The 57671-nt window shown below is 28.5% G+C and carries 53 protein-coding genes, 1 tRNA gene and 1 other RNA gene (2 of these 55 running past the window's edge); 44 read left to right on the forward strand and 11 right to left on the reverse strand.

The annotated features are described in order from the left end of the window. The 4 genes in view from KXZ80_RS02845 to addA are tightly spaced (each overlapping or abutting the next) and all read left to right on the forward strand, a layout consistent with a single transcriptional unit that may run on beyond the window. On the forward strand, positions 1 to 29 hold the final stretch of the coding sequence (locus KXZ80_RS02845; protein WP_021431998.1) for an ATP-dependent helicase. The gene continues 2182 nt to the left of window position 1, outside the view; 29 of the gene's 2211 nt are visible here — the last part of the coding sequence; the start codon falls outside the window, past its left edge; it ends in the stop codon at positions 27 to 29. Then, positions 22 to 783 carry a PD-(D/E)XK nuclease family protein gene (locus KXZ80_RS02850; RefSeq protein WP_021431999.1) on the forward strand — a complete coding sequence of 254 codons (762 nt, stop codon included), beginning with the start codon at positions 22 to 24 and terminating at the stop codon, positions 781 to 783. The genes KXZ80_RS02845 and KXZ80_RS02850 overlap by 8 nt, the downstream gene beginning before the upstream one ends. Next, positions 773 to 4219 (forward strand): helicase-exonuclease AddAB subunit AddB, encoded by a 3447-nt coding sequence (gene addB, locus KXZ80_RS02855; protein WP_021432000.1) that lies wholly within the window; start codon positions 773 to 775, stop codon positions 4217 to 4219. Before KXZ80_RS02850 ends, addB begins: the two co-directional genes overlap by 11 nt. Continuing rightward, positions 4219 to 7974 (forward strand): helicase-exonuclease AddAB subunit AddA, encoded by a 3756-nt coding sequence (gene addA, locus KXZ80_RS02860; protein ID WP_021432001.1) that lies wholly within the window; start codon positions 4219 to 4221, stop codon positions 7972 to 7974. The genes addB and addA overlap by 1 nt, the downstream gene beginning before the upstream one ends. Positions 7975 to 8318: 344 nt before the next feature. Here the strand turns inward: addA and KXZ80_RS02865 are convergent, their stop codons facing one another. Next, positions 8319 to 8993: a nitrite/sulfite reductase domain-containing protein gene (locus KXZ80_RS02865; protein WP_021432002.1), complete on the reverse strand. Its 675-nt coding sequence runs from the start codon at positions 8991 to 8993 to the stop codon at positions 8319 to 8321. Positions 8994 to 9266: 273 nt separating this feature from the next. On the opposite strand from KXZ80_RS02865, the gene KXZ80_RS02870 reads away from it, so the two are divergent. Further along, positions 9267 to 10484 carry an HlyC/CorC family transporter gene (locus KXZ80_RS02870; RefSeq protein WP_038285384.1) on the forward strand — a complete coding sequence of 406 codons (1218 nt, stop codon included), beginning with the start codon at positions 9267 to 9269 and terminating at the stop codon, positions 10482 to 10484. A 178-nt stretch (positions 10485 to 10662) separates the two neighbouring features. Beyond that, the gene (gene pepT, locus KXZ80_RS02875) at positions 10663 to 11889 is read left to right on the forward strand and encodes a peptidase T (RefSeq protein WP_021432004.1); all 1227 of its coding nucleotides are present in this window, start codon (positions 10663 to 10665) and stop codon (positions 11887 to 11889) included. 54 nt (positions 11890 to 11943) lie between these two features. Here the strand turns inward: pepT and yfcE are convergent, their stop codons facing one another. Together yfcE and KXZ80_RS02885 are read right to left on the reverse strand one after the other, a co-directional pair. Further along, positions 11944 to 12501, reverse strand: coding sequence for a phosphodiesterase (gene yfcE, locus KXZ80_RS02880; RefSeq protein WP_021428624.1), 558 nt, complete (start codon positions 12499 to 12501; stop codon positions 11944 to 11946). 19 nt (positions 12502 to 12520) lie between these two features. Continuing rightward, positions 12521 to 13321: an NAD(+)/NADH kinase gene (locus KXZ80_RS02885; RefSeq protein ID WP_021432005.1), complete on the reverse strand. Its 801-nt coding sequence runs from the start codon at positions 13319 to 13321 to the stop codon at positions 12521 to 12523. Positions 13322 to 13472: 151 nt separating this feature from the next. On the opposite strand from KXZ80_RS02885, the gene KXZ80_RS02890 reads away from it, so the two are divergent. Continuing rightward, on the forward strand, positions 13473 to 14375 hold the full coding sequence (locus tag KXZ80_RS02890) for an RluA family pseudouridine synthase (RefSeq protein WP_021432006.1): 903 nt from the start codon (positions 13473 to 13475) through the stop codon (positions 14373 to 14375). A 10-nt stretch (positions 14376 to 14385) separates the two neighbouring features. Beyond that, positions 14386 to 15390, forward strand: coding sequence for a nucleoid-associated protein (locus tag KXZ80_RS02895; RefSeq protein WP_021432007.1), 1005 nt, complete (start codon positions 14386 to 14388; stop codon positions 15388 to 15390). Positions 15391 to 15424: 34 nt separating this feature from the next. Here KXZ80_RS02895 and acpP read toward each other — a convergent pair whose 3' ends face one another. Continuing rightward, complete coding sequence (acpP, locus tag KXZ80_RS02900; protein WP_021432008.1) at positions 15425 to 15652, reverse strand: acyl carrier protein; 228 nt, start codon at positions 15650 to 15652, stop codon at positions 15425 to 15427. A gap of 146 nt (positions 15653 to 15798) precedes the next feature. On the opposite strand from acpP, the gene KXZ80_RS02905 reads away from it, so the two are divergent. The 12 genes from KXZ80_RS02905 to KXZ80_RS02960 all read left to right on the forward strand — a co-directional run bounded on the left by KXZ80_RS02905 (position 15799) and on the right by KXZ80_RS02960 (position 25826). Next, a complete protein-coding gene (locus KXZ80_RS02905; RefSeq protein ID WP_021428583.1) occupies positions 15799 to 16230 on the forward strand; it encodes a hypothetical protein in 432 nt (143 codons plus the stop codon). Positions 16231 to 16276: 46 nt separating this feature from the next. Further along, the gene (locus tag KXZ80_RS02910) at positions 16277 to 16483 is read left to right on the forward strand and encodes a hypothetical protein (RefSeq protein ID WP_021428628.1); all 207 of its coding nucleotides are present in this window, start codon (positions 16277 to 16279) and stop codon (positions 16481 to 16483) included. 205 nt (positions 16484 to 16688) lie between these two features. Beyond that, the gene (locus KXZ80_RS02915) at positions 16689 to 16898 is read left to right on the forward strand and encodes a hypothetical protein (RefSeq protein ID WP_021428588.1); all 210 of its coding nucleotides are present in this window, start codon (positions 16689 to 16691) and stop codon (positions 16896 to 16898) included. Between the two features lie 167 nt (positions 16899 to 17065). Continuing rightward, complete coding sequence (locus KXZ80_RS02920) at positions 17066 to 17239, forward strand: hypothetical protein (protein WP_021428642.1); 174 nt, start codon at positions 17066 to 17068, stop codon at positions 17237 to 17239. Positions 17240 to 17292: 53 nt separating this feature from the next. Next, a complete protein-coding gene (locus KXZ80_RS02925) occupies positions 17293 to 17463 on the forward strand; it encodes a hypothetical protein (RefSeq protein ID WP_021428601.1) in 171 nt (56 codons plus the stop codon). Between the two features lie 150 nt (positions 17464 to 17613). Further along, on the forward strand, positions 17614 to 17817 hold the full coding sequence (locus tag KXZ80_RS02930) for a hypothetical protein (RefSeq protein WP_021428594.1): 204 nt from the start codon (positions 17614 to 17616) through the stop codon (positions 17815 to 17817). Positions 17818 to 17986: 169 nt separating this feature from the next. Next, positions 17987 to 19000 (forward strand): LacI family DNA-binding transcriptional regulator, encoded by a 1014-nt coding sequence (locus KXZ80_RS02935; protein WP_021432009.1) that lies wholly within the window; start codon positions 17987 to 17989, stop codon positions 18998 to 19000. A gap of 214 nt (positions 19001 to 19214) precedes the next feature. Then, the gene (hutH, locus tag KXZ80_RS02940) at positions 19215 to 20780 is read left to right on the forward strand and encodes a histidine ammonia-lyase (RefSeq protein ID WP_021432010.1); all 1566 of its coding nucleotides are present in this window, start codon (positions 19215 to 19217) and stop codon (positions 20778 to 20780) included. A gap of 23 nt (positions 20781 to 20803) precedes the next feature. Continuing rightward, the gene (locus tag KXZ80_RS02945; protein ID WP_226883755.1) at positions 20804 to 22849 is read left to right on the forward strand and encodes a urocanate hydratase; all 2046 of its coding nucleotides are present in this window, start codon (positions 20804 to 20806) and stop codon (positions 22847 to 22849) included. A 103-nt stretch (positions 22850 to 22952) separates the two neighbouring features. Continuing rightward, a complete protein-coding gene (gene ftcD / locus KXZ80_RS02950) occupies positions 22953 to 23846 on the forward strand; it encodes a glutamate formimidoyltransferase (RefSeq protein ID WP_021432012.1) in 894 nt (297 codons plus the stop codon). A 5-nt stretch (positions 23847 to 23851) separates the two neighbouring features. After that, positions 23852 to 25138 carry an imidazolonepropionase gene (gene hutI / locus KXZ80_RS02955; protein WP_021432013.1) on the forward strand — a complete coding sequence of 429 codons (1287 nt, stop codon included), beginning with the start codon at positions 23852 to 23854 and terminating at the stop codon, positions 25136 to 25138. Between the two features lie 34 nt (positions 25139 to 25172). Further along, positions 25173 to 25826 (forward strand): cyclodeaminase/cyclohydrolase family protein, encoded by a 654-nt coding sequence (locus tag KXZ80_RS02960; RefSeq protein WP_021432014.1) that lies wholly within the window; start codon positions 25173 to 25175, stop codon positions 25824 to 25826. A gap of 111 nt (positions 25827 to 25937) precedes the next feature. Here KXZ80_RS02960 and KXZ80_RS02965 read toward each other — a convergent pair whose 3' ends face one another. Continuing rightward, on the reverse strand, positions 25938 to 26396 hold the full coding sequence (locus KXZ80_RS02965; RefSeq protein WP_021432015.1) for a hypothetical protein: 459 nt from the start codon (positions 26394 to 26396) through the stop codon (positions 25938 to 25940). Between the two features lie 204 nt (positions 26397 to 26600). On the opposite strand from KXZ80_RS02965, the gene KXZ80_RS02970 reads away from it, so the two are divergent. Next, complete coding sequence (locus KXZ80_RS02970; RefSeq protein WP_021432016.1) at positions 26601 to 27491, forward strand: hypothetical protein; 891 nt, start codon at positions 26601 to 26603, stop codon at positions 27489 to 27491. An 84-nt stretch (positions 27492 to 27575) separates the two neighbouring features. Then, positions 27576 to 27762, forward strand: a non-coding RNA gene (gene ssrS, locus KXZ80_RS02975) — 6S RNA. A gap of 38 nt (positions 27763 to 27800) precedes the next feature. Here the strand turns inward: ssrS and KXZ80_RS02980 are convergent. After that, positions 27801 to 28817 carry a hypothetical protein gene (locus tag KXZ80_RS02980; protein ID WP_021432017.1) on the reverse strand — a complete coding sequence of 339 codons (1017 nt, stop codon included), beginning with the start codon at positions 28815 to 28817 and terminating at the stop codon, positions 27801 to 27803. Positions 28818 to 28999: 182 nt separating this feature from the next. On the opposite strand from KXZ80_RS02980, the gene KXZ80_RS02985 reads away from it, so the two are divergent. Then, entirely contained in the window at positions 29000 to 30166 is a 1167-nt protein-coding gene (locus KXZ80_RS02985) for an exosporium morphogenetic protein CdeC (protein WP_021432018.1), read from the forward strand. 674 nt (positions 30167 to 30840) lie between these two features. Here the strand turns inward: KXZ80_RS02985 and KXZ80_RS02990 are convergent. Further along, positions 30841 to 32172 (reverse strand): oligosaccharide flippase family protein, encoded by a 1332-nt coding sequence (locus KXZ80_RS02990; protein WP_119472419.1) that lies wholly within the window; start codon positions 32170 to 32172, stop codon positions 30841 to 30843. A gap of 104 nt (positions 32173 to 32276) precedes the next feature. Then, positions 32277 to 33089 carry a histidinol-phosphatase HisJ family protein gene (locus tag KXZ80_RS02995; protein ID WP_021432021.1) on the reverse strand — a complete coding sequence of 271 codons (813 nt, stop codon included), beginning with the start codon at positions 33087 to 33089 and terminating at the stop codon, positions 32277 to 32279. Positions 33090 to 33204: 115 nt separating this feature from the next. Here KXZ80_RS02995 and pdxR point away from each other — a divergent pair, with 115 nt between their 5' ends. From pdxR to KXZ80_RS03010, 3 genes are all read left to right on the forward strand, one after another. Then, complete coding sequence (pdxR, locus tag KXZ80_RS03000; RefSeq protein ID WP_021432022.1) at positions 33205 to 34629, forward strand: MocR-like pyridoxine biosynthesis transcription factor PdxR; 1425 nt, start codon at positions 33205 to 33207, stop codon at positions 34627 to 34629. Positions 34630 to 34640: 11 nt separating this feature from the next. Beyond that, entirely contained in the window at positions 34641 to 34859 is a 219-nt protein-coding gene (locus KXZ80_RS03005) for a DUF896 domain-containing protein (RefSeq protein ID WP_021428585.1), read from the forward strand. Positions 34860 to 34937: 78 nt separating this feature from the next. Beyond that, positions 34938 to 36332: an aminopeptidase gene (locus tag KXZ80_RS03010; RefSeq protein WP_021432023.1), complete on the forward strand. Its 1395-nt coding sequence runs from the start codon at positions 34938 to 34940 to the stop codon at positions 36330 to 36332. A 23-nt stretch (positions 36333 to 36355) separates the two neighbouring features. Here KXZ80_RS03010 and KXZ80_RS03015 read toward each other — a convergent pair whose 3' ends face one another. Further along, positions 36356 to 37276 carry a selenium metabolism-associated LysR family transcriptional regulator gene (locus tag KXZ80_RS03015; RefSeq protein WP_021428582.1) on the reverse strand — a complete coding sequence of 307 codons (921 nt, stop codon included), beginning with the start codon at positions 37274 to 37276 and terminating at the stop codon, positions 36356 to 36358. A 189-nt stretch (positions 37277 to 37465) separates the two neighbouring features. Between KXZ80_RS03015 and KXZ80_RS03020 the strand changes: the two genes are divergently transcribed. The 3 genes from KXZ80_RS03020 (at position 37466) to KXZ80_RS03030 (ending at position 42190) form a co-directional block, all read left to right on the forward strand. Continuing rightward, positions 37466 to 38188 carry a hypothetical protein gene (locus tag KXZ80_RS03020; protein WP_021432024.1) on the forward strand — a complete coding sequence of 241 codons (723 nt, stop codon included), beginning with the start codon at positions 37466 to 37468 and terminating at the stop codon, positions 38186 to 38188. Positions 38189 to 38326: 138 nt separating this feature from the next. Beyond that, a complete protein-coding gene (nifJ, locus tag KXZ80_RS03025) occupies positions 38327 to 41857 on the forward strand; it encodes a pyruvate:ferredoxin (flavodoxin) oxidoreductase (protein ID WP_021432025.1) in 3531 nt (1176 codons plus the stop codon). Positions 41858 to 41968: 111 nt separating this feature from the next. Beyond that, positions 41969 to 42190 (forward strand): small, acid-soluble spore protein, alpha/beta type, encoded by a 222-nt coding sequence (locus tag KXZ80_RS03030; protein ID WP_021432026.1) that lies wholly within the window; start codon positions 41969 to 41971, stop codon positions 42188 to 42190. A 189-nt stretch (positions 42191 to 42379) separates the two neighbouring features. On the opposite strand, the gene KXZ80_RS03035 is transcribed toward KXZ80_RS03030, so the two are convergent. Beyond that, positions 42380 to 42466 (reverse strand) — tRNA-Leu (locus KXZ80_RS03035). Between the two features lie 138 nt (positions 42467 to 42604). On the opposite strand from KXZ80_RS03035, the gene polA reads away from it, so the two are divergent. Genes polA through KXZ80_RS03060 form a run of 5 tightly spaced genes read left to right on the forward strand, consistent with a single transcriptional unit; the run spans position 42605 to position 48384 of the window. Next, entirely contained in the window at positions 42605 to 45229 is a 2625-nt protein-coding gene (gene polA / locus KXZ80_RS03040) for a DNA polymerase I (RefSeq protein ID WP_021432027.1), read from the forward strand. A gap of 8 nt (positions 45230 to 45237) precedes the next feature. Then, entirely contained in the window at positions 45238 to 45840 is a 603-nt protein-coding gene (coaE, locus tag KXZ80_RS03045; RefSeq protein WP_021432028.1) for a dephospho-CoA kinase, read from the forward strand. Then, on the forward strand, positions 45833 to 46402 hold the full coding sequence (locus tag KXZ80_RS03050; protein WP_021432029.1) for a lytic transglycosylase domain-containing protein: 570 nt from the start codon (positions 45833 to 45835) through the stop codon (positions 46400 to 46402). The genes coaE and KXZ80_RS03050 overlap by 8 nt, the downstream gene beginning before the upstream one ends. After that, entirely contained in the window at positions 46389 to 48119 is a 1731-nt protein-coding gene (locus tag KXZ80_RS03055; protein ID WP_021432030.1) for an ABC transporter substrate-binding protein, read from the forward strand. Before KXZ80_RS03050 ends, KXZ80_RS03055 begins: the two co-directional genes overlap by 14 nt. Before the next feature lie 52 nt (positions 48120 to 48171). Further along, positions 48172 to 48384, forward strand: a complete 213-nt coding sequence (locus KXZ80_RS03060) for a heavy-metal-associated domain-containing protein (protein ID WP_021432031.1) — start codon at positions 48172 to 48174, stop codon at positions 48382 to 48384. Between the two features lie 55 nt (positions 48385 to 48439). On the opposite strand, the gene rocF is transcribed toward KXZ80_RS03060, so the two are convergent. After that, the gene (gene rocF, locus KXZ80_RS03065) at positions 48440 to 49342 is read right to left on the reverse strand and encodes an arginase (RefSeq protein WP_021432032.1); all 903 of its coding nucleotides are present in this window, start codon (positions 49340 to 49342) and stop codon (positions 48440 to 48442) included. 364 nt (positions 49343 to 49706) lie between these two features. Between rocF and KXZ80_RS03070 the strand changes: the two genes are divergently transcribed. The 10 genes from KXZ80_RS03070 to KXZ80_RS03115 all read left to right on the forward strand — a co-directional run. After that, positions 49707 to 50315 carry a hypothetical protein gene (locus tag KXZ80_RS03070; protein WP_021428593.1) on the forward strand — a complete coding sequence of 203 codons (609 nt, stop codon included), beginning with the start codon at positions 49707 to 49709 and terminating at the stop codon, positions 50313 to 50315. 69 nt (positions 50316 to 50384) lie between these two features. After that, a complete protein-coding gene (locus KXZ80_RS03075) occupies positions 50385 to 51137 on the forward strand; it encodes an endonuclease/exonuclease/phosphatase family protein (RefSeq protein WP_021432033.1) in 753 nt (250 codons plus the stop codon). A 62-nt stretch (positions 51138 to 51199) separates the two neighbouring features. Next, complete coding sequence (locus tag KXZ80_RS03080; protein WP_021432034.1) at positions 51200 to 52144, forward strand: SPOR domain-containing protein; 945 nt, start codon at positions 51200 to 51202, stop codon at positions 52142 to 52144. Positions 52145 to 52309: 165 nt separating this feature from the next. Then, a complete protein-coding gene (gene rsxC / locus KXZ80_RS03085) occupies positions 52310 to 53644 on the forward strand; it encodes an electron transport complex subunit RsxC (RefSeq protein ID WP_021432035.1) in 1335 nt (444 codons plus the stop codon). An 18-nt stretch (positions 53645 to 53662) separates the two neighbouring features. Further along, complete coding sequence (locus tag KXZ80_RS03090) at positions 53663 to 54643, forward strand: RnfABCDGE type electron transport complex subunit D (RefSeq protein WP_021432036.1); 981 nt, start codon at positions 53663 to 53665, stop codon at positions 54641 to 54643. Next, complete coding sequence (locus KXZ80_RS03095; RefSeq protein ID WP_021432037.1) at positions 54643 to 55218, forward strand: RnfABCDGE type electron transport complex subunit G; 576 nt, start codon at positions 54643 to 54645, stop codon at positions 55216 to 55218. The genes KXZ80_RS03090 and KXZ80_RS03095 overlap by 1 nt, the downstream gene beginning before the upstream one ends. A gap of 3 nt (positions 55219 to 55221) precedes the next feature. After that, on the forward strand, positions 55222 to 55818 hold the full coding sequence (gene rsxE, locus KXZ80_RS03100; RefSeq protein ID WP_021432038.1) for an electron transport complex subunit RsxE: 597 nt from the start codon (positions 55222 to 55224) through the stop codon (positions 55816 to 55818). An 11-nt stretch (positions 55819 to 55829) separates the two neighbouring features. Then, positions 55830 to 56405 carry an electron transport complex subunit RsxA gene (gene rsxA / locus KXZ80_RS03105; RefSeq protein WP_021428592.1) on the forward strand — a complete coding sequence of 192 codons (576 nt, stop codon included), beginning with the start codon at positions 55830 to 55832 and terminating at the stop codon, positions 56403 to 56405. A 16-nt stretch (positions 56406 to 56421) separates the two neighbouring features. Continuing rightward, positions 56422 to 57393 carry an RnfABCDGE type electron transport complex subunit B gene (locus tag KXZ80_RS03110; RefSeq protein WP_021432039.1) on the forward strand — a complete coding sequence of 324 codons (972 nt, stop codon included), beginning with the start codon at positions 56422 to 56424 and terminating at the stop codon, positions 57391 to 57393. A gap of 157 nt (positions 57394 to 57550) precedes the next feature. Beyond that, positions 57551 to 57671, forward strand: partial view of a Maf family protein gene (locus KXZ80_RS03115; RefSeq protein WP_021432040.1) — the 5' end (the start) only. 458 nt of this gene lie beyond the right edge of the window; 121 of the gene's 579 nt are visible here — the first part of the coding sequence; the start codon lies at positions 57551 to 57553; the stop codon falls past the right edge of the window.

Here is a 57671-nt window from a genome sequence, read left to right on the forward strand (position 1 = left end):
AAGTTAAGAGAGGTGATATTGTTGAATAAAAAATTAGAGAATTTCTTATTTAGTCAAAACTCTATAAATACTTATAGAAGTTGCCCATTAAAATTTAAATTTAAATATGTAGATAAATTAAATTGGAAACAAGATGATGAAGGAAGCAGAGATTACTATGAAAATCTTAAATTGGGTTCAGATTTCCATTTAATATGTGAGAGGTATTTTAGTAATATACCAACTGGAATAGAATTTTTAAATAATGAAGAATTCAATATATGGTTAGAAAAAATTAAAAGATTGATACCTATAAAAGATGATAAGTTATATCTTCCAGAGTATGAGGTTAGATATAGTTTGAATAATTTTAAAATACAGGCTAAATTTGATTTAGTTGTAGTAGATAAGGATAGTATAAGTATCTGGGATTGGAAAACAGAAAATAGAAAGATAGAATATAAAGATGTAGAAAATAGAATTCAAACTTTAGTTTACTTATTTTTAGCAAGTGAAACTATTGGTAAAATATATAATTTAGATATAGATTATGAAAATATAAAATTAAGTTATTATCAACCAGAGCATTATAATGAGCCTATAACAATTACATATAGTAATGAAAAACATAAAATAAATAAAAAACAATTAGAAAACTACATAGGAAATATATTAAATACAAATTACGATGAAGAAAAAAATATAAAAAATATTAAACATTGCAAGTTTTGTGAGTTTAATAAATTATGCAATAATGAAGCTGTAAACTATAGCACATTGGAGGAAGAAATATATGAGCCTTAGATTTATATTTGGAAGAGGCGGGAGTGGGAAAACAACATATTGTTTAGAAGAAATTTCTAAGCAAGTGCTTGATGATGGAACATCTCCTATAATACTGCTAGTTCCAGAACAATATACATTTGAAAGTGAAAAAAGACTAAGTAATTATTTAAAAAAAGATCCATACCTTAGAGCTAGAGTACTTAGTTTTAAAACATTAAGTAACATAGTATTTTCTCAGGTTGGAGGATTAACAGATATAAATATAAATGCTAGTGGTAGATCTATGATGATTTATAAAGCGTTAGAAGGGGTTAGTGAAGACCTTGAAATATTTTCAAAGGCAGCATCTCAACCTGGATTTATAGGTACCATAGCTGATATGATATCAGAACTTAAGCAATATAGTATTTCTCATGAATCTTTAGAAAATATAGCTGGAGAAGTACAAAGTGAAACACTTAAACTAAAACTTCAGGATATAAGTAAGATATATGCTAATTATGAAAACATACTACATGAAAATTATATAGATTCACAAGATTTATTAGCATCGTTAGCGGACAAGATAGAAAGTTGTAATTACTTTGACAATGCAATAATTTACATTGATGAATTTACAGGTTTTACTCCAAATCAATATAGAGTAATAAAGAGTTTGCTACATAAAGCCGCAGAAGTAAATGTAACTTTGACATTAGATAACAACTTAGTTAAGACTTACAATAAGACAGATGTTTTTTCTCGTACTAAATTTACAGAAGAGAAATTAAAAAAATTATGTTTAGAATCAGGAGTTAGAATTAAGCCTGAAATAAGTTTAAATGCAAGTAAAATAAAAAGATTTGAAGGAAACAAAGAATTAGAACATCTTGAAAGAAATTACTATTCATATCCTTATAAAATATATGAAGAGGAAACAGAAAGTATAGCTATAAAAGAGTTTAGTAACTTATACTCAGAAGTAGAGCAAATAGCTAAAGAAATAGTATTTTTAGTTAGAGATAAAAAAGCAAGATATAGAGATATAACGGTAGTAACTAGAGATTTAAATAGATATGATTTTTTAGTTCAATCTATATTTAATGAATATGAAATACCTAATTTTATAGATAGTAAAAAAGAAGCTAAAAGTAATCCTATTATAGTTTTGATAATAGCAGCATTAGAAATGCAAAATAGGAGATATAACTATGAAACTATGTTTAGATATTTAAAAAGTGGTCTTTTAGGAATAAGTATAGAAGATATTAGCCTAATAGAAAATTATGTTTTGGCAAATGGAATAAAAGGGAAAAGATGGTTTGAAGAAAAGTGGAACTATAGAGTATATCATAAATTAAATGAAGATGAGAATGACTATGAAATAGATATAATAAACAGAGTTAATGAGATTAAAGATTTAATAATAAAACCTATAATTAAATTACAAGAAAAACTTAAAGGGAAAAATAAAGCAAAAGATATATGCAAATATATATATGAATTTTTATTAGATATAAATATACCTAACACTATACAAATAATGATTGATAAATTTAAAGAAAATAATGAAATAGATCTAGCTAATCAGTATGCTCAGGTTTGGGAGATTGTTGTTGATATACTAGACCAAATAGTAGAGATTATGGGAGAGGATACGATAAATTTAGATAAATTCATAAAAGTAATAAGTATTGGTTTTGATGAGTATGAATTAGCAACAGTACCCCCAAGTCTAGACCAGGTTTTAGTAAGTAGTGTAGACAGAATGAAAAACCCAAATACAAAGCATTTATATTTAATGGGAACTACAGATGGAATTTTTCCACTAATATCAAAAGATGATGGAATATTAAATGACAGTGATAGAAAAAATTTAGGGGATAATGGAGTAGAAGTTGATATTGACAGTAAAACTAAAACATTTGAAGAACAATTTTTAGTTTATAGAGCTTTAACATCAACTAAATGTTCATTAACAGTTACATACCCAATTGCTGATCATGAAGGAAAAACATTAAGACCATCGATAATAGTGTCTAGACTTAAAAAGATATTTCCAAATATAAAAAATACAAGCTATTTAAGTGATGTAAAATATTGTTCAAGTGAAGAAATAGTAGAAAATATAACTACTAAAGCACCTGTATTTAATGAACTTATAAAATCTATAAAAGAATTTGAAGAAGAAAAATATATAGATTCTGTGTGGCTAGATGCATATAAATATTTCATACAAAATGATGACTATTACATTAGAGCAAAAAATATAATAGAAGGTTTAAATTATACAAATCAAGTTAAGCAGATAGAAAGTGAAAAAATAAGAGCATTATATGACAATAAAATATTCAGTGTTTCTAGGCTAGAAAAATATGCTCAATGTCCATTTGCTTATTTTATACAATATGGGTTGAAAGCAAAAGAAAGAAAAGAATTTGAGTTTACTCCTCCTGATTTTGGAACATTTGTACACAATATATTAGATAAGTTTTCAAAACAGTTATCTAAAGATAATTTAGACTGGAGAGAGATAACAGATGAATATATAGTAGAAAAAGTAACTATAATAGTGGATGATTTAATAGCTAAGATACCGGGATATATATTACAGAGTTCAGCAAGATATAAGTACTTGGCATATAGGTTAAGAAATATGCTTGTTTCAGCTATATCTATTATAAGCAATCAAATTAAAAAAGGATCATTTGATCCTGCAGACTATGAAGTAGAGTTTGGAGGAAAGGGTAAATATCCACCTATTAAAATTGTTTTAGAAAATGGAGAAGAGATAAACTTAATAGGGCAAATAGATAGAGTAGACATGTTTGAAGATGGGCAAGAAAAATATATAAGAATTGTAGACTATAAATCTGGAAACAAAGATATGAGTCTTACAGATGTATATCATGGATTACAGCTACAGTTACTAGTTTATCTAGATGCAATATTAGAAAGTGCTAAATATAATGATGGAGATATAAATCCTGCTGCTATACTTTATTTTAAAATAGATGATCCTATTATTAAATCTAATGAAGATAAAGAAGATGATAGTATAAGAGAAGAAATACTGAAGAAGCTTAAAATGAAAGGTCTTGTATTAAAGGATAGCAATATAATTAGAAAGATGGACAATACATTACCTGAAGGAGAAAAAGCAACATCATTAGTTATACCAGCTTCTATAAACAAAGATGGAACTATTTCAAAAAACACATCAGGTGTAAATGAAGAAGAGTTTTCAATACTTAGAAAATATGTAAAACATACAATCAAAGAGTTAAGCAAAAATATGCTTGAAGGACATATTGGAATAGCTCCATATAAGACTAAAGAATCAACATCTTGTGATTTTTGCAGTTTTGCAACTATATGTTTATTTGATAGTACATTTAAAGACAATAGTTATAGAATTATAAACAAAAAAAGCCAAGATGAAATAATTAATAAAATGAGAGGAGAGGTTGAATAATGAGTTCTCCTAAGTGGACAGACGAACAACAAGCTGTAATAGATAGCAGAAATTGTAATCTTCTAGTAGCAGCTGCTGCAGGTTCAGGGAAAACAGCAGTACTAGTTGAACGTATTATACAGATAATAACAGATACTAAAAAGCCAGTAGATATAGATAAATTATTAGTAGTTACATTTACAAATGCAGCTGCTTCAGAAATGAGAGAGCGTATAGGAGATGCCATAGCTAAGGCATTAGATAAAAATCCTGAAAATAGCCATTTACAAAATCAATTAGTTTTATTAAATAGAGCAAGCATTACAACTATACATTCATTCTGTTTAGATGTAATAAAATCAAATTTTCATAAAATAAATATAGATCCTAACTTTAGAATAGGAGATCAAACAGAATGTTCTCTTTTAAAGCAAGAATGTATAGAAGAAATTTTTGAACAATACTATGAATCAAGAGATAAGGGATTTTTAAATTTAGTGGAAAGTTATGCAGAAAAAAGAGGAGATAAAGATTTACAAGATATAATATTATCTATATATAACTTCTCAATGGCATCACCATACCCTAAAAAATGGTTAGAAGATTCAGCTGAATTATTTAATATAAATGATGATTTTGATTTTTCAAATTCAATATGGTCAGAATCAATATTAAGTAATGTAAAAATAGAGATAGATGGAATAGCATCTAGTATGAAAAGTGCGATTGAATACGTAGATGGAATTGAGGAATTAGAAACTTATAAGGAAAAATTAAATATAGAGTATTCTCAAATATTAAATATATTAAGTGCTTGTAATGAAGGCTGGGATAAGACATATTACTTTATGAGCAATATGCAATTTGAAAACTTCGCAAAAGGAGTTAAAAGATTAGGAAAAGATACGCCTGACTACATAAAAAAAGCAAGAGAAAATGCTAAATCTATAAGAGATAAAAATAAAAAATCATTAGAGAGCATAATAGGATCAACTTTTTATAAAAGTAATGAACAGATTTGTCATGAAATAAAGTATTTATATCCAGTTGTAACTTCTATTTCAAACCTTATAATAGCGTTTGAAGAAAAGTATCAAGAAAAGAAAAGAGAAAAAGGAATTATAGATTTTAATGATATAGAGCATTTTGCATTAGCTATATTAACAGATGAAGATGAAGATGGAAATATAATACCATCAGATGTAGCTAAGATATATGTAGAAAAATTCTCAGAGATATTTATAGATGAATATCAAGATAGTAATTTGGTTCAAGAAGTTTTATTAAGTACTATCGCTAGTATTGAAAATCCAAATCGATTTATGGTTGGAGATGTAAAACAAAGTATATACAGATTTAGACAAGCAAAACCAGAAATATTTTTAGAAAAATATGCAACTTACGATACAGAAGAAGGTACTAAAAATAGAAAGATAATGCTATATAAGAACTTTAGAAGTAGGAAAGAAGTTGTAGATTGTGCGAACTATATTTTTGAAAATATAATGAGTAAAAATATAGGTGAAATCGAATATAGTGAAAAAGAAAGATTAAATCTAGGCGCAAGCTTTAAAGAGTGTGAAGAAGAAAATGTGTTAGTGGGAGGACCTGCCCAAATACATTTAATACAAAAAAATATTAAAGCTAAAAATGAATCAGATGAACCTGAGGAGAATGAGGAAGAACAAGAAGAAATAGATAACATACAATTAGAAGCTAGAATGTTAGGAAATATAATCAAAAACTTAATGAAACCCAATGAAGATGGGAAGGTAACAAAAGTTTATGATAAAAAAATTGATGGATATAGAAATGTAGAATTTAAAGATATAGTAATACTCTTGAGAGCAACATCTAGTTGGGCACCTGTATTTGTTGAAGAGCTAATGAATATGGATATACCTACATATGCAGATACAGGTATTGGATATTTTGATACTATAGAGATAAAAACAATACTAGCATTACTTCAAATAATTGATAATCCAATGCAAGATATTCCTTTAATTGCAGTATTGAAGTCGCCTATGTTTGGGTTTACACCAGAAGAGCTAATTGATATAAGAATAGAAGATAGACAGAAAAGTTTTTATGAAGCTTTACAAATAGCAGGTAGTAAAGATGGAGATTTAGGTGAAAAAATAAAATATTTCTTAGATAGATTAGAAAATTTTAAAAATAAATCACTTTATATGAGTACCGATGAATTTTTATGGTACATATACATAGAAACTGGTTATTATGCATATGTAGGAGCACTACCAGCAGGAACACAAAGACAAGCTAATTTAAAGGTATTATTTGAAAGAGCTAAGCAATTTGAATCAACAAGCTTTAAAGGGATTTTCAATTTTATAAACTTTGTAAAGAAATTAAAGAGATCGAACTCTGATATGGGAAGTGCTAAAACATTAGGAGAAAATGCAAATGTAGTAAGAATCATGAGTATACATAAAAGTAAAGGGCTAGAGTTTCCTATAGTTATATGTGCAGGAATGGGTAAAAATTTCAATACTCAAGATTTTAGAAAAGACATTCTATATCACCATAGGTTAGGGTTTGGGCCTCAGCTAGTAGATTATGAGAGAAGAATATCATATCCTAGTATAGCTAAAGAAGCATTAAAAACAACTATAAACATGGAAAACTTATCAGAAGAAATGAGAGTTTTATATGTTGCATTTACAAGACCTAAAGAGAAGTTAATCATAACAGGTTCTGTAAGAGATATAGAGAGCAGCATAAAAAAATGGTCTGAAGATCTAGATAATGAGGGACCTGTTTCAGAATATCAAATTTTAAAAGGAAAGAACTTTTTAGATTGGATAATGCCTGCAGTTATAAAGCATAAAGATTTAGATGAACTACGCAGTATAATTGAATTAGATGCTAATTACTTAAATAATCATGAATCAAATTGGGAAACTAGAATATGGGAAAGATCGGATATATTAATAGAAAAGACTTCTAATGATGAAGAGGAAAGCATAGATACAATTTTATCTAATTTAGATATGAGCGAAAATGAAAGTGAATTCTATGAAGATATTAAATATAAGCTAGATTATAAATATCCATTCATGGAATCTGTTAATAGGGCAGGAACTATATCTGTTACTGAAATAAAACGATTAGAAAATAAAGCAGAGATTGATTATAGTGCTCAAGAATTAATTGAAAAGCAAACTGAAATAAAAGCTCCATTATTTATACAAGAAGATGTAAGTAAAAATAAATTAACTGGAGCTCAAAAAGGTACTATAATGCATTTATTCATGCAGATTGTTGATTTAACTAAAGTAAGCAATTTAAATGAAATTAATGAAGAAATTAATTTAGCTGTAAAAAAGAAAGTATTAACACAAACTCAGGCAGATACTATAAATCCATATAAAGTATTAAAGTTTTTTAAATCTAATTTAGGAAAGAGAATGTTAAATTCTTATTACTTAAAAAGAGAACAAGCTTTCTATTTACAAATAAATATGAGTGATATATTCAAAAATGATGATAGAGTAGAAATTATAGAAAATGAAGATAAACTTATGGTAAGAGGAATAATAGATGCTTACTTTGAAGAAAATGAAGAACTTGTTATAGTAGATTATAAAACTGACTTTGTAAATGAAGAAAATAAAGATACTATTACAGAAAAATATACTAAACAGCTTGAAATATACAGTAGGGCGTTGAGTACATTAACAGGCAAGAAAGTTAAAGAAGCATATATATACTTATTTGGAACTGAGGAAGAAGTTTTATATAAGTTTGATTAATAAAAAAGGTGCGATGGTTTTATAAAACCATCGCACTTTTTTATTAGGGGAGAGATATAAAATTATATTTTTCGTATACTATAATTATTTACAAATTTAAGATTTATATACAGGAAAAAATAAAAAAATCACCTATACAAGGGGGGTATAGGTGATAATGGGGGGATAAAAATTATTTATTTTCCGATCATATTTTAATTATTAACAACCATTTGATTATTATTCATAGTTATTAAGTTTTTTTTTATTAAGAAAGGCTATTAACTTCCTTTCTTAATTTTAATATATTCATAAAAAGAATATTTGTTACTATTTTCAACATAAATTAATAAATTTCTTATTATTTAGTTTTTATATTTAGCTAAATCAAAGTTTGCAGCAAATTCTTCAAATCCAACTCTATCTATATATGCTCCTAAACGTTCTTTGTTATTTGCATTGTCTGAATACAAGTTAACTATATCATCTACTAAATCTAAAACTTTTTCATCAGGTATACCCATGACAAGTCTATCTCCTAGTCTAGGAATTGTACCACCTTTGCCACCTACGAAAACAGTCCAGCCTTTTGGAGTACCCATTAATCCAATATCTCTAGTATGATTGTCGGCACAACTATTAGGACATCCACTCACACCTATTTTTAACTTGTTTGGTAAATTCATTCCGTGATATCTATCATCTAATTTTAGACCTATACTTACAGAGTCTTTAAAACCTCTTTTACAAAAAGATGTTCCAGGACATGTTTTAATACTTCGTACACACAAGCCTATAGCAGCTCCAGGTTTCATACCTAAATCTTGCCATGCAGAGTCAATATCATTCTCTTCAAGTCCAACTAGAGCTATACGTTGAGCAGCTGTTATTTTTATAGCTTGAGCATTATACTTATCGGCAACATCGGCAAGCTTTCTAAGTTGATCAGAAGTTATCAAACCAGCAGGAACATGAGGAGCAATTGCATAAGTTTTTTTATCTCTTTGAAGGACTGCACCTTTATCTAATAAATCTTTCATAACTACCTCCTAAATATGTATTTAGAAATATTATATGGATATATAAAAAAAATATAAGATATATGATATTTTTTAATTTAATGAACAATATATATAAGTGAAGGCTATTATTTATATTGATAAATAAGCTTATTCTTTATGCAAGTTTTTCCAGGTGAAATTTCCAAATTTTAAAATACTATGATATAATTATTGTAATAAATAAAAAGTATAAATTTAGGAGTGTGGTAAAGATTGGATTCGACCGGTGGTAATACTATTATTCAAATAGTGATGCTAGTAATTTTACTAATAGGATCAGGTTTCTTCTCAGCATCAGAGACAGCTTTGATGTCCCTTAGTAGAATTAGAGTTAGACATATGCAAGAAGAAGGAGTAAAGGGAGCTAAATTAGTTGGGAAATTAACTGAAGATTCAGGTAAACTTTTAAGCTCAATATTAGTAGGGAACAATGTTGTTAATATAGCGGCAACATCTATATCAACATCATTATTTATAAGTATACTGGGGACACAAGGGGTTGCAGTAGCAACTGCTTTAATGACTATATTAGTTTTAATCTTTGGAGAAATAACACCAAAGACAATAGCAGCTAATAACTCAGAAAAAATAGCTATATTAGTTTCAAAACCTATAAAGGTAATCATATTAATTTTAACGCCAGTAGTATGGGTATTTAACATAATTACAAATATTATATTTAAAATATTTGGAATTAAGTCTAAATCAGGGCAACCATACATAACAGAAGAAGAATTAAGAACTATGGTTAATGTGAGTCAAGAAGAAGGCGTTTTAGAAATAGAAGAGAGACAAATAATAAATAATGTATTTCAATTTGGAGATATGCAGGCTAAGGAAGCTATGGTTCAAAGACTTGACATGGTATGTATAGATGCAGACGATGGATATAAAGAGATAATAAGCTTATTTAAAGAAGAACAATTTAGTAGAATGCCTGTATATGAAGAGTCAGCAGATGATATAATTGGAATAGTTAATATAAAAGATATTATATTTTTAGAGGAAGAGGAAATAGCTAATTTTGATATAAGAAATTATGTCAGAGAGGCATTTTTTACTTACGAGTTTAAAAAGATAACAGAGTTACTTGAAGAAATGAAAAAAGATAAGAGTCAAATGGCCATAGTTGTAGATGAGTATGGTGGGACTGCAGGACTTATAACAATAGAAGACTTAGTTGAAGAAATTGTTGGTGAAATAGAAGATGAATATGACGAAGATGAATCGGATATTGAAGTTATAAAAGAAGATGAATATATAATAGATGGTAGTAAAAAAATATCAGAGGTAAATGAACTTATAGGAACAAATTTAGAATCGGAAGAATTTGATTCTATTGGTGGATTTATAATTGGTCATTTAAAAAGACTTCCAGAGGAACATGAAGTTATCGAAGTCGATGGTGTTAAACTTTGTATAGAGAGTCTAGATAAAAATAGAATAAAGAAAATCAGAGTATTTACATAAGGTGTCATTTTGGCACCTTATTTTTTTATAAATAAAGAATTTATACACAAATTTAACAATTTATTACAAAGACTTTATTTGATAAATTTCAAAGAAAGTATTATAATTAAAACGTATTCATTTAATTACAATAGGGTGGATTAAAGAAACGAATTAGAATATATGGAGGGACTTTAAAGTGAAAGAAAAAGTACTTGAAAGATTTTTAAAATATGTGGCATTTGATACAACTGCAGATCCAAAAAACTCAAATTGTCCATCAAGCGAAGGGCAAAGAGTATTTGCTAAATATTTAGTTGAAGAATTAAAAGGATTAGGGATTGAAGATGCAAATGTTGATGAAAATAGCTATGTAATGGCTACATTAAAAGGAAATGTAGAAGGAGTTCCTACTATAGGATTTATATCTCACTTAGATACAGCTCCAGACGTAACTGGAAAAGATGTAAAGCCTAGAATAATAGAAAACTATGATGGAAAAGATATAGTTTTAAATGAAGAATTAAACGTAGTTACATCTACTAAAGATTACCCAGAAATGAAAACTTTAGCTGGACAAGATATAATAGTTACAGATGGTACTACTTTACTAGGAGCAGATGATAAAGCTGGTATAGCTGAAATCGTAACTGCAATAGAATACTTAGTAAATAATCCAGAAATAAAACACGGGGATATAAAAATAGGATTTACTCCAGATGAAGAAGTAGGTAGAGGAGCAGATTTATTTGACGTTGAAAAATTTGGAGCAAAATATGCATACACTATAGATGGTGGTATACTTGGAGAGCTTCAATATGAAAACTTCAATGCAGCTGCAGCTACTATAACTATACAAGGTAGAAACGTACATCCAGGTAGTGCAAAAAATAAATTAGTAAATGCATTACATATAGCAGCAGAAATATCTGAGATGTTCCCTGCTAGCGAAAGACCAGAAACTACTGAAGGATATGAAGGTTTCTATCATTTAAATGATATAAATGGTAATGTTGAAAGTACTACTATGATATATATAATAAGAGATCATGATAAAGCTAAGTTTGAAGAAAGAAAAGCATTCATGACATCTGCAATAGAGAAAATAAACGAGAAGTATGAAGGAAGAGTAAAATTAGATTTAAATGACCAATACTACAATATGAAAGAAAAAGTAGAACCAGTTAAATTTGTAGTAGATATAGTTGAAGAAGCTATGAAAGAAACTGAAATAGCACCTTTAATAGTACCTATAAGAGGTGGAACTGATGGAGCTAGATTATCATTCATGGGATTACCTTGTCCAAACATATTTACTGGAGGATTAAACTTCCACAGTAAAAATGAATGTATATCAGTTCAAGCTATGGAAAAAGGAGCTAACTTAATAGTTAAGATAGCTGAAAAATACACTGAAGTAAAATAATAAATAATAAATAAAAATGAACTCTATACTAGTATAGGGTTCATTTTTTATTTATTATAAATTTATAATTTCATTTGAGTTTATATCAATTAGATTTATATCTAAATCTAATTCATGAGAACTTTCTAGCATATCTATAATTGCAACTGAATGAGAACCATCTTTTGGAATAGAAGTACTTCCAGGATTTATAACTATAAGATTTTCATCAATAAAAAGCTCTTTTACATGAGTATGACCAAGTATTAAAATATCAGCACCCATAGATTTTGCCTTTTTTATAGTTTCTTCTTTAGAATCTACATATCCATGATTTATTAATATTCTAGCTTCTCCAAATTGACTTAAAACATAAGGGCCTTGTATAGGGTGCTTTATAACCATTTGGTCTACATCTGCATCACAATTCCCGCGAGCTATAAGTATATTATCTAATTCATTTATTTTAGATATAACACCTTTAGGATTGTATCCATCAGGTAAATCATTTCTAGGACCATGGTATAAAACATCTCCAGCATGAAGTATAATATCACATTCAGATAAAGTATCTAAAGCTTTTTCAAAATAAAGTAAGCTACCATGTGTATCGCTCATTACACCTATTTTCATAAAATTAACCTCCTAAATATTATAAAAATTTTTCAGAGACTCTGCTCCAAAATTCATAGTTATCGAGTCTAACTAATTTAACAAATACGTCTGATGTAGTAATTGATATGCTTGTTATTCTTTCGAATCTATGCTCAACTCCATCAACGACTATTAATAAAGAATCTTCAAATCTATACTCTGGCAAAATGCCAATTAATGCATCATGAGGAAATATAATACTAGAAGTAAAGCACCTATATGCATTAGTATTTATAGGGTGTAGAGGAGTTAACTGCATAAGTTTTAAGCTAGGATCAACTATACTACCACCAGCAGCATAGTTATAAGCTGTTGAACCAGTTGGCGTAGAAATTAATAGCCCATCTCCACTAAAGTTTTGAATATCTTTATTATTGACATTTAAATTAAGATGTATAGTTCTAGATTTATCTCCTTTTATGACAACATCATTGACCGCAAACATATCTATACAGCTTCCTTTTGTACATATAGTTGCTTGTACAAGAGGTATATCTTGTAGTATAAAGTTACCTTTTTTATAATCATCAATAAATTTATCAATAAAATTAGGATATACATCGGTAAAAAACCCCAGATGACCAGTATTTATACCTAAAATAGGTATTTCAGGAAAATCGAAGTCATGAACAGTTTTTAAAAAAGAACCATCACCGCCAATTGATATTATAAGCTCAGCAGCACTATCAAAAGCATAGCTTACATTAAAGCCAGCACAAATTAGTTTTTCAGTTAGTACATCTCTTGTTTTAATAGATAGATCTAATGAATTTGAGTTTATTATTATCGTTCTTTTCATATCCCCACCTCTTTACATTTGTATTATAACATAATTTAAAAATTAATTGATAACTTAGTAAAATATGTAATGGATAAATAAAAAGTCTTATCTATTCTGCAAAAATAGTATAAAATAGATAATGTTATTATAATTGAAAGTAGGTGTAAATTTGTTCAAAAAAGAAGAACAAAGATATGATGTTATATCTTACACAAGTGAGGAAAATGCAACTTTAAAAGAAATGTTATTAGATAAGTTGAATTTCTCAGTAAGATCTTTATCAAAAATGAAAAGAAACCAAAGTGTTTTAGTAAATGGTACGTTTAAAAAGCCAAGTACTACTATAGAAAAAGGTGACCTAATAGAGGTTAAAATAGAAGAAGATATGGCAAATTTTATGCCTCAAGATTTAAATTTGGAAGTGATTTATGATGATTTTGACTTAATAATGGTAAATAAGCCTCCATTTATAGTTGTACATCCAACAAAGAGTCACAATATAAATACAATTGCAAATGGAATTACAGATTATATAATTAAGAGAAATGAAAAAGTTAAAATAAGATTTGTAAACAGATTAGATATGAATACATCAGGATTAGTAATAGTAGCTAAAAATGCATATGCTCATTATACTCTATCTAAAGATATGAGTGATGATAAGGTAATAAAAAAATATATAACTATTGTAAAGGGAATTGTAAAAGATGATTTTGGGACTATAAATGAGCCTATATACAGACCTGGTGAAGATAGTATAAAAAGAGTAATTGATGATAGAGGGCAAGAATCAGTTACTCATTATAAAGTTTTAGAAAGATTAAATGATGCCACTGTACTAGAAATTAAACTAGAAACAGGTAGAACTCATCAAATAAGAGTTCATATGAGCCATATTGGTCATGGTATAATTGGAGATGAGCTATATGGATATGTAGATGAAGAATTAATAAATAGACAAGCTTTACACGCTTATAGTCTAGAGTTTAATCAGCCAAGAACAAAAGAAAGTTTAAAATTTAAAGCGGAAATTCCACAAGATATGAAAGAGTTAATAGAAAAATTAAGATAGAGGTGAAATTATGATAATACATAAGTTTATAGTACATGTACTAGATAAAAATAGTGAAGTTCCTATATTAAATGATTTTGAGGGTAAAATTAGTCAAGAAGTTGATAAATTTTTCCAAAAAATAATCAAAAGAGTTAGTAAAGATGATGATTTAAGAAAAGGTATATTTAAAGATTACGAAAACAATATAGTTAAAAATTGTTGTGAGCAAATAATCTATGATGAAAATACATTTTTAGAAAATTCAAAAGAGATAGCTGCATATTTATTTGATACAATGAAAATAAATGCAGAATTAGAGTCATGTGATTTAGCTATATGCTTATATACTGTGAAAGATGAAAAGTATGTAGGTATATTAAAATTAGATTACAAAAGATTATATACTCATTCTATAGAGTTTGTAGATGATAAATTCAATATACAAATGGTTCCAAATGAAATAGGAATACCAGAGACACAAAGACAAAAGCAATGTGCAATAGTAGGCTTAACTGGAATGAATGATGAATATCACTTAAGACTTTTAGATAAGGATGCAGAAAAGGAAGAGTTAGAATCTAAATTTATAAGTGATTTTTTAAATGCTGAGAAAATTGTTGATGATAAACACAAAACTAAGGTATTTAAAAATAGTGCAGAAACATGGATAACTAATGCACTAGCTAATGATATAAAACAAGCAGAAGACGTAAGAAGTGTATTAAACTATACTTTAAAAGAAAAAGAAGAAATAGATTTAAATGACTTTGTAGAAAAAACAATTGATAATACAGACTTAAAAGAAAGTTTCAAAGAGCATATGGAAGATAAAGGTTTAGAAAAATCTTTTAGTATTGATAAGCAGTGGGTAGAAAAAAAATTAAAGAAAAGAAGTATAAAGACTGATACTGGATTTGATGTAAGAGGAGAACTAAGTAATTTTGAAGATCCGATGAAGTATAGTGTAAAACAAAATCCAGATGGAAGTATTGATATAACTATAAAAAATGTTAAGTTTTATGAGGAAAAATAAATAAAAAAACCGAGTTTAAAAACTCGGCTTTTTTTTATTTATGCTCTTCTATAAAAGAGCAAATATCACCTATACAAGTAAATTTTTCAGCAGCTTCATCAGGAATTTCTATTCCAAATTCATCTTCTAAAGCCATTATAACTTCAACAGCATCTAAAGAATCAGCCTCCAAATCTTCAGTTAAAGATGTATTTAAAGTGATACTATCTAGATTATCAATACCTAGTTGATCAGCGATTATTTCCCTAACTCTTTCAAACATAATAAACCTCCTAATAAATAAATTCATAATTTAATTGTAGTTTAATATAATAAGTGAAATTTTTCAATATTAAATTATATAAATTTTAGAATAATATAGTAAAACAAGCATATATATTTTATAAAGAAAACATAGGAGGAATGATTATGAAATATATAGGTTTATTAGCATCATCTGTATGCGTTGTAGTTGTGTTACTAATAAACTCATATTACAGTATCATAAACTTAGATATCCAAAAGATAAGTTCGTATGTAGTAGAAAGTAATATGATTCTAGAAGACATTATAACTAAAGAAGAGAATGTTTCAAAAGATAATAAAGAGTACATAGATAGACTTCAAAATTTAAAAAAATGTATAGAGGACACAAAGACATCTTTTTTTACAAGTAAATATAAAGATTATAGAATTAAATCAGTAGAAAGCATGATTGAAAGTATATCTAATGATAAGAAGAATAATGAACATTTAAATATGGTGAAAAAATATAATGAGCTATCAGAAAAAGAGCTGGATAGTATATTAGAGAAAAATTTTTTCGAAGTAACATACTTATATACCCTAGCATATGAATAATTAAGAGAAACTATAGGTTTCTCAACATTGAAAAGGGGGTAACCATATGTCAAAACTAGATAACCTTTTAAGAAGTTTTGGATGTGGATGCAATTCATCCTTTGGAGGTTCGAGTTTATTAATAATAGCTGTTGTTGTATTCTTATTATTATGTACTGACCTACTTGACAACTTTTTCTGCGATGATAATTCATGGATATGGATAATACTTGTAATCCTTTTATTATTCAATTTTGATGATGGATGTTGCTAAAAAAAGCTCCGATAGGAGCTTTTTTTATATTTAGTAATAAAAAAATAAATTTATATAAAAATAAAATTGTATAGTAACCGTTTTTTTCAATTCCCATAGTATAAATTAAGTGCATAATACATTTGAGATAAGACTTCTGAAATTTTAATATGGGTTAGCTAATAAGGGAATAAAATTTTAGCAATCCAAAAAACAGGGGGTATATATGGGCAGTTTAAGTAGAATATTTGGATCAGGTGGATTCTTTAGTGGAGGAGCATGGTGGATAATAGTATTATTCTTCCTATTCTTAGCTTTTCAAGAGTGCTTTGCAGAGATATGCATAACTGACTGGATTCCATTTTTAATATTACTTCTTATTGTTTGTTCATGTGGAATGGATGGATGCGGAGAGGACTTCGACTGTGGTTGTTAATTAAAAGGGGGAAGGCTACCTAATATTAGGTAGCCTTTTTAGTATTTAAAGTGATTAAAAAAATACTATTAAAAAATTATAAAATTATTATCAAAAAGTAAAGGCTATGCATAGTATATGTTAAGAGCGAAAGCTCAAATAATTAATCATCAACAGGAGGTAACACAATGTTAGATAGACTATTTGGTGAAGATGGATGTTTTGGAGGAGCATGGTGGATAATCGTACTATTCTTCTTATTCTTAGCATTTGGTGACTGCTGGGAAGAACTAGATATATGTGCATGGATACCATTCTTAATAGTTTTATTAATATTATGTAGTTGTGGTGGATGCTTCTAGTTCACTATAAAAAATTAAGACAATACTAGAAATAGACAACAGGAGGTAACAAAATGTTAGATAGATTATTTGGTGGAGAAGACTTTGGATGTGGATGGATAATCATAGTATTATTCTTCTTATTCTTAGCATTTGGAGATTGTTGGGCAGAACTAGATATATGTGCATGGATACCATTCTTAATAGTACTTTTAATCTTATGTAGCTGTGGAGAATGCTTCTAACAATCGATTTAAATAACCAGTATATAAATTATATATAGATAAAAAAATAAAAGTAACCAATATACAGATAAATTCATATTATATAAAATAGCTAGCTAATAAAAATTAACTAGCATTATAACTAAATGAGTTCAATTAGGAGGTAACTTTATGTTAGACAGATTTTTTGGTAACGATGGATGTTTCGGCGGAGGAGCATGGTGGATAATAGTATTATTCTTCCTATTCTTAGCATTTGGAGAAACTTGGGCAGAAATAGACGTATGTGCATGGATACCATTCTTAATATTATTATTAATAGCTTGTTCATGTGGAGGATTCTTTGATGGCGACGATGGATGTGGATGCTGCTAATCACTGAATAACTAAATACAAAAATAACACGCCAGTAATTAACTGGCGTGTTATTTTTTGTCGAAATATATTTAAATTGTTTAAAAGTTATGATAAAATTAATTTTTACAAAGACTTAAGAATAGATTTCATAAAATATAGTAAAAATTAAGATAAGGAGGAATGCTAAATGAAAACCAATATAACAATAAAAGATGTAGCTAAAAAAGCGGGCGTTTCTATATCTACAGTATCTAGAGTAATAAATGATTCGAAACCAGTTACGGATGAAGTTAAACAAAAAGTATTAGACGTAATAAAAGAGACTGGTTATGTTCCAAATCCGTTGGCTAGAAGTTTAGTGACAAAGAAAAGTCAACTAATAGGAGTTATCGTACCAGAGGTATCAGATTCTTTTGTAAGTGAACTGGTAAACGGTATAGAGGAAGTTGCTAAAATGTATGATTATGATATATTATTAGCAAATACATACTCTGATAAAGAACAAGAATTAAAGAGTTTAAATTTATTAAGAGCTAAACAAGTAGAAGGTATCGTTATGATGTCTTGGAAAGTAGATGAAGAGCATTTAGAATATATACAAAATTGTAGAATGCCTGCTGTATATGTAAGTAAAACTGCTAGAAACTACGATGTATATTCAGTAAGTATAAGTAATACTGATGCAACATATGATATGACTAAATATCTTATAGATAAGGGTCATAAAAATATATCTTTCATAATGACAAGTGAAGACGATACTGTTTTAGAATCTGAAAGATATTTAGGATTTGAAAAAGCTATGAATGACAATAACCTAGAAATAGATAAATCTCTAGTAAAAAATGCTGGAACGACATATACGTACGGATATGATAGCATGAAAGAAATACTAGATGAAGGTAAAAAGCCGGACGCTGTATTTGTTACAGGGGACGAAGCCGCTATAGGAGCTCTTAACGCAATATGTGATGCAGGATATAAAGTACCTGAAGACATATCTGTTGCAGGATTTAATGATGCAAAAATAGCAGCTATGTACAGACCTAAATTAACTACAGTACACCAACCATTATATGATATGGGTGCTGTTGCAATAAGAATGGTAATAAAAATGATTGATAAGGAACCTTTAGAAAATAAAAAGGTTGAACTGCCATACAGAATAGTTGAAAGAGAAAGCGTAATAGATAGAAACTAATAAAAAAGCATGTTATCTAAAAGATAATGTGCTTTTTTTGTTTTAATTAATTATATATAATTTATATTAATTATTTATATACAAAAAATAATATATAAATAATTAACAATATATAAATAAATGAAAGGACTTTCGAAAAATATGTAGAAGCTATTAAATTACAAGACTAAAACCGTATTTCATAATTTTATTATATATATAGGGGGATTTTTGTATGAATAAAATAATTATAGACGGTAGAGACCTTACTATAGAAGATGTAGTAAATGTATCTCGAAATGGATATAAAGTTGAGTTAGGGGAAGAAGCGTTAAAAAAAGTTAAAGTAGCAAGAGATTTAGTTGATAAATTTGTAGATGAACAAAAGGTTGTATATGGAATAACTACAGGATTTGGAAAATTTTCAGATGTAACCATATCAAAAGAAGAAACTCATAACTTGCAAAGAAATCTAATTATAAGTCATGCCTGTGGAGTAGGAAAACCTTTTGAAGAAGATATAGTAAGAGCTATAATGCTTCTGAGAGTAAATAATTTATCAAAAGGATACTCTGGCGTAAGAATTGAAACTTTGAATACATTAGTAAATATGCTTAATAATAATGTCTGTCCAGTAATTCCAGAAAAAGGATCACTAGGAGCATCTGGAGACTTAGCTCCTTTATCACACATGGTACTTACTATGATAGGTGAGGGAGAAGCATTTTATGAAGGTGAGAAAATTCCATCAGTAGAAGCTATGAAACTCGCTGGAGTAGATGTTTTACCAGAGTTATCATCAAAAGAAGGTTTAGCTCTTATAAATGGAACGCAAGTTATGACTGCGGTAGGAGCACTTACAACGTATGATGCAATGAATTTATTAAAGCTTTCGGATGTTGCATTGTCGTTAACTATGGAGTCTCTAAATGGAATTACATGTGCTATGGATGAAAGAGTACATTTGGTAAGAGCTCATAGAGGTCAAATCAACACTGCAAGAAATATACTAGAAATACTAAATGGAAGTGAGATGACAACAAAACAAGGTGATTTAAGAGTTCAAGATGCATATTCGATTAGATGTTCACCTCAAATCCATGGAGCAAGTAAAGATGCAATTGAATACGTAAAAAATAAAATTAATATAGAAATCAATTCAGTAACAGACAACCCAATAATATTCCCAGAACAAGAAGATGTAATATCAGGTGGAAACTTCCATGGACAACCAATGGCTTTAAGTTTTGACTTTTTGGGGATAGCTTTATCAGAAATAGCTAACGTATCAGAAAGAAGACTTGAAAGACTAGTAAACCCAGCTTTAAGTAATGGATTACCAGCATTTTTAACTAAAAATGGTGGAGTTAATTCAGGATTTATGATAGTGCAATATAGTGCAGCATCATTAGTTTCAGAAAATAAAGTATTAGCACATCCAGCGAGTGTAGATTCAATACCATCATCAGCAAATCAAGAAGACCATGTTTCTATGGGAACAATAGCAGCGAGAAAAGCAAAAGAAATAATGGAAAATACAAGAAATGTATTAGCTATGGAGTTATTAGCAGCAGCTCAGGCTATAGATTTAAGAGGTAAGAAAAAATTAGGCGTTGGTACAGATGCAGCATATAACGTTATAAGAAATCATACTAAATTTATAGATGAAGATTTAGTTATGTATAAAGAAATAAATAAATGTGAAGATATTATCAAAGAAAACTTAGTAGTAGAAGCTGTAGAAAAAGCTTTAAACAATGAACTTTTACTAAATGAAGAGGTTGCGTTAAGTGAAATATAAAACTGTATAAGGGAGTAGATATTATGGTTACTTTAGAAAAAGTTATGAATGTTACTAATGAAGAAATTAAAGATGCAATGACTATAAAATTGGATTATGTACCAAGTGAAATACCACAATTTATAGAAGGCATAAGAAGGGCTCCAAAAAGAGAGGCAAAATTATCTCAATCAGATATAAAATTAGCATTAAACAATGCATTAAGATATATACCAGAAGAATATCATGAAAAATTAGCTCCAGAATTTTTAAATGAATTAATGACTACTGGAAGAATTTATGGATATAGATTCAGACCAGAAGGTAATATAAAAGCAAAAACAATAGATGAATATAAAGGGAAATGTACTGAAGCTAGAGCATTCCAAGTAATGATAGACAATAACTTGGATTTTGATATAGCTTTATATCCATATGAGTTAGTTACTTATGGTGAAACAGGCCAAGTATTCCAAAACTGGATGCAGTACAATTTGATTAAAAAATATTTAGAAGTAATGAACCAAGATCAAACATTAGTAATACAATCAGGACATCCTGTTGGATTATTTAAATCTAAGCCAGATGCGCCTAGAGTAATAATAACTAATGGTCTGATGATAGGAATGTTTGATAATCAAGAGGACTGGAAAAGAGCAGCAGCTATAGGTGTATCTAATTATGGGCAAATGACAGCTGGAGGATGGATGTATATAGGACCACAAGGTATTGTTCATGGTACTTACTCAACATTATTAAACGCTGGAAGGTTAATACTTGGAATACCAGAAAAAGATGATTTAGCTGGAAAACTATTTGTAACTTCAGGACTTGGAGGAATGAGTGGAGCTCAAGGAAAAGCTGTAGAAATCGCTGGTGGAGTAGGTATAATAGCTGAAGTTGATTATTCAAGAATAGAAACTAGATACACTCAAGGCTGGGTAAGTAAAGTTGCTAAAACATGCGAAGAGGCATTTATTCTAGCTAAAGAATGTATGGATAAAAAAGAAGCTTGTGCAATAGCTTATAATGGCAACATAGTGGACTTATTAGAATATGCAGTAGAAAAAGATATACATATAGATTTATTATCAGACCAAACATCTTGTCATGCCGTTTATGATGGAGGATATTGCCCTCAAGGGATAACTTTTGAAGAAAGAACGAAACTTTTAGCTAATGATAAAGATAAGTTTGTACAATTAGTAGATGAAACTCTAAAGGCTCACTTTAAAGTAATTCAAAAATTAACAAACAAAGGAAGTTACTTCTTTGATTATGGGAATAGTTTTATGAAAGCTATTTATGATGCTGGATGCCAAGAGATATCTAAAAATGGAGTAGATGAAAAAGATGGATTTATATTCCCATCATATGTTGAAGATATATTAGGACCACAACTATTTGACTATGGATATGGGCCGTTTAGATGGGTATGTTTAAGTGGAAAAAGAGAAGATTTAATAAAAACTGATAAAGCAGCTATGGATTGTATAGATCCAAATAGAAGATATCAAGATAGAGATAACTGGATATGGATAAGAGATGCTGAGAAAAATGGTTTAGTTGTAGGATCTCAAGCTAGAATACTTTACCAAGATGCTATGGGAAGAACTAATATAGCTCTTAAGTTCAATGAAATGGTAAGAAAAGGAGAAATAGGACCTGTTATACTAGGTAGAGACCATCATGATGTGTCAGGAACAGATTCTCCATTTAGAGAAACATCTAATATAAAAGATGGAAGCAATATAATGGCTGATATGGCTACTCATTGCTTTGCGGGTAATGCAGCTAGAGGAATGAGTTTAATAGCTCTACATAATGGTGGTGGAGTAGGAATAGGAAAATCTATAAATGGCGGATTTGGAATGGTTCTTGATGGATCTCATAGAGTAGATGAAATATTAAGAACAGCTATGCCTTGGGATGTTATGGGAGGAGTTGCTAGACGTGCTTGGGCTAGAAATGAAAACTCTATAACAACAGTTATGGAATACAATAAAATGTGTTATGGTCAAGACCATATAACACTACCATATATAGTAGATGAAGATTTAATAAATCAAGTTATAGAGGCAAGTAAATAATAAGGTTAAAATTTTAAGTTACTGCGCTTATTGCGCTAGCGTAGTAACTTAAAATTTATATATAACATAACTATTAAAATTAGAATATAGGGGGAGAATTAATATGGCTATAGTGCAATGTGTACCTAATTTTAGTGAAGGTAGGGATTTAGAAAAAATTGAAAAGATAGTATCACCACTTAGAGGAAAAGAGGGAGTTAAGCTTTTAAACTATGAAGCAGACAAGGATTATAATAGAGTAGTAGTTACTGTTATAGGTGAGCCTAAGGCAGTTAAAAATGCAGTGTTAGAGTCTATAGGGGTAGCTAAAGATTTAATAGATATGAACACTCATAAAGGACAACACTCTAGATTTGGAGCTACAGATGTTTGCCCATTTATACCTATAAAGGGCATGACAATGGATGAAGCTGTAGAGCTTGCAAAAGAGTTAGGTGAAGATGTTGCAAAATTATATAATATACCTGTGTTTTTATATGAATGTGCAGCTTCAAAACCTGAAAGAGAAAATCTAGCTAAGGTAAGAAAAGGAGAGTATGAAGGATTAGATGCTAAATTTGAAGATCCTAATTGGGTACCTGATTTTGGACAAGCTAAAAAGCATCCGAATGCAGGTGCTATAGCTATAGGAGCTAGAAAACCTTTGATAGCTTATAATATAAACTTGGATACTCCAAATATAGATATAGCATCAAGCATAGCAAAAACTATAAGACACTCAAGTGGAGGATATAAATTTATAAAAGCTGGACCTGTAGAGATTCCAGAAAGAGGAATAACTCAGGTTACTATGAATTTAACTGATTATTCAAAAACTGCTATGTATAGAGCTTTTGAAGCTGTAAAAATGGAAGCAAAAAGATATGGAGTTAATGTAATGGGAAGTGAAATCGTAGGGCTTTGTCCTATGGAAGCTTTAGTTGACTGTGCTTCTTATTATTTAGGACTTGAAAATTTCTCTTTAGATAAAGTTCTAGAGACTAGTTTAATGGAGTAGAATATATGGTTGCTGATCTAATTATTAAAAATATAGGAAAACTAGCTACTATGAAAGGTGATGCACCTTTTATAGGAAAAGCGATGAATGATATAGAAATAATAGAAAATGCATATGTTGCAATAAAAGATGGTAGATTTTGCGATATAGGAATAGATGATGGTTATAAACATCTAATAAATCAAAATACAGAAATTAAAGATGCAGAAGGAAAATTGGTAACTCCAGGGCTTATAGATGCACATACACATCTAGTTCATGGAGGAAGTAGAGAGAATGAATTTGCAAAAAAACTTGCAGGAGTGCCTTATTTAGAAATATTAAAAAGTGGAGGAGGAATATTAAGTACAGTCAAAAGTACTAAAAGTTCTACGTTTAAAGAGTTATATGAAAAAGCATATAAAAGTTTAGATAGAATGTTAGAATTTGGAGTAACAACAGTAGAAGCAAAAAGTGGATATGGATTAGAAATAGATACAGAAATAAAACAATTAGAGGTAGCTAAAGCTTTAAGCGAAAAACACTCTATAGATTTAGTCAGTACTTTTTTGGGCGCTCACGCGATTCCTGTTGAATATAAAGAAAATCCGGATAAATTTGTAGATATTTTGATAAATGATATGATGCCAAAGGTTAAGGATCTTGATTTAGCTGAATTTTGTGATGTATTTTGCGAGGATGCAGTATTTGATATAAAACAGACTAGAAAAATATTTAAAAGAGCAAAAGAACTAGGGTACAAGTTAAAAATACACGCGGATGAAATAGTTTCTTTAGGTGGAGCTGAGCTTTCAGCTGAAATGGGATGTATATCGGCTGATCACTTAATGGCAGCTAGTGATAATGGGATAATGGCGATGGCTGATAAAGGTGTTATTGCTAATATTCTTCCAGGAACATCTTTTAACCTAAATAAAAATTACGCTGATGCTAGAAAAATGATAAACTCTGGAGTTGCAGTATCCTTATCTAGCGATTATAATCCAGGAAGTTGTCCAAGTGAAAATCTTCAGTTTGTAATGCAGTTAGGTTGTCTAGGGCTTAAAATGACGCCTAATGAGGTTTTAAGTGGTGTTACAATAAACGCTGCATGTGCGATAGATAGAGATAGTGAAATTGGATCCATTGAAATAGGGAAAAAAGCTGACTTAGTAATATTTGACGCTCCAAATGTGGAGTACTTAATGTATCATTTTGGTATAAATCACACGCACTGTGTATATAAAAATGGAGAGCTTGTTGTAAATAATAAACAAATACTAAAAAAAGAAACTGAGAGTATTTTAAGTTAGTTATTAGCAAAAATCTTTAAGGGAGGATTTTAATATGAGATTAGTTGAAATGACGGTAGAAGATTTTTCAAAAGAAGTAGATTCAAACTCTCCTGCACCAGGGGGAGGATCTGTTTCAGCTCTAGCATCAAATATAGGTGTAAGTTTAGCTAGAATGATGGCCAACTTGAGTTTTGGAAAGAAAAAATATGAGAGCTTGGATGAAGATATACGAAAAGAATTTACAGAAAGATTTAATAAATTAGGAGATATAAGAGAAGAATTATTAATATTAGTAGATAAAGATACTGAATCATTTGATGCATATATGAAAGCATTAAAAATGCCTAAAGAAACAGATGAAGAAAAAATTGTTAGAAAAGAAGCTATAAAATGTGCAACTGAATTTTCTATAGAGGTTCCTTTTAAAACAGCATCTATATCTTTAGAATCTTTAAAACTATTAAGTTTTATGGCTAAGTATGGAAATCAAAATGCAATTACGGATATAGGGGTAGGAACTCTTCTTATATACACAGGTATAGAAGGGGCTATACTTAATGTTAAAGTGAATTTACTTGGATTAGATGATGAGTCTATGGTAAGTGAATATACTAAAGATTGTAATACTATATTAAATAAAGCTTGTGAGATTAAAGATGAGATACTTGGAAATATACATAATGATTTAAATCCAATTAAAGCGTAAAAAAAATTGATATCATTATGTTGCATAAGTTATCCACAAAAATTAGTTAGTATAATTTACTTAAGCGTAAAAAATGTAACCTATATTAGGTTACATTTTTTATTTATATATTTATTCATCTTGTTTTTTTACTTTTTTTACAATCTTTTTCACTTTTTTACTTGGAGTGCTTTCTTCAGTTGTTTTTTCAGATTTACCAGATTTAGTTTTTTTCTTGCTATCAGATTTGCTTGAATTAGAATTCTTAGAGTTTTTAGAATCTTTACTTGGTTGATCTGAAGACTTAGACTTTTTAGCTTTTTTACTACTTATCTTATCTTTAGCTTCAGCAGCAGAAATTTTAGTCATTATACTATCTATTTTCTTTCTTTGATTTTCATCTAAAAAAGTTTTAAACTTTTCAACAACTTCTTCTTTTCCTTGAAGAGTTTTTCCTATTTTAACAAGCTCATCCATAAGTTCATCTTCTGATTTATCTTTATAGCCATCTGCTATTTCTTCAATTTTGCCTTTATCAATATTTTTTTCCTTTGCGAATTTTTCCATTGCTTCTTTATCTATTTTTTTCATAAAAGCACCTCTTTCAATAATATATATTTGATTATGTTCATATTATTTATATATAGAAGTATCTAATAAATTATGATTAATAATATGAAAAAATAAAAAATACCTATAAATAATATATATGCGAATTTATAAAAAAAGTAACAATAATAGTAAATAAAACATAGTTTATATATTAGGAGTAGTATATAGTAAGGGGTGACAAAGGTGAACAGTTTACTATTTATATTAGGGATGATAGCTTTAAGTAATGGAAATATATCATTGTCAGATAATAAAACTGGTAGTTTAGATATAAATCAAGAAATGGGAAGTATGAGGTCAAAATTAAATAAGAAAAATAATAAAATCAAGTTAAAAAACAAATTTAGACCAAAAAATATCGAAGATGAAGAAATTGATGAAGAAGATGAAGACGAGTTTGTTGAGGAATCTGATTATATTGATTCAGTATCTAGTTTTAACATAAATGATCTTGATAAAGGAATGAAAATGTTAGAATTAAGTGATGATGATTTAGATAGAGGTTTAGAAATAATAACCAGAACTAAAAAGTATATGGATAAAGATGAACGAAAAGTATTAATAAAAATAGAGAGCGTTTTAGATTTAGTAAGAGGTATAAAAAAACTTAGTAGTGTTGATTTGGTAGATAACGAAGATGAATCAGATTTTTTTAGAAGCATGGAAGAAGAAGATAAAAAAAATATGATGATTAAAGAGATAATAGAAGTTTTTCCGGAAAGCAAAAAAGAATCTGTTGAGAGAGCTCTAGACATGAAAAAGAAAATTGAACTATTTGCAGAATTGTTCTTGCCTGATGATATAGGAGAAGAAAATAGTTCTGGATTTAGTTTAAGTTCATTGGCTAGTATAAATAATATAGGAAGTTTAAATAACTTGAAGCTTTTAGGTAATCTTTTAAGAAGTGATAATAAACAGAGCAATTATACAAAAAATAATAAATATAATCATGTAAATAAAGAAGAAAATGAGGAAGAAGAGGAAGAAAATGATTTTGAAGATATGTTAGATGAAGATGAAAACTATGAAACAGATGACTATATAGACTATGATTATGTAAGGATAGATAAATAAAAGTAGAAAAAGAACGAAAAATTTATAAATTTGCTAATTAAAAATGCTTTCAAAAATTTGAAATTTATTATATAATAAAAATATGAAATCCTGGAGCATGCGACAGTGCTTATTTAAATTCAACCGACAAAGTTTGAACGGGAGTATGAGTTTAGCGGTGGATAAAATGCCCCTTCATAATTATGGGGGACTTTAAAAACTGCTAGTAGTACACCCACCTGGGAGATTCTCGGGTATGAATTTAGAGGGCCATCGGTGTTCTGGGGTAAAAAAAGTATTGTGATTTTCACAATACTTTTTTTATTATTATCAATTGTAAAAGTTGCCCAATATTCCGAAAGGGTCTTTGCTTACAAAAACATTAGTAGATATATAATCTTTATCAGGTAAATAATTAGATTTAAAACAAGCCCTTATAAACTTATCATTTATACTAAACTCATCCTCATATGCTTCACTCCAAGTACAACCTAAATCATCCGAATAACAAGTATATAAAATATTTTTATATACATAAGATATGAATATCGAAGAGTTATACTTTAATATGGATGGATATAGATATAAGGATCCATCAGTTATAAACTTATTAATATTTTCATCAAATGAATTGTTATTTAAATATCCGTTTAAATATTTAATACTATATTTAAAGTCATTACTTTCACAATATGTTATATGGTAAAAATTAAGTTTATCTTTTAGAACAGATAGATATATTTTATTTTCTAAAGAATTAGTTATACATATAGGATCATTCCAACTTAGGTTACTTAAATTAAAATGTGTACAATAAACTTGTGGAAATTCATTATTTTCCTTAAAGTAAAAAATTGTTGGAACTTTTTCATTAAAATAAATTGTAAAGTTATCTAAAATAGGTAAATTTATAAAATCAATTTTATTTTCAAACCACTGTTTACCATTATTATAATGATGGAATAAGATAGTAGTAGCACAATCTTTATTAGTTAGATAATAAAATATATGTATTGTGTTGTTTATAAATTTTATATATGGAAATGTTATAGTATAGTTTTCAGAATCATAATCTATTGTATGGAGAGTTAAAAATTTATTACTATCATTATTTAGTTTTAAAATGTTTATTTTAGAATCTGAAAAAATTCCATATACATTGTCATTTGAATCTATATCAAAATAATAACTAGAAAAATCAATAGGAACGAGTGTTACACTTTCAGAATGAACCATTGAATTACTATTTTTAAAATATTTATAGCTCAGTCCGTTTTCACTTTTTATAAGTATCATATCTTTATTAGATTTTCTTACAACATATGAACATTCATTAAAAAATCCCATAACTACCTCCTAAAATATATATTCTATAAATATATATTAACTCAGCAGTAAATTATTCTAATAAGAATTAATTAATAAAAGACTAATTAAGTAACAATTAGCAAAATACATGCATATTATTAATTAGGCATAAACAAGAGCCTACATTTTTATAAGACGATCAAAAGGGAGGCCAAAACTGAATGAAGGATTTAATGAGAGCCAAAAAAGTAGTTAACAAAAGAGTAATACAGCCTAATCAAAATATAGATTCAGGAAGAAGCTATATAGAAACGAATGAAATAGAAGAGGAGCTAAGAGGATGCAAGCCACAATGCCATCCATATGTACAATGTGATTGTAATAATGATTGCAATAATGATTGCAACCATCATAATCATAATTGTGGATGTAATCCAGGATGCTGTGATTGCAAAGATGAAGAAGATTGTACAGACAATTGCTTCCCAAACCCTTGTCCAGAAGAGTGTGCTCATCCTTTAGTACCACCAAAATTTCCAATATCACAAGCAGCATTGTTTCCAATAGAAACTAATAGAATATTTGATACTATAATGTTTAGAGTATTTACAGATGGTAAAATGGCAAATGGAGAAGATTTAAACTTTGACTATGAATTAGGTAGTTTACGTGGACCATTGCCAAATGCTACTCAAACTAATGCTACTATAGAGAAAGTTTGTATAAATTATTCAAGTATAAGAATAAATCCAGGAACAACATCTTTAGAGAATTTAAGCATTGATAAAGCTAATAAACATGGTAGAAGATGTGAAACAATATTTGAATATGATGTGTGTGGTCAATTAAATAGATGCTGCAACGAGAAGTGTTTGGGACAAAATGTAGTTTATAAACAAAAAGGATTAAATGTTATAGTTAAAGATTTAGAAATAGAATTAATAGGTAGATTTGGATGTTCTGAATTTACTGCTATAGCTACACCAGTTGAGAAGTGCCATAAAGGCGATGAATCAAATGAGGTAGTATTCTTTTTTAACACTTTATCAAGTGATATAGTAGTTCCAGCAGATGGAAGAGGTTTTACGCTAAGACAAGATTTCCAAACTCAACTAACAGTTGACTGCATAGGAAAAGCAATAATAACTCAACACATAGTAAACAATAAACCTTGCTTTGAGTTACAAATTCCTAATGGAATAGACTTAGTATTATGCTTACAAAATATAGTTAGTGTATTAATAGAAGAACAAATAGTAGTTTTAGGTGGACCTACAAGAATAAAACCTAGATTAGTAGACACATTTGGTAATGTTTGCGATTTCTCTCAATTCAATGGAGATTGTGAAGAAAAACATGATCACTGCCATAAAGATAATAAATGCTAATTAAAAAATATATACACTAATATTGAAAATAAAAAGAGCATTGATAAAATCAATGCTCTTTTTATTTTCAATATTTTATAGAATCACAGTACTTAAATAAAATATTACTAGTTTTTACATTTGAAAAGTATGACCAGCGTTTTTCAGTATCATTGTAAACCATGGACTCTAAATTTATTTTATTTTTTGATTTGACATAATAGGAGCATATAATATGGTCATTTGATAAGTTAATAGTATAAAGAGGGAGCTTACTTTTAAAAGCATTTCTAATATCGAATTCTAAAAGTTCATTATTATAAAAATTATAGTTTAAATGATATATATTGTGATAATGCTTGTTTAGAGACTTAGAAAAAAATATATTTATAGAATTATTCAATAAGTACATTGAAAGCTTACTAATTTTTTTTGAACTAATATTTAACTTAAATGATGAAATCAGATTCAAAGAGCCAGTATTGTAAGTGTAGTAATAGAAGCAGTTTTTTAAGTCTATAAAACAAATGTGGATGTCATCATATTTATCGATTAACGCTGAGTATAAATAAACGTTATTTGAAATAGTTTCAATCTTATTTGTATGATTCTTTATGTATAAACAATTATTTTTATTAAAAATAGATAAAGATAAATTCGCATCTTTATTTAGAATAATCATAAAATTAACCACCTTAGTATAATGATTTTAAAGATTTAAATAAAACATGAGAATTAAATATAAAAGTTATTATAGGAACTACTGTAAGAATCAATATATAGCCCCATAAGCCTGCATCTGGTATTGGAAGTATAAAGTATAGGCAAAGTGTTTGTATAAGCATAGAAGAGATTCCTATAACGCTAGCAATAAATTCTTTTCCAATAGAATGAAGAATACCAGAGATAACATGATTTAAACTTAAGAATAAAGGGACTAAGTACATGTATTTTAAATAGAATCCTGCAACTTTATTTTTAAATGTATATAAGCAAATTTTTTCTCCGAATAGATAAAATATCAAGGAACATAAAAACCCCATAACAAGAGTAAGGACTAAAGCAAATAATACTTTACTTTTTATAGATTTAATATTTTTTCTGCTTACGTCCAATGATATGCTAGGTATTATATTTACAACTAATGCAGAAACCAGCATAAATGGGAGGTAGACAAAAGGAAATACCATACCGGCAATAGTTCCATAAATTCCTAAAGCAGTTGTATATGTAATTCCAGAAAGAGCTAATCTAGATGGAATAATCATAGAACTAATAGAATTAAGAACTATACTAGACATACGATTACAGGTAATAGGTATTGACATTCTAACTGTATCATATGAGGATTTCATAAATTCTTTTATGTCTATAGTGTATTTATTATCTATATATGGCTTTCTAGCTAATCCTAATGTCATTAATGATAAACTTACACATTCACCTATTGATATACCTATTATTGCAGATAGACATATTAAAGTTGGATCATTAAAGTTTTTTACTATCAAATAAACAAAAATAATTTTTGAAATTTGCTCTAAAATTTGAGAGATAGCAGGTATATCTACTTGCTTTATTCCATAGTAGTAACCTCTGACAATATTTGAAAGTGTTATAGCTATTATTGATGGACAAAGTGCAAGTATAAAGATAGAGCTATTATTGCTATGTAATAATTTAATCGATAAAGATTCAGAGCTAACTGACACGAAAAAAGCAATAAGTGATGCTATAAAAAAGGATATATATATTGCCGATATAAAAAGTGAATTTGTGCTGTGCTTATCGTTAAATGCTTTTTTTCTTGCAACTAAACAACTAAGAGCAGTGGGTATACCTGTTGTGGTAAGAGCAATACAAATCATTAAAAAGTTAAATACCATGTGATATATTCCTAAGTGAACTTCTGATAAATTATTTGACAAAAATATCTTATATAAAAAACCTATTATTCTAACTATAAAATTAGATAAAAAAAGCACCAAAGTTGAATATACAAGATTAGGAATCTTCAAATATATCACCTCCTATCTTAAGTTATATTCAATAATTAATATAAAAATGAAAAAAATAACTCATATCTAAAAAGATAGAGTTATTTTTTTTACCCACAAATTCAGGTGGGTTTCTATTTATTTAAAATGCTTTTTATACTTACAAATTGAGGTTTCATTTTATCAAAAGTTGATATGTATTTAAATCCAAGTTCATCAAGTCTATTATATATATAGTCAAACTTATAAGCTACTTGAGATGGGATATGAGAATCAGAACCAGTAGTTATTATCTCTCCACCAAGTTCTTTATACATTTTTAGTATATAGTTTGAAGGAGTTAAGTCTTTTAAACCATATCTAAAACATGACGTGTTTATTTCTATACCTTTTCCACTATGAATAACTTCTTTTAAAATTGATTCTAATATATCAGAAAAAAGTTTATCATCAAGTTCTTCATTGTAATCTCCATATCTCTTAATTAAATCAAGATGTCCTAAAACAGAATAGTCTTTATAATTTTTAACTATATAATATAAAAGTTCATAATACTTTTCATAAGCTTCGTGTTGAGATTTATCATTAAAGAAAGTTCCATTGTACAAATCAATTTTATCTATTGCATGCATTGAACATATAACAAAATCGAATGGATAGTTCTTTATATCATTTGAGCATTTTTCTATGATATGAGGTTGAACTCCCATTTCAATTCCTTTTTTTATAGTAATTTGATTTTTAAATTTATCTTTAAGATTATCAATACTTTTTAAGTAAGATATATAGTCTGTTTCAAATGGAACATCACTTATTATGTCGTAATCAACATGATCAGTAAAACAGATTTCCTTTAAGCCTAAATCAATAGATTTTTTGACCATATCTTCCATAGGTGTTTGACTATCTCCGGAAAAGTTTGAATGCATATGATAATCGTAGTACATAATTAGTATCCCCTTTTTTTATAAATTTTGGTATTATATATACATAATAATATCAAATATAGTTATAGGCATCAATAAACACATGTATAACAATATCATTTGAAGTGGTGATTAAATGGATAAATATAAGTTAGTAATAGAAGATAATAGTCCAAAGTATTTACAAATTTATAATCATATAAAAACAATGATTATAAATAATGAAATAGAAGTAAATAAAAAGCTTCCACCTATAAGATCTATAGCAAAGCTATTAAATGTTAATAACACTACAATAGTAAAGGCATATGAATTACTAGAAAAAGAAGGATATGTATATAAAATTATTGGTAGTGGAACATTTGTGTCAGACACTAGAGTAAAAGCAAATAGTGATGAAAACACACTTATAGAAGGAATAATTAGATTTGACAATGGGAATCCTTCAATAGATATGTTTCCAGTAGAAGAGTTTAAAAAATCCATAAATATAGCTCTTGAAAAAGAAGGAAATTCAATGTTTGAATATGATGATGGATTAGGGTTTATAAAGTTAAGGTCTAAACTCGTAGAATACTTAAAAACTCTAAATATAAATACTAATAAAGATAATATACAAATTATATCTGGAGCTCAACAAGGTATAGACATAGTTTGTAAAGGTTTAATAAATTACTCAGATTTAGTATTTGTTGAAGAACCAACTTACAGAGGTGCACTTGAAGTATTTAAAAATAGAGGGTCAAAAATTATAAGTATACCGATGTTAGAAGATGGAATAGATATAGGTATACTTAAGTTAAAACTTGAAAAAATAAGACCGAAGATACTTTATACAATGCCTAATTACCAAAATCCAACTGGAATATCTTACTCAGAATATAAAAAGAAAAAGCTAATTGAATTAGCTGAAAAATATGATTTTTATATATTAGAAGATGATTTTATGAGCGATTTGAAATTTGAATCAACAGAGCATTATCCTCTAAGAAGTTATGATGATAAGGGAAGAGTAATTTATATAAAAAGTTTCTCAAAATTACTTATGCCAGGAATTAGAATAGGATTAGTTGAAATGCCTAATGAAATTTTAAATAAAATACTATGGGCAAAGTATTCCTCAGATATATCAACATCAGGTATAATTCAAAGATCTATGTATTATTATATGGAAAACTTCAACTGGAACAACTACATAAAGAATGTAGAGTATGCTTATTATGAAAAATTTAAATTAGCACTAGAACTTATACAAAGCAAATTAGCTAATAAACTTAAATTAAAAGTACCTACAGGAGGGATAAATTTCTTTTTGGAATTACCAAGAGGATACTCAGCAAAAGCATTTAGTAAATTCTTAAGAAAAAAAGGAGTAGCTATTTTATCAGGTGGACACTTCTTTGACACATCTATAGACGATAGATTTTTTAGAATAAATATTGCACAAACAAGCTTAGATGAAATACAAAAGGGAATATATATAATATCGGATAATATAGATGAATTTTTAAAATGCTACAAAAATACAGAAGAATTTAAAGAAAATAAATTATTTTTTTAGGAGTGAATAATATGAATAACGAATTTGATAAAAAGAAATTAAATAGAATAAATGAATTAGCAAAAAAGCATAAAGGTGAAGGCTTAACTGAAGATGAACATAAAGAAAGAGAAGGCTTAAGAAAAGAATATTTAGAACATTTTAGAGGTCATTTTAGATCAAGATTAGAAAACATAAAAGTAGTTTCACCAGAGGAATATGAAGAAGCAATGAAAAACAAAAAGAACTAGAAAAATTTAACATTTGACAAATGCAAGTGTGCTATAATTATCACGAGGGTATTTTAATAAAGAAAGGGAGTATTAAGTATGAATTTAAGACATGAATTTAAAAATGCATGGGAACAAATTAAAGAAAACAAAGAACTTGATGCTGTGATGAATTACTCAAATGAATACATGAAGTTCCTAGATGCAGGTAAAACAGAAAGAACTTCAGCAAGAGAGATAATAAGACAAGCTAAAGAACATGGTTTTATATCAATAAACGATGCGATGTCATCAGAATGTTTAACTGCAGGTACTAAAGTATATGCAGAAAATAAAGATAAAGGCGTTGCTTTATTCGTAATTGGACAAGAAGAATTACAAAAAGGAATGAGAATTGTTGGGGGACATATAGATTCTCCAAGATTAGATTTAAAACCAAATCCATTATATGAAGATGGAAATTTAGCTCTTTTCAAAACTCACTATTATGGTGGAATAAAAAAATATCAATGGACAGCATTACCACTTGCAATACATGGTGTAGTTATACTACAAGATGGAACTAAAGTTGATATATGTATAGGTGAAGATGATAATGATCCAGTATTTTGCATAACAGATCTATTAATACATTTAGCAGGAGATCAAATGCAAAAAAAATTAGCTGATGGAGTAACTGGTGAAGGCTTAAATCTTTTAGTAGGGCATATGCCATTAGAAGGTGAAGAGAAAGATGCAGTTGAAGCTAATGTACTTAAATTATTAAATGAAAAATATAATATGACTCAAAAAGATTTCTTAACAGCTGAGATAGAAATTGTTCCAGCTGGTAAAGCTAGACATTTAGGATTTGATAAAGGAATGGTTCTAGCTTATGGTCATGATGATAGAGTTTGTTCATATGCAGCTGTAAAATCTATATTTGATATTGAAAATCCAAAATATACTGCAGTAGCATTATGTGTAGATAAAGAAGAAGTTGGATCTCAAGGAAATACAGGAATGCAATCTAAATTCTTTGAAAATGCAGTAGCTGAACTTATAAACTTACAAGGAGATTATTGTGATCTTAAAGTAAGAAGAGCTATGGCAAATTCAAAAGTTTTATCAGCTGATGTTTCAGCTGGATTTGATCCAACATACCCAGATGTTTTAGATAAGAGAAATGCATGTTTCATGGGACATGGTTTAGCTTTAACTAAATACACAGGCGCAAGAGGTAAAGGTGGATGCAATGATGCTAACGCTGAATTTGCTTCAGAAGTAAGAAGAATATTTGATAAAGCTAATGTTGTTTGGCAAATATCAGAACTTGGTAAAGTTGACCAAGGTGGCGGTGGAACTATCGCTTACATATTAGCTGAATATGGTGCAGAAGTAATAGACTGTGGAGTTGGTGTATTAAATATGCATGCTCCATATGAGATAGTATCTAAAGCAGATATATATGAAATGTATAAAGGATATAAAGCTTTCTATGAAATAGAAGCTTAATATAAAAAAAGATAAGTGATTAATCACTTATCTTTTTTTATATGTTCTAAATTAAAATAGTCACATACTCCATCTAAGAATTTATACTCAAGAGGAGTAAAAGCTTTTTTCTTAGAGTATATAAAATAAAATTTTCTATCAAAACTCATATTTTTAATTTTGTAGAAGTTTAACTTATTTGAGTTTATATCTTCAATAATTGAAGTGTAAGATACAAATGAAACCCCAAGTCCTAACTTAACCATTTCTTTTATTGATTCATTAGATTCAACGTAAGCAATTGTATCTAAGCTATTAAGCGGTATTTTGTTTGATTTTAACTTATTAATCACGATACTTTGAGTCCCAGAACCGTCTTTTCTCATTATGAATTTTAAATTATAAAGTTTTTCTATATCAATAAAACCATTTTCATTTTCTATAATTAAATTTTTAGGAGCAATTAAAACTAGCTCATCATCTATTAAATCTATATATTCAATTTGTTTATTGTTTACCTTAGAACCTACAAATCCAAAACTTATACGTTCATTTAAAATTTCTGATATAGCATCTTGAGAATCATAACGACTTATACTAAACTTAACATTTGGATAATTAGTATAAAAACTTTTTAAAAAGTCAGGAAGTATATATGTTTCAGGTATAGAACTACATGCAAGATCTATGACCCCTTCTATCTTTCCGCTATATTCCTTTATATCATAAACAGCTTTTTTGCAATTATTTAAAATATAAATAGCGTGTTCATATAATATTTCGCCTGCCTTTGTAAGTGTAATTACTTTATTATTTCTATTAACTAGTACTGTATCAAGGCTTTTTTCAAGATTTTGAATATGGGCACTAACTGTAGGTTGTGTAAGAAAAAGCTCTTTAGCAGCTTTAGAAAAGCTATTATATTTAGCTACAGCTACAAAAACTTCAAGTTGTTTTAAGTCCATAAAAATATCCTCCCCCTAAATATGTCCTTACATATTATAACACACAAAAAAGTATCTAGGATAAAATAAAAATTAAATGTCAATATACGGAATAAGTCTTACAAAAATATTACAATATAACTTTTTAGGTTATTTAATGTAAATAAATAATATATAATTAGATATAAGTAAATTTAGGAGGATTAGTGTATGAAAAAAAGTTTGCTAATTAGCATCATGCTAATAGTCATACTAATGTTCTCAGGATGCAGTATGAAAAGTGGAAAAAAAGTAGACAAAGCTACGCAACAAAAAAATATAACTAAAATTCAAAATGATGTTAGTGAAGTTATGGGGAAAAATTATGAATATGTTATGGATACTATGGGAGATCCATATATGACGACATATTATATAAATACAGAAAAATATGGGGAGTTTGAACATTTAGATAAAGAAGGAATTTTAAAAAATCTAAATATTGAAATGGTATATCCAAAAGAAGGGTATGAAAGTAGTGCTTTATATGTAGATATAAGCAAAGACAAGGTTGTTGATGTAGAAAGCGATGAATTTGTTGGGTTCTCTTCTGGATTTGAAGATTTACCTCAAAAGGCAAGGTCGGCTAACGTAATAGTTGATTTTTATAATGACCAATCATTTATTGATTCTAGTAAAGTTGATTTAAAATCAATAAAGTCTTATATAGGTAAAAATATTGAAGAGTTAGTTAGAGATACTAGCTTAGATATGCCAAATGCGGTTGCATATAGTAAAAACAAAGAAAAAATTATAAATTATTATATTTTACAAAGTAAAAATAATAATACAGTTTTCGTTGTATCAGTAACTGAAGATAAGGGAAAAATTTTAGATATAACACAAGTTTCAGATGCTTCATTGATAAAAGAATTAATAAATATGTCAAATTAAAAAATACTCTCTATATTTTAAATATAGAGAGTATTTTGTTTGCTTACTTATAGTATATATAACAAAATAATGTAAATAATAAATTAGTGAGTATAAAACTAAATTACATAATGTAAGTATATATAGGAGGCTTAATTTATGAGTAAACAAATAATTACTATAGATGGAAATACTGCAGCGGCACATGTTGCGTACGCATTTACAGATGTTGCAGCTATATTCCCTATAACTCCATCATCAACAATGGCTGAGGTTGTAGATGAGTGGGCTGCACAAGGAAGAAAAAATATATTTGGACAAAAAGTTAGTGTTGTAGAGATGCAGTCAGAAGCAGGAGCAGCAGGAGCATTTCATGGATCATTACAGTCTGGAGCGCTAACAACAACATTTACAGCATCTCAAGGATTACTACTTATGATTCCTAACATGTATAAGGTATCAGGAGAATTGCTTCCTGGAGTATTTCATGTAAGTGCGAGAGCTATTGCATCTCAGGCTTTATCTATATTTGGAGACCATCAAGATGTTATGGCAGCAAGACAAACTGGATGTATATTATTAGCATCAAGTTCTGTTCAAGAAGTTGCAGACATAGCTCCAGTTGCTCATTTAGCTGCTATAAAAGGAAGACTTCCGGTTATACATTTCTTTGATGGATTTAGAACATCACATGAAATACAAAAAATAGAAGTTTTAGATTATGAGGACTATGCAAAACTAATAGATCAAAAAGCACTACAAGAATTTAGAGAAAGAGCATTATCTCCAAATCATCCAGTGACAAGAGGGACGGCTCAAAATCCAGATATATATTTCCAAACTAGAGAAGCTTCTAACAAATATTATGAAAATATCATACCTATAGTTGAAGAGTATATGAACGAAATGAATAAACTTACTGGAAGAAACCATGGTTTATTTGATTACTTTGGCCCAGAAGATGCAAAACACATAATAGTTGCAATGGGTTCAGTGACTGAAACTATAGAAGAAACTATAACTTATTTAAATGGACAAGGTGAAAAATATGGATTAGTAAAAGTTCATTTATATAGACCGTTTTCTATAAAACACTTTATGGATGTAATACCATCAAGTGTAGAAAGAATTTGTGTTTTAGATAGAACTAAAGAACCAGGATCTATAGGAGAACCATTATACTTAGATGTAAAATCAGCATTTTATGAAAATGAAAAAACACCTATGATAATAGGCGGGATATATGGACTTGGATCTAAGGATACAACTCCAGCAGATATAAAATCTGTATATGACAATTTAAAATCTAGTAACCCTAAAAATCAATTTACAGTAGGTATAGTAGATGATGTAACTAATAAATCTATAGATGTAGATAGAAACTTTAAAATAAGACAAGAAGGAACTATAAGATGTAAGTTCTGGGGATTAGGATCAGATGGTACAGTTGGAGCTAACAAACAAGCTATAAAGATAATAGGTAATAATACTGACATGTTTGCTCAAGCATATTTTGCATATGATTCTAAAAAATCTGGTGGTATAACAATGTCTCACTTAAGATTTGGTAAAACTCCTATAAAATCTACTTATCTTATAGATGAAGCTGATTATATTGCTTGTCATAACCAATCTTATGTAACAGAATATGATTTATTAAAAGGACTTAAAAAAGGTGGAGTATTTGTACTTAACTGTATATGGGGTAAAGAAGAATTAGAAAATCATTTACCAGCTAGAATCAAAAATTATATAGCTGAAAATGATATAGAATTCTATACTGTTAATGCAACAAAAATTGCGCAAGAAATAGGTCTTGGAAATAGAATAAACATGATAATGCAATCTGCATTTTTCAAATTAGCAAAAATAATACCAGAACAAGATGCTATAAATCATTTAAAAGATTCTATTAAAAAAGCATATGGTAAAAAAGGTGAAAAAATAGTAAATATGAACTATGAAGCAGTTGAAAAAGGTATGAGTTCAATAGTGAAAATAGATATACCACAAGATTGGAAAACTGCTAAAGATAGTGTTGAAGATAGAAATGAGCCAGAATTTATAACAAACATATTAAGACCAATGAATGCACAAGAAGGTGATAATTTACCAGTAAGTGCATTTACCGGAATAGAAGATGGAACATTCCCTAATGGTACAGCGGCATATGAAAAACGTGGAGTAGGAATAAATGTACCTGAATGGATATTAGAAAATTGTATTCAATGTAATCAATGTGCTTATGTTTGTCCACATGCAACTATAAGACCATTTTTATTAAATGAAGAAGAAAGTAACAAAGCACCTAATAGTTTTGGAACGAAAAAAGCTATAGGTAAAGGATTTGAAGGATTACAATATAGAATGCAAGTCGATACTATGGATTGTACTGGATGTGGAAACTGTGCAGATATATGTCCGGCTAAAGAAAAAGCATTAGTTATGAAACCTCTTGAATCTCAAACTGAATCAGAAATACCAAATTGGGATTTTGCAGTATCACAAGTTTCTGATAAAGGGGATATAATGAGCCCAAATAGCGTTAAGGGAAGTCAATTTAGACAACCACTTATAGAATTCTCTGGAGCATGTGCAGGTTGTGGAGAAACTCCATATATCAAGTTAGTAACTCAACTATTTGGAGATAGAATGATGATAGCAAATGCAACAGGATGTTCATCTATTTGGGGAGGATCAGCTCCATCTACTCCATATACTATAAACCATGAAGGTAAAGGTCCTGCTTGGGCAAACTCTTTATTTGAAGACAATGCTGAATTTGGATATGGGATGTATTTAGGAGTTAAACAAATAAGAAATAGAATAGAAAATTTAATCACAGAACTAGTTGGAATGAATATTGATGAAGAAAGTAAAAAAGCATTTAACTATTGGTTAGAAAGTAAAAATGATGGATTAGAATCAGCTTGTGCATCAGAAGGCGTAAAAAAAGCTATAAACAATACTAAAGGATCAGATGAAAAAGTTTCTTCCTTAATAAATCAAATAAAAGAATTAGAAGACTACCTTGTAAAAAGATCTCAATGGATACTTGGAGGAGATGGATGGGCATATGATATCGGATATGGTGGATTAGATCATGTTCTAGCATCAGGTGAAGATGTTAATGTTTTAGTATTTGATACAGAAATTTATTCAAATACTGGAGGACAAGCTTCAAAATCAACTCCAGTTGCAGCAATGGCTAAATTTGCAGCAGCAGGTAAGAGAACAAAGAAAAAAGATTTAGGTAGAATGGCAATGACATATGGTAATGTTTATGTAGCACAAGTTTCATTAGGTGCAGATAAAAATCAATTAGTAAAAGCTATAATAGAAGCTGAAAATTATAACGGACCATCACTTATAATCTGCTATGCACCATGTATATCTCATGGATTAAAAGAAGGTATGGGTAGAACTATTGCAAATGAAGAACAAGCTGTTAAATGTGGATATTGGCATTTATATAGATTTAATCCACAATTAAAGGATGAAGGTAAAAATCCGTTTACATTAGATTCTAAAGAACCAACAGAAAGCTTTAGAGATTTCTTAATGGGACAAGTTAGATATTCAGCTATAGCTAAACAATTCCCAGATATAGCTCAAGAGTTGTTTGATATGACAGAAGAAAATGCAAAAGAAAGATATGAAATATATAAGTTATTATCACAACAAATGTAATTAAAAAAGAGAGAATTTTATTCTCTCTTTTTTCTAATTGAGTTTTTATAGAATAATAATATATTGATTTGCAAATTATATACTAGAAGACACTTTAAGGAGGACATAAAAATGGCGAATAAACCATTAGTGAGTAATGCAAAGCAAGCTTTAAATGAAATGAAATTAGAAATAGCCAATGAATTAGGTCCCTTGAATCTTAATTTAGAACAAAGTAATATTTCATTTAATAAAAATGAAGATATACCTGGAAGTTTAGGAGCAGTTATGTCTAAAAAATTAGTTCAAATGGGAGAAGAAATTCTATTAAGAGAATACAATAATAAAAAATAATATTAAATTTAATTTCTAGAATTTATTTAAGGTTATTTTAAGCTTTATGATTTATAATAATTTTATAATAAAATAAAAAACTATCAAAATACTTTCCCTTAAAAATCACTTACATTATGTAAGTGATTTTTTTATTTGAAAAAATAAAAGAGCTTCAACAAAATAGTTGAAGCCCTTCTAAAAACTTATTGGTGCCGGTTGTGGGACTTGAACCCACACGGTATCACTACCAACGGATTTTGAGTCCGCCCCGTCTGCCGATTCCAGCAAACCGGCTCGTTACAATTCTATTATAACAGTAATAAAAACGTTTTGCAATATATTTAGCCTTAATATACATTCAATAATATGGTAATATTAAATATAATACGAATTGGTAATAATAGAGAGGATAAATAATTAGGAGTGATAAATTTGGAAAAAACGTTAATTATAATAGATGGAAATTCAATTGTTAATAGGGCATTTTATGCATTGCCTGATTTAACTAATAAAAAAGGGCTACATACAAATGCAATATTTGGTTTCACAAATATGCTATTTAAGTTGATAGATACATATAAACCTACACATATTAGTGTTGCATTTGATAAAAAAGCTCCGACTTTTAGACATTTAGAGTATAAGGAATATAAAGCTGGAAGAAAAAAAATGCCAGATGAATTAAAACAACAGTTAGAACCGTTAAAAAATTTATTAGATGCATTTAATATAAATCGTTTAGAAATTGAAGGATATGAAGCTGATGACATAATAGGTACTGTATCTTTAAAAGCAGAGCAAGATGGATATAAAGTTTATATAGTAACAGGAGACAAAGATGCAATTCAATTAGCTTCAAAGACTACAACTACGCTTATAACTAAAAAAGGAGTAGGAGAAGTTGAAGAATATGATTTCAATGGAGTTGAGGAAAAGTATGGAATGACACCTACTCAATTTATAGATTTAAAAGGGCTTATGGGAGATAAGTCAGATAACATACCTGGAGTACCTGGAATTGGAGAGGTTACAGGTATTAAACTTATAAAAGAATTCGGAAGTATTGAAAATATAATAGAAAATATTGATTCAGTAAAAGGAAGTCCTAGGAAAAAAATCGAAGAAAATAAAGAGCTTGCTATAATGAGTAAAAGGTTAGCTACAATAATTAGAGATGTTCCAATTGATTTTGATTTAGAAAAATTAGAATTTGGAAATTATGATAAGTCAAAACTAATAGAGGTATTTAATGAACTTGATTTCAACAGCTTAATAGCTAGGTTGGATTCAAACGCAGAAGAATTAAAAGTAATAGTAAATAAACTTGAAGACGTTAAAGAATTTATAAACAAAGCAAAAAATAGTAAAAAGCTAATATTAAAAACTATTTCTAAAAGCGGAAATATTCTAGAAAAAAACATAATGCAAATTTATTTAAGTGTTGATGGAGAAGAATTATTTTGGGTTGATGAAAGTCAAATAGATGAAATAAAGGAACTATTAGTAGATGAAGATTTAAGAGTTTATGGATATAACTTAAAAGAAGATTATATAGCTCTAAGACCTTATGGAATATCTTTAAGTAATATTTACTTTGATATAGCTATAGCAGAGTATTTAATAGACTCTAGCAGCTCTAACTATACATATGATTCAATTGCGATGAACTATTTTGGACAAAAAATAAAATCATCTGAAGAATTGTTAGGGAAAGGCGTTAAAGCAAAACAATATGAAGATCTAGAAAAAGAAGAACTAGACAATACAATTGGAAGCATAGTTCAATTAGTTGAAAAAGTAACTCCTAAAATGGAAGAAAAATTAGTTGATATGGATATGGACGGTCTGTTTTACCATGTAGAAATGCCTTTAGTAGAAGTGCTAGGATATATGGAGTATGAAGGTGTTATGGTAGATAAAGATAAATTAATAGAATTAGGTGAAGAATTTAAAATATCTATAGATAAACTAGAAAAAGACATATACAATCTTGCAGGAGAAGAATTTAACATTAATTCTCCAAAACAGTTAGGTGTTATTTTATTTGAAAAATTAGAACTTCCAGTAATTAAAAAGACTAAAACAGGATATTCAACTAATGCTGAAGTATTAGAACACTTAAGTGATAAGCATGAAATTATAGACAAGATAACTGAATATAGACAAATTGTAAAGTTAAAATCTACTTATGTAGACGGGCTTATAAATATAATAAATCCTATAAGTCACAGAATCCATTCATCATTTAATCAAACAATAACAACAACTGGAAGGATTTCATCTACAGATCCTAACTTACAAAACATACCTGTAAGGTTAGAATTAGGTAGAAATATAAGAAAAGTATTTATAGCAGATAAAGGCTTTAAATTAGTAGATGCAGACTACTCACAAATCGAATTAAGGGTTCTAGCACATATGAGTCAAGATGAGCATATGATAGATGCATTTAACCATAACGTAGATATTCATACTAAAACTGCATCACAAGTATTTGGTATTGATATAAATGATGTAACAAGTGAGCAAAGAAGTGCCGCAAAAGCAGTAAACTTTGGTATAGTATATGGTATAAGTGATTTTGGATTAGCTAAAAATTTACATATACCAGTTAAGGAAGCAAAAAACTATATTGATAGTTACTTAAATACTTATGAAGATATAAAATCATATATGGATAGTACAATTGAAGAAGCAAAAGAAGATGGATACGTAAAAACTATTTTAAATAGAAGAAGATATATACCGGAAATAAAATCTTCTAATACAATACTTAAAAATTTAGGAAAAAGATTGGCTATGAATGCGCCGATACAAGGAAGTGCCGCTGACATCATAAAAATAGCTATGGTTAATGTGCATAAAAAATTAGAAGAAAGAGATTTAAAATCCAAATTAGTGCTTCAAGTTCACGATGAACTTATAATTGAATGCATTGAAGATGAAGTAGAAGAAGTATCTAAGATTGTAAAAGATGAAATGGAACATGCTGTATCTATGGATGTTAATTTAGATGTAGATTTAAATACCGGATACTCTTGGTATGAAACAAAGTAGGTGATAAGATGTTGGTAATTGGACTAACAGGAAACATAGGCTGTGGAAAAAGCAGTTTGTCAAAAATTCTAGAAGAAAACTATTTTGATATAATTGATGCGGATTTAATATCTAGAGAAATTATGAATAACAGTGATTTGCTAAAAGAGATATTTGATACTTTTGGTGATAATATAAAAAGAAACGATGGAACTCTAGATAGAAAAAAACTTGGAGAAATAGTTTTTAATGATGATAAAAAGTTAATTGAATTAAATTCATTGACTCATCCAGCTATAAAAAAAGAGATAATAAAAAAAATAAATAATATAAAATTAAATAATAAAGATATTGCGATAATTGATGCGGCTTTACTGATAGAAGGAAACTTTTTAGATTTGGTAGATAAGTTAGTTGTTATTACATGTAATGAAAATATTCAACTAGAAAGAATAATTAACAGAGACAATATTACAAAGAATGAAGCTATGAGCCGTATAAATTCACAAATGAGTCAATCTGAAAAAATTAAATTTGGAGATTATATAATAGATAATTCAGGGGATAGAGAGAAGCTAATCTATGATGCAAGTAAACTAATAACACATATAAAGGAGAAATGGTGTGAATAAAAAAAGATATATAACTATATTTATAATCTTTATGTTGTTAGTTTTAGGAGTAATATCAATAAGACAAAAATTGGTGTTAAAATTATTACATCCGAGATTATACGAGGAATATGTAGAGACATATTCTAAAGAGTTTTCAATAGATGAAAATTTAGTATATAGTATAATGAAAGTAGAAAGCAAATTTAACAAAAACGCTATATCCAATAAAAAGGCCAAAGGATTGATGCAAATAAGTGATATAACTCAAAAATGGGCACAAGATGAGTTGAAATTAGGAAAAGTTGATATATTTGATCCTGAAACTAATATAAAAATAGGTTGTTGGTATTTGAGTAAGTTATATAAGGAATTTAACGATTTAGATTTAGTTATAGCTGCTTATAATGGAGGATCAGGGAATGTAAATAAATGGTTAAATGATGAAGCTTATAGTAAAGATGGTAATAAATTGCATAAAATACCATTTAATGAAACTAAAAATTACTTAGGCAAAGTTAAAGAGAACTATATTATTTACAAGTCATTGTATGGAGAGGAAGAAGCTAATGAAAAGAATTAAAGTAGTGACGGTTATTATGACTATTATGCTTGCTGTTTCTGGGTGTGGCAAAGGTGATAGTAACAAAGACAAAAATGAAAAGCAAAATGTAAGTGAAAATAATAATTTAGAATATATACATTTATCTATGGTAAATCCTGAAACAATAAATCCTATAAATAATAATAATCAATCTGTTGGATATATTTTGGATTTAGTTTATGATAGCTTATTTACAATAGATAGTAACTATAATGCCGTTCCACAATTAGTAGAGGAGTACTCTATGGCATCTGACGGTAGAAGTATAAATATAAAATTAAAAGATGTTAACTGGCATAATGGTAAGCCTGTTACATCTGATGATGTAGAGTTCACAATAGACTCAATAAAGAGGTCAGAAAATAGTTCGTATAAACCTTTAGTTGAAAATATATCATCAGTAACTTCTACAGATAATAAAAATTTAACTATACACTTTACTCAACCGTATGCATTTTCTATAGATAATTTAATATTTCCTATAGTTAGTAAATCAGAATTAAGTGGATTAAATGTAGCAGAGTCAAAAGATTATAAAAATAACATGGTTGGAAGTGGAGCATATAAAATATCTAAATTTAATAAAAAATCTAATATGGTATTAACACTTAATGAAGATTACTATGATAAAGAGAAAATAAAAGATGCAAAAAAAGAGATTAATGTAATGATTGTACCAGACGAGGCAGCTCAAGTTTCTATGACTTTAGCTTTATCAAGTGATATAACTAAGGTTGGAATTAGTGATTTAAGTGAATTCCAAGAAGATGAATTTAAAATTACTAATTATGAAGGAAGAGGATATGAATATATGATATTTAATTATAGTAATCCTATAATGAATGATATCAATTTTAGAAAAGCAATTTCATATGGTATAGATAAAAAGAAAATTCTATCGGAAGCTTATTTAGGGAATGTATCAGATGTTAATTTCCCATTACATTCTAAGTCTAAATATTATGATTCAAGTATAAAACCAATAGGATATAATGTTGAAAAAGCTAAAGAAAGCTTAGGCAAAATAGACATAGATAAAGTTAATTCTAATGCTGCAGGCAAAGATGATGCTTCTAAAAAAGAAGAAAATAATAAAAAAGAAGAAAATAATAAAAAAGAAGAAGCAGCTAAAAAGGAAGAAAATAGTAAGAAAGAAGAAACAAATAAAGAATCTAAAGAAGCTAAAAAAGCAAGAGAAGAAAAAGAAAAAAGTGAAAAATTAAAAGAAGCTATTAAGAATTTAAATTTAAAAATAGTTGTAAATAAAGAAAATAGTGAAAGAGTTAAAGCTGCCCACTTAATAAGAGAAAATCTAAATGAGATGGGAATAAAATCTACTGTAGAAGAACTTGAAGGGGATGCGTTAGCTCAAGCATTAGATAAAAAGGAATATGATTTAGCGTTAGTTGGATGGGAATTATCATCAGTGCCAGACGCTACAGATATAATAAACTACAGTGGATACACTAATGAAAAATTAACAAATTATCTAAATTCATTAAAAAGTTCTAAGAGTGTAGATGATACGAAGAGTATATATAAATCTATTCAAAAATACGTTAATGACAATGTAGCATTTGTAAGTTTAGGTATAACTGATGATTATTTAGTAACAAATAAAAGAATAACAGGAAATTTAAAACCTAATGACTTTGATATATATGAAGGTATATACAACCTAGGTTTTAAAGAATAATATATATGGGTATATAAGAATTAAGATTTTAAAATTACAGAGGTGATAACATATGAGAAAAAAATTATTAGTAGATGGAATGAGTTGTATGAATTGTGTGAGACATCTTAAAGAAGCTCTACAAGAAGATATAAAAGGTGTAGAAGTAATAGATATAAGCTTAGAAAATAAATGTGCTGTAGTTGAAGTAAATGATAATGTATCTGATGAGATGATAAAAGCAGTAATAGATGATTTAGGATATGAGTTAAAAGGAATAGAATAAATAAAAATACCAGTAGGAAACTACTGGTATTTTTTTATGCTTGAGAAAAATATATCTATTTTAAGTTTTTAAAAACTGTGTCTACTATATCGATGGCTATGTCAGCGGTAATATCATCTTTATCTAATGCTGGATTAAGTTCAACTAAATCCATTGACTTAACTAAACCTGATTCTAAAAGTTTAGCAAGAAGATACTTAGATTCATCAACGGTAAAACCATTCTCAACTCTAGTTCCAGTACCAGGTACATATTGAGAATCTATAAAATCTAAATCAAAACTAATATGTATTGCTTGTATGTTTTTACTATGTAAACTAGATAAAATACAACTTATTACAGAATCTACCCCTTTATTAGTTAGATCTTCAGGATAGTACATATTCATATTTGTATTTTGAATAAACTCTTTTTCTCCAGAATCTATATCTCTACCACCTATATGATAAACGTTATCTTCTGATATCTTAATATTTTCAGTATATAAGTTTTTTAATTCACTATGACCATATCCCATTAAAGAAGCCAATGGCATACCGTGTACATTTTTAGATTCGGATGTTTCAAATGTATTTATATCTCCATGAGCATCAAACCATACCACTGCAAATTTTTTATCGAAATACTCACTAACACCAGAAATACTTCCAAGAGCTATAGAGTGGTCACCACCAACTATAAGTGGAAAATATCCAGTTTTTAAAGATGTATTTACAGCATGTGCAAGATTGGTGTTTATATCTAATAATGGTTTAAAGTACTTCATATCAGAGTGAGAAGCAAATTTTTCACTTTCATCAACACTTTCAACATATAAATTACCAAGATCATAAACTTGGTGATTATACTTCTTTATTGTTTGTATGATTCCTTTTTCTCTTAATTTATCAGGACCTAATTGAGGTCCTAATTTATCACAACCATAAAATGTAGGTACTCCTATAATATTTATATTCATGACTAACCCTCCTGTATATCTAATCTCTACCCGTGTTATATTTTATCATAATGCTTTTGAGAAAACCTAAATTAATAAAAATTTAGGTTTATTTATTCTATCAAATTCAATTTCATTAGTCGTAAAAAAAAAGACTTCTATTGGGGGAAATAATAGAAGTCTAAATTGGGGAGATTGAGTATGTTTGATTTACATTAATATTATTTGACAAATAAGAAAAATATATACATAAATATTAAAATAAAAATTATATTAATAGATATATAATATGAGATTAATACATATATAAAACTATATAATACTTATAAAAAGAAACTTTTATTGATTGATTGAATATAATGTAAGTATCAAAGGGGGGGATATCATGGAGCCTATAGAACATAATGAGGACCTAAAAAAAATTATACTTGATATGACCCAAAAAGAATTTCAAGGCTCAACTTCTAATAAAGGGGCTTTGAGGTATATTGAAGGTAAGATAAATTCGGTTATAGATGAAAGTATAAGTGAGTTTCATGATGAAGATTTAAATGTACAAACATATATAAAAACTTTAAAAAGAGGAGCATATCAACAAAATATAAGTGAGATTGCAAAAATAATTAAAGGCGAAGAAATTTTCAAATCAAAAGCAGAGTTAATAAAATTTGCTAGATATTTAGGAATGAATGTAAATGCGAAGCAATCATATAAGATACTATTAAAAAAAGTATCGACTAATATATATGAAAATAAAGATTATTACAATAAAAAATATATATACTATACAAAGAAAAACAGCACTTATATATTAGAGCCAGAAAAAATTAAAAATTATCTAATTGAAAATTATAAGTCAAGGGCAAGAAATGATATGAAGTCTATTGCAAAAATCCTAAATATAGATACTAAAGAAGAAGAAGGTGCAGAAGATATAAGAAAAAAAGTTATAAACTGCATAATAAAGGATAAACTAAGTAAAATTAAAAACTAAGGCGCTATATATTAGCGTCTTAAGTTTTTTAACAACTAGAATCAATTAGATTTAGGGGATGATTACAAAATGATAAAAAAGCTATGGGCTATAATCTTTATAATTATAATAGTTATTGGAAGTTGCTTTTTAGAAGTGAATAAATTTACACCAAAAAAGGAAGTGAAAATAGTTAGTTATAATATACATAGTGGTTTAAATAAAGATATGTTTCCCAGTTTATTTGATATAATTGATTTTTTAAGAATAGAAAATGCAGATATTATATGTTTACAAGAAGTAAATGAATCAGCAAAAGCAGGATTTCAAGTAAGTAGTTTAAAAGAAGATTTGGATATGTATTCTCATTTTGGAGCAAATGTAGTTAAATTAGGGGCAAATTATGGACTTGCAACATACTCTAAATACAAAATAATAAGCCAAAATCATATATATTTAAGCAGCAAAACGGAGCAAAGGGGAATGCTACACACCGTGGTTAAATTAGGATTTGGAAGAAAATTAAATATCATAAATTTACACTTAGGGCTAAATGATACAGAGAGAGAGAAACAACTAAAAGAAGTAGAATCTTTTGTTAAAAACTTAGAGGATCCATACATAGTTGTGGGAGATTTTAATGATGGCAATATGGATATAAATGAAGACATTTTTAAAGATGCAGCAACAAAAGTGAATAAAGATAACACATTAACATTTTCAACTGCATTAGATAGAATTGACTATATTTTAGTTTCACCAGATATTGAAGTTATAGATTACGATGTATTAATGAAAAACATGTCAGATCATTATCCTATAGTATCAAAGTTTAAAATTTAGGAATAAATCATTTTTTTGTTGAATATATATTAGTAAATATATTTAAACGGGGGGACAAACTAATGAATAAGAGAAGAAATATCTATAGAGGTATGAATAGAAGAAGAAACCATATATCAAAAGGTATAACTGTAGGACTAGTTGTAGTTGTATTAGCAGGAGGAGCATTTTTTATAAAAAAATCTGATTTTAGTTTTACAGAAAAGATAAGCAGTTTAAATATTTTCAATAAAAAAGAGTTAGGATTTAAAGAATTTTCATATAAAGACTTATTAGGAAAAGGCGATGATTCTAAAAAAGAAGCAAAAACAGAAGATAAAAGTAAAGATAAAGAAGTGAAAAAAGAACAAGAAGTATCAAATGTTAGTAATGAAAATGCAAAAGTAGCAACTGTTAAAGATTGGGGAATATATTCAATTCAAATAGCTGCAATAGATAATGAAGAAGAGTTAAAGCAAATACAAAATAAATTAAGTGAATTAAAAGTACCATTTTCTACTGTTGAAGTAGACAAAGTTCAAAAGGTTCAAACATATCCTTCATTTAAAGAAGAAGAAAGCAGAAAGAATTTAGAGACATTAAAAAAAGATTTTCCAGATGCTTTTGTAACTAAATTAGAAATACCTATGCTTAGCTTGCAGTATACAGAAAAGTATTCTTATGTAGAAAGTATCTGTGGGGAGTTAAATAATTTAATAACTAACTTTGAAGAAGAATCTAAAGTATGGGATAAAAATGAAAGTAATATAGATAAAGAAAACTATAAAAATATAATTAATAACAGGATATCTATTTTAGATAAAATAGAAAAAAATGCAAAAGATATTGATTATGATGGAATGAAAGGATTTAAGGAGAACCTACTAAAGTATACAGAGTCTGTAAAAGATAAATCGAAAAATAGCATGGAAATGGTAGAAAAAGACCAATTTAATATAAGTGAAAGTTTACTAATGTCATCTATGCAAGGATATTATAGCTTTATAAATTCTATTAAATCTATTTAAAAGTTGTTTAAAAAACAACTTTTTTTATTTTGAAAAGATTCTAGAAAAAAGTAATTTTTTAGATTAAAAGTAAGATAATATTTTAACGATTGTTAAAATATTACTATGGATATAGTATACTTATAATAGAAAAAAGTTTAAATTAAGCCATAAGGGGGTAGAACTATGAAGCTCTTAACTTTCAAAGGAGGGATACATCCTCCATACAGAAAAGAGTATACCAACAACAAACCGCTAGAAAAAGCTAAAGATCCTAAAGTTGTATACATTTCAATGCAACAACATATAGGAGCACCAGCAAAACCTATAGTAAAATTAGGTGATGTGGTTTGTGTAGGTCAAAAGATTGGTGAAATGCAAGGTTTTGTATCTGCAAACATTCATTCATCAGTGTCAGGAACAGTAATAGGAATAAAAGATATTGACGTTCCTGGGGGAGTAAGCACATGTGTAATAATAGAAAGCGATTTCAAAAATACTGTGCACGAAAGCGTGAAGCCTAAAGGGAGTTTAGAAAGTTTAACAAAAGAAGAAATAATAGAAAGTATCAAAGAAGCAGGCATTGTTGGAATGGGAGGAGCTACATTCCCAACACATGTGAAAATTTCTCCACCTCCAGATAAAAAGATAGATTTTGTCATATTAAATGGAGCAGAATGCGAGCCATATTTAACGGCAGATCACAGATTAATGATTGAAAATCCAGAAGATGTTGTATTTGGATTACAAGTTCTTATGAAGGCATTAAACGTAGATAAGGGTTACATAGGAATAGAAGTAAATAAGCCAGATGCAATAGAGTCTATTACAAAAGTGGCAAGCCAAATAAATAATATAGAAGTTGTAGGTCTTGAGATTAAATACCCTCAAGGGGCAGAAAAACAACTTATATATGCTTGCACAAATAGAGAAGTACCATCAGGTGGACTTCCAATGGATGCAGGAGCTGTTGTAAACAATGTAGGTACAGCTGCACAAATAGCAAAAACTATAAAAACAGGTATGCCTCTTGTAGAAAGGATAACAACTATAACTGGAAATTGTATACAAGAACCAAAAAATCTTGTAACTAAAGTAGGTACACTTTTCTCTGAAATTATAGAAGAGTGTGGAGGACTTAAAACTGATAAAAAAGTTGGAAAAATAATAATGGGTGGACCTATGATGGGGATAGCTCAATACACTACAAACATACCTACTAATAAGGGTACATCAGGAATATTATGTTTAGATGAAGCTGAAGCGACTATTCCTAAACCTAATAACTGTTTAAGATGTGGTAAGTGTCTAGATGTCTGTCCAGCATTTTTACAACCGTTATACATAAGTGCGTATAGCTTAAAAGGAGATTTTGAATCATCTGAAAAATTTAGAGCGCTAGATTGTATAGAGTGTGGATCATGTTCATTTATATGTCCAGCAAGAAGACCTCTACTTCAATCAATTAGAGTAGCTAAAAAAGAAATAATTGCATTAAAAAGAAAGCAATCAAATAAGTAAAAGTTAGGGGGAAATATGATGGATAATAAACTAATAGTGTCATCTTCTCCACATGTGAGAAGTAATGAAGATACATCATATATAATGAAACAAGTTATAATAGCTCTTTTACCTGCAGCGTTAGCTGGGATATATTTCTTTAGATTGAGTGCTATTAACGTAATGTTTTGGTGTATATTAGGAGCTGTAGGCTTTGAATGGATATGCCAAAAAATAAGTAAAAAAGAATCTACTATTGGCGACTACTCAGCAGTCGTAACAGGATTATTATTGGCATTCAATGTTCCTGCATCTCTTCCATGGTGGATGTGTTTAGCAGGTTCTGCATTTGCAATAATAATTGTAAAAATGGTATTTGGTGGAATAGGAAATAACTTTATAAACCCTGCGTTAGGGGCAAGAGCATTCTTACTAGCATCATTTCCAGTAGCTATGACTACATGGACAAAAACTGGAGTAAACTGGGTTAGCTCAGGAAATTTAGACGCAGTTACAACAGCAACACCATTAGCTGCATTAAAAGCAGGAGCTGATGGTATAAATGTTTTAAACAATGGTGGAGTAAGCCTTTTTGATATGTTTGTGGGTAATATAGGTGGATGTATAGGTGAAACATCTGCGGTATTACTAATACTAGGGGGATTATACTTAATGTACAAAGGTATAATCAATTATGTAATCCCTGTATTTTATATAGCTACAGTAGCAATATTAATGTTTATATTAGGTGGATTTAATTTTGAGTTTGTAATGTATCAAATGGTAGCTGGAGGACTTATGTTAGGGGCATTCTTTATGCTTACAGACTATACAACTTCTCCTATGACTAAAAAAGGTCAAATTATATACGCAATAGTAGCAGGGGTTATAACTACAGTAATAAGACTTTATGGAGGTTATCCAGAAGGAGTATCTTACTCTATACTATTTGTAAACGTAATGACTCCTCTTATTGATAAATACACTAGACCAAGAGTATTTGGGGAGGTGGCTAAATAATGAAGGATATATTTAGATTAGGGGCTATATTATTTGTAATATGTGCGGTAGCATCACTTATGCTAAGCTTAACAAATAATATAACTGCACCAGTTATAGAACAAAGAAATATTCAAGCTAATAATGAATCTAGACAAGAAGTTCTTAAAGCTGCTGAAGAATTTAGTGAAGTAAAAGATGTAAAGGGTGATTTAATAGAAGAAGTTTACCAAGGTACAAAAGGTGGAGAAGTAGTTGGATATACTATAAAGACAACGCCTAAAGGTTATGGAGGTAAAGTTGAAGTTATGGTTGGAATTTCTAATGATGGTAAAATCTCAGGAGTAAAAATAGGTAACCATTCAGAAACACCAGGACTTGGATCAAAGTCAGCAGATCCTTCATTTAAAGATCAATATAATGGGAAAAGCACTAAAACTCCATTAAACATAGTAAAGGGAAATGCTAGCAATGAAAATGATATAGTGGCTATATCTGGAGCAACTATAACTTCTAAAGCTGTAACAGCTGGTGTAAATGCAGCTATGGATGTATATGAACAAAAACTTATATCAATTAATGGAACGGGGGAATAAAACATGGGTTTAGGAAAAATAATTAAAAATGGATTAATAGATGAAAACCCAACGCTTGTTCAAGTAATAGGTATGTGTCCTACATTAGCAGTTACAACTTCAGCTATAAATGGATTAGGAATGGGTCTTTCTACTACAGCAGTGCTAATTTGTTCAAACGTGGCTATATCGATGATGAGAAAAGTTGTGCCATCTAAGATAAGAATACCAGCTTTCGTAGTAGTAATCGCAACATTTGTTACTATGGTTGGAATGTTGCTTAAAGCATATATTCCAGCACTTGATAAAGCACTAGGATTATTTATACCATTAATAGTTGTTAACTGTATAATATTAGCTCGTGCAGAAAGTTTTGCATCTAAAAATAAACCAGTTGAGTCAGCAGCTGACGGATTAGGTATGGGTCTTGGATTTGCGTTATCATTAACAGTATTAGGAGCAATAAGAGAAATACTTGGAAATGGTAGTTTATTTGGATTTGCACTATTTGGAGCGTCTTTCCAACCAGCTTTATTATTTATATTACCGCCAGGAGCTTTCCTAACATTAGGATTTTTACTTGCAGGGTTTAATAAATTAAAAGATAAGAAAGCTAATTAGGAGGGATATATATGAATTTAATACTTTTATTTTTAAGTGTTGTACTAGTTAACAATGTTATAACATCTCAGTTTTTAGGTATTTGTCCATTCTTGGGAGTTTCCAAAAAAGTAGATACAGCAGTAGGAATGGGTGTTGCAGTTACATTTGTTTTAACTCTAGCATCTTTTATAACATATTTCGTGCAAAAAATATTAGAAATAACTAATAATCAATTTTTACAAACAATAGCGTTTATATTAGTAATAGCATCTATAGTTCAGTTTGTTGAAATGGTAATACAAAAAATGAGTCCATCTTTATACCAAGCACTAGGAGTATTTTTACCCCTTATAACTACAAACTGTGCAGTTTTAGGTATAGCTTTAGTTAATGTTCAGAATGGATATAACTTAGTTGAAACTATGGTAAATGGATTTGGAGCAGGTGTAGGATTTACTTTAGCTATAGTTTTATTTGCAGGGATAAGAGAAAGATTAGAATTAGCAGATATTCCTGAAAGCTTTAAAGGATTTCCGATAACACTAATATCAGCAAGTTTAATGTCTATAGCATTTTTAGGCTTTGCAGGGCTTATAAAGCTATAAGTTAGGGGTGAGATAATTGGCTATAATTAATTCAATTTTAGTTTTAGGTGTAATGGGGTTAATATTTGGAGCAATTTTAGCGTATGCTTCTAAGAAGTTTGCGGTTGAAGTTGATGAAAGAGTAGAATCAATACTTGAAGTATTACCTGGAGCAAACTGTGGAGGATGTGGATTCCCAGGATGTGGAGGTTTAGCAAGTGCTATAGTTGAAGGAAATGCACCTGTAAATGGTTGTCCTGTTGGAGGTAGCGAATGTGCAGCTAAAATAGGAGAGATAATGGGTGTATCATCAGAAGCAGGGGAAAAGAAAGTAGCTAATATTATATGTAGTGGAAATTGCTCTGTTTCAAAAGAAAAATATTTATATGAAGGTATAAATGATTGTAGAGCAGCAAGTGCTTTAAATGGAGGTTCTAAAGATTGTAAATACGGATGTTTAGGACTTGGAACATGTGTAAGTGTTTGTAAGTTTGATGCAATTAAATTGATAGATGGAGTAGCTGTTATAGATGAAGAAAAATGTGTGCTTTGTGGTAAATGTATGGATGTTTGTCCTAAGGGATTAATAACTGAAAAACCTGTTAAAAATAAAGTATTTGTATCTTGTAACAGTAAAGATTTTGGGAAGACAGTAAAAGATAAGTGTAGTGTAGGATGTATAGGGTGTGGAATATGTGCAAAATCATGTCCATTTGATGCTATAAATGTAGAAGATAAAATAGCTAAAATAGATTATAGTAAATGCGTACAATGTATGATTTGCGTTGAGAAATGTCCAACAAAAGCTATAAAGGGTAATTTAAATGATAGAAAAAAAGTTACAATTGAAGAAGATAAGTGTGTAGGTTGTACTATATGTAAAAAACAATGTAAGTTTGATGCAATTTCAGGAGAGTTAAAAGAAAAGCATAAGGTAGATACAGACAAATGTGTAGGATGTCACCTATGCGTTCAAAAATGTCCTAAAAAGGCTATTAAAATTTTATAATGTGGATATTATAGAGATATGGATATTTTCCATATCTCCTATTTTTTTAGAAAAAATAAAAATTGTAACTAGAGTGTAACAAAAACGTTCGACATTAACGTTGAATTTTTTACAATATAATGATAAACTAAATAAGTATCAAAAAAGAGGTGAATTAATGAATATAATATTGGCATCAGGATCGCCTAGAAGAAAAGAAATTTTAGAGAATACAAATCTTCAATTTTCTGTCATAACTAGCGATATAGATGAAAGAATATTTGAAAATGAGGAGCCTA

The organism is Paraclostridium bifermentans, from assembly GCF_019916025.1.
Taxonomy (GTDB): domain Bacteria; phylum Bacillota; class Clostridia; order Peptostreptococcales; family Peptostreptococcaceae; genus Paraclostridium; species Paraclostridium bifermentans.

What these genes read in the sequence shown, in the direction of transcription:
- addB (WP_021432000.1), top strand. Translation starts at nt 773, where the DNA reads ATGAGCCTTAGATTTATATTTGGAAGAGGCGGGAGTGGGAAAACAACA.
- addA (WP_021432001.1), top strand. Translation starts at nt 4,219, where the DNA reads ATGAGTTCTCCTAAGTGGACAGACGAACAACAAGCTGTAATAGATAGC.
- KXZ80_RS02865 (WP_021432002.1), bottom strand. Translation starts at nt 8,993, where the DNA reads ATGAAAGATTTATTAGATAAAGGTGCAGTCCTTCAAAGAGATAAAAAA.
- KXZ80_RS02870 (WP_038285384.1), top strand. Translation starts at nt 9,267, where the DNA reads ATGCTAGTAATTTTACTAATAGGATCAGGTTTCTTCTCAGCATCAGAG.
- yfcE (WP_021428624.1), bottom strand. Translation starts at nt 12,501, where the DNA reads ATGAAAATAGGTGTAATGAGCGATACACATGGTAGCTTACTTTATTTT.
- KXZ80_RS02885 (WP_021432005.1), bottom strand. Translation starts at nt 13,321, where the DNA reads ATGAAAAGAACGATAATAATAAACTCAAATTCATTAGATCTATCTATT.
- KXZ80_RS02895 (WP_021432007.1), top strand. Translation starts at nt 14,386, where the DNA reads ATGATAATACATAAGTTTATAGTACATGTACTAGATAAAAATAGTGAA.
- acpP (WP_021432008.1), bottom strand. Translation starts at nt 15,652, where the DNA reads ATGTTTGAAAGAGTTAGGGAAATAATCGCTGATCAACTAGGTATTGAT.
- KXZ80_RS02905 (WP_021428583.1), top strand. Translation starts at nt 15,799, where the DNA reads ATGAAATATATAGGTTTATTAGCATCATCTGTATGCGTTGTAGTTGTG.
- KXZ80_RS02910 (WP_021428628.1), top strand. Translation starts at nt 16,277, where the DNA reads ATGTCAAAACTAGATAACCTTTTAAGAAGTTTTGGATGTGGATGCAAT.
- KXZ80_RS02915 (WP_021428588.1), top strand. Translation starts at nt 16,689, where the DNA reads ATGGGCAGTTTAAGTAGAATATTTGGATCAGGTGGATTCTTTAGTGGA.
- KXZ80_RS02920 (WP_021428642.1), top strand. Translation starts at nt 17,066, where the DNA reads ATGTTAGATAGACTATTTGGTGAAGATGGATGTTTTGGAGGAGCATGG.
- KXZ80_RS02925 (WP_021428601.1), top strand. Translation starts at nt 17,293, where the DNA reads ATGTTAGATAGATTATTTGGTGGAGAAGACTTTGGATGTGGATGGATA.
- KXZ80_RS02930 (WP_021428594.1), top strand. Translation starts at nt 17,614, where the DNA reads ATGTTAGACAGATTTTTTGGTAACGATGGATGTTTCGGCGGAGGAGCA.
- KXZ80_RS02935 (WP_021432009.1), top strand. Translation starts at nt 17,987, where the DNA reads ATGAAAACCAATATAACAATAAAAGATGTAGCTAAAAAAGCGGGCGTT.
- hutH (WP_021432010.1), top strand. Translation starts at nt 19,215, where the DNA reads ATGAATAAAATAATTATAGACGGTAGAGACCTTACTATAGAAGATGTA.
- KXZ80_RS02945 (WP_226883755.1), top strand. Translation starts at nt 20,804, where the DNA reads ATGGTTACTTTAGAAAAAGTTATGAATGTTACTAATGAAGAAATTAAA.
- ftcD (WP_021432012.1), top strand. Translation starts at nt 22,953, where the DNA reads ATGGCTATAGTGCAATGTGTACCTAATTTTAGTGAAGGTAGGGATTTA.
- hutI (WP_021432013.1), top strand. Translation starts at nt 23,852, where the DNA reads ATGGTTGCTGATCTAATTATTAAAAATATAGGAAAACTAGCTACTATG.
- KXZ80_RS02960 (WP_021432014.1), top strand. Translation starts at nt 25,173, where the DNA reads ATGAGATTAGTTGAAATGACGGTAGAAGATTTTTCAAAAGAAGTAGAT.
- KXZ80_RS02965 (WP_021432015.1), bottom strand. Translation starts at nt 26,396, where the DNA reads ATGAAAAAAATAGATAAAGAAGCAATGGAAAAATTCGCAAAGGAAAAA.
- KXZ80_RS02980 (WP_021432017.1), bottom strand. Translation starts at nt 28,817, where the DNA reads ATGGGATTTTTTAATGAATGTTCATATGTTGTAAGAAAATCTAATAAA.
- KXZ80_RS02985 (WP_021432018.1), top strand. Translation starts at nt 29,000, where the DNA reads ATGAAGGATTTAATGAGAGCCAAAAAAGTAGTTAACAAAAGAGTAATA.
- KXZ80_RS02995 (WP_021432021.1), bottom strand. Translation starts at nt 33,089, where the DNA reads ATGTACTACGATTATCATATGCATTCAAACTTTTCCGGAGATAGTCAA.
- pdxR (WP_021432022.1), top strand. Translation starts at nt 33,205, where the DNA reads ATGGATAAATATAAGTTAGTAATAGAAGATAATAGTCCAAAGTATTTA.
- KXZ80_RS03005 (WP_021428585.1), top strand. Translation starts at nt 34,641, where the DNA reads ATGAATAACGAATTTGATAAAAAGAAATTAAATAGAATAAATGAATTA.
- KXZ80_RS03010 (WP_021432023.1), top strand. Translation starts at nt 34,938, where the DNA reads ATGAATTTAAGACATGAATTTAAAAATGCATGGGAACAAATTAAAGAA.
- KXZ80_RS03015 (WP_021428582.1), bottom strand. Translation starts at nt 37,276, where the DNA reads ATGGACTTAAAACAACTTGAAGTTTTTGTAGCTGTAGCTAAATATAAT.
- KXZ80_RS03020 (WP_021432024.1), top strand. Translation starts at nt 37,466, where the DNA reads ATGAAAAAAAGTTTGCTAATTAGCATCATGCTAATAGTCATACTAATG.
- nifJ (WP_021432025.1), top strand. Translation starts at nt 38,327, where the DNA reads ATGAGTAAACAAATAATTACTATAGATGGAAATACTGCAGCGGCACAT.
- KXZ80_RS03030 (WP_021432026.1), top strand. Translation starts at nt 41,969, where the DNA reads ATGGCGAATAAACCATTAGTGAGTAATGCAAAGCAAGCTTTAAATGAA.
- coaE (WP_021432028.1), top strand. Translation starts at nt 45,238, where the DNA reads ATGTTGGTAATTGGACTAACAGGAAACATAGGCTGTGGAAAAAGCAGT.
- KXZ80_RS03055 (WP_021432030.1), top strand. Translation starts at nt 46,389, where the DNA reads ATGAAAAGAATTAAAGTAGTGACGGTTATTATGACTATTATGCTTGCT.
- KXZ80_RS03060 (WP_021432031.1), top strand. Translation starts at nt 48,172, where the DNA reads ATGAGAAAAAAATTATTAGTAGATGGAATGAGTTGTATGAATTGTGTG.
- rocF (WP_021432032.1), bottom strand. Translation starts at nt 49,342, where the DNA reads ATGAATATAAATATTATAGGAGTACCTACATTTTATGGTTGTGATAAA.
- KXZ80_RS03070 (WP_021428593.1), top strand. Translation starts at nt 49,707, where the DNA reads ATGGAGCCTATAGAACATAATGAGGACCTAAAAAAAATTATACTTGAT.
- KXZ80_RS03075 (WP_021432033.1), top strand. Translation starts at nt 50,385, where the DNA reads ATGATAAAAAAGCTATGGGCTATAATCTTTATAATTATAATAGTTATT.
- KXZ80_RS03080 (WP_021432034.1), top strand. Translation starts at nt 51,200, where the DNA reads ATGAATAAGAGAAGAAATATCTATAGAGGTATGAATAGAAGAAGAAAC.
- rsxC (WP_021432035.1), top strand. Translation starts at nt 52,310, where the DNA reads ATGAAGCTCTTAACTTTCAAAGGAGGGATACATCCTCCATACAGAAAA.
- KXZ80_RS03090 (WP_021432036.1), top strand. Translation starts at nt 53,663, where the DNA reads ATGGATAATAAACTAATAGTGTCATCTTCTCCACATGTGAGAAGTAAT.
- KXZ80_RS03095 (WP_021432037.1), top strand. Translation starts at nt 54,643, where the DNA reads ATGAAGGATATATTTAGATTAGGGGCTATATTATTTGTAATATGTGCG.
- rsxE (WP_021432038.1), top strand. Translation starts at nt 55,222, where the DNA reads ATGGGTTTAGGAAAAATAATTAAAAATGGATTAATAGATGAAAACCCA.
- rsxA (WP_021428592.1), top strand. Translation starts at nt 55,830, where the DNA reads ATGAATTTAATACTTTTATTTTTAAGTGTTGTACTAGTTAACAATGTT.